The 57671-nt window shown below is 38.6% G+C and carries 55 protein-coding genes, 1 other RNA gene and 1 riboswitch (1 of these 57 running past the window's edge); of the genes, 34 read left to right on the forward strand and 22 right to left on the reverse strand.

Annotated elements, in window-relative coordinates; translation table 11 throughout:
• Nucleotides 1-167 precede the first annotated feature (167 nt).
• The gene (cdd, locus tag DV424_RS04710) at nucleotides 168-1046 is read right to left on the reverse strand and encodes a cytidine deaminase (protein WP_118859237.1); all 879 of its coding nucleotides are present in this window, start codon (nucleotides 1044-1046) and stop codon (nucleotides 168-170) included.
• Nucleotides 1047-1315: 269 nt separating this feature from the next.
• Here cdd and DV424_RS04715 point away from each other — a divergent pair, with 269 nt between their 5' ends.
• The 16 genes from DV424_RS04715 to DV424_RS04790 all read left to right on the forward strand — a co-directional run bounded on the left by DV424_RS04715 (nucleotide 1316) and on the right by DV424_RS04790 (nucleotide 16704).
• A complete protein-coding gene (locus tag DV424_RS04715) occupies nucleotides 1316-1798 on the forward strand; it encodes a Dps family protein (protein WP_118859238.1) in 483 nt (160 codons plus the stop codon).
• Between the two features lie 335 nt (nucleotides 1799-2133).
• Complete coding sequence (locus tag DV424_RS04720) at nucleotides 2134-2898, forward strand: glycosyltransferase (protein ID WP_192880656.1); 765 nt, start codon at nucleotides 2134-2136, stop codon at nucleotides 2896-2898.
• Between the two features lie 104 nt (nucleotides 2899-3002).
• On the forward strand, nucleotides 3003-4553 hold the full coding sequence (trpE, locus tag DV424_RS04725) for an anthranilate synthase component I (protein ID WP_192880651.1): 1551 nt from the start codon (nucleotides 3003-3005) through the stop codon (nucleotides 4551-4553).
• A 12-nt stretch (nucleotides 4554-4565) separates the two neighbouring features.
• The gene (locus DV424_RS04730; RefSeq protein ID WP_118859241.1) at nucleotides 4566-5147 is read left to right on the forward strand and encodes an aminodeoxychorismate/anthranilate synthase component II; all 582 of its coding nucleotides are present in this window, start codon (nucleotides 4566-4568) and stop codon (nucleotides 5145-5147) included.
• Nucleotides 5148-5195: 48 nt separating this feature from the next.
• Nucleotides 5196-5582: a tautomerase family protein gene (locus DV424_RS04735; protein ID WP_005636019.1), complete on the forward strand. Its 387-nt coding sequence runs from the start codon at nucleotides 5196-5198 to the stop codon at nucleotides 5580-5582.
• 52 nt (nucleotides 5583-5634) lie between these two features.
• Nucleotides 5635-6639, forward strand: coding sequence for an anthranilate phosphoribosyltransferase (gene trpD / locus DV424_RS04740; RefSeq protein ID WP_118859242.1), 1005 nt, complete (start codon nucleotides 5635-5637; stop codon nucleotides 6637-6639).
• A 37-nt stretch (nucleotides 6640-6676) separates the two neighbouring features.
• Entirely contained in the window at nucleotides 6677-8110 is a 1434-nt protein-coding gene (trpCF, locus tag DV424_RS04745; protein WP_192880657.1) for a bifunctional indole-3-glycerol-phosphate synthase TrpC/phosphoribosylanthranilate isomerase TrpF, read from the forward strand.
• Nucleotides 8111-8319: 209 nt separating this feature from the next.
• The gene (hybO, locus tag DV424_RS04750; RefSeq protein ID WP_118859244.1) at nucleotides 8320-9465 is read left to right on the forward strand and encodes a hydrogenase 2 small subunit; all 1146 of its coding nucleotides are present in this window, start codon (nucleotides 8320-8322) and stop codon (nucleotides 9463-9465) included.
• A gap of 2 nt (nucleotides 9466-9467) precedes the next feature.
• Nucleotides 9468-10508, forward strand: coding sequence for a hydrogenase 2 operon protein HybA (gene hybA / locus DV424_RS04755; protein WP_118788301.1), 1041 nt, complete (start codon nucleotides 9468-9470; stop codon nucleotides 10506-10508).
• The gene (gene hybB / locus DV424_RS04760; RefSeq protein WP_005629305.1) at nucleotides 10501-11727 is read left to right on the forward strand and encodes a Ni/Fe-hydrogenase cytochrome b subunit; all 1227 of its coding nucleotides are present in this window, start codon (nucleotides 10501-10503) and stop codon (nucleotides 11725-11727) included. Before hybA ends, hybB begins: the two co-directional genes overlap by 8 nt.
• Nucleotides 11727-13436: a hydrogenase 2 large subunit gene (gene hybC / locus DV424_RS04765; protein WP_009500326.1), complete on the forward strand. Its 1710-nt coding sequence runs from the start codon at nucleotides 11727-11729 to the stop codon at nucleotides 13434-13436. The genes hybB and hybC overlap by 1 nt, the downstream gene beginning before the upstream one ends.
• Nucleotides 13436-13924, forward strand: a complete 489-nt coding sequence (locus DV424_RS04770; protein WP_118859245.1) for a HyaD/HybD family hydrogenase maturation endopeptidase — start codon at nucleotides 13436-13438, stop codon at nucleotides 13922-13924. The genes hybC and DV424_RS04770 overlap by 1 nt, the downstream gene beginning before the upstream one ends.
• Before the next feature lie 96 nt (nucleotides 13925-14020).
• Nucleotides 14021-14530, forward strand: coding sequence for a hydrogenase-2 assembly chaperone (gene hybE, locus DV424_RS04775; RefSeq protein WP_118859246.1), 510 nt, complete (start codon nucleotides 14021-14023; stop codon nucleotides 14528-14530).
• Nucleotides 14531-14559: 29 nt separating this feature from the next.
• On the forward strand, nucleotides 14560-14835 hold the full coding sequence (gene hybG, locus DV424_RS04780; RefSeq protein ID WP_118776010.1) for a hydrogenase maturation factor HybG: 276 nt from the start codon (nucleotides 14560-14562) through the stop codon (nucleotides 14833-14835).
• Between the two features lie 310 nt (nucleotides 14836-15145).
• On the forward strand, nucleotides 15146-15424 hold the full coding sequence (locus DV424_RS04785) for a helix-turn-helix domain-containing protein (RefSeq protein ID WP_012771639.1): 279 nt from the start codon (nucleotides 15146-15148) through the stop codon (nucleotides 15422-15424).
• Entirely contained in the window at nucleotides 15424-16704 is a 1281-nt protein-coding gene (locus DV424_RS04790; RefSeq protein ID WP_118859247.1) for a type II toxin-antitoxin system HipA family toxin, read from the forward strand. The genes DV424_RS04785 and DV424_RS04790 overlap by 1 nt, the downstream gene beginning before the upstream one ends.
• An 82-nt stretch (nucleotides 16705-16786) precedes the next feature.
• Here DV424_RS04790 and valS read toward each other — a convergent pair whose 3' ends face one another.
• From valS to DV424_RS04815, 5 genes are read right to left on the reverse strand one after another with little or no spacing between them, the layout of a single operon-like run.
• Entirely contained in the window at nucleotides 16787-19651 is a 2865-nt protein-coding gene (gene valS / locus DV424_RS04795; protein ID WP_118859248.1) for a valine--tRNA ligase, read from the reverse strand.
• Nucleotides 19652-19677: 26 nt separating this feature from the next.
• Nucleotides 19678-20526, reverse strand: a complete 849-nt coding sequence (locus tag DV424_RS04800; RefSeq protein ID WP_118859249.1) for a hypothetical protein — start codon at nucleotides 20524-20526, stop codon at nucleotides 19678-19680.
• Entirely contained in the window at nucleotides 20519-20848 is a 330-nt protein-coding gene (gene yqfB, locus DV424_RS04805) for a N(4)-acetylcytidine aminohydrolase (protein WP_118859250.1), read from the reverse strand. Before yqfB ends, DV424_RS04800 begins: the two co-directional genes overlap by 8 nt.
• A 44-nt stretch (nucleotides 20849-20892) precedes the next feature.
• On the reverse strand, nucleotides 20893-21384 hold the full coding sequence (locus DV424_RS04810) for a hypothetical protein (protein ID WP_105898505.1): 492 nt from the start codon (nucleotides 21382-21384) through the stop codon (nucleotides 20893-20895).
• 17 nt (nucleotides 21385-21401) lie between these two features.
• Nucleotides 21402-21836, reverse strand: a complete 435-nt coding sequence (locus tag DV424_RS04815) for a DNA polymerase III subunit chi (protein ID WP_105878327.1) — start codon at nucleotides 21834-21836, stop codon at nucleotides 21402-21404.
• Nucleotides 21837-22070: 234 nt separating this feature from the next.
• Between DV424_RS04815 and fumC the strand changes: the two genes are divergently transcribed.
• Both fumC and DV424_RS04825 read left to right on the forward strand, forming a co-directional pair.
• Nucleotides 22071-23465 (forward strand): class II fumarate hydratase, encoded by a 1395-nt coding sequence (fumC, locus tag DV424_RS04820; protein WP_112067373.1) that lies wholly within the window; start codon nucleotides 22071-22073, stop codon nucleotides 23463-23465.
• Between the two features lie 127 nt (nucleotides 23466-23592).
• Nucleotides 23593-24201, forward strand: coding sequence for a chalcone isomerase family protein (locus DV424_RS04825; RefSeq protein ID WP_112067374.1), 609 nt, complete (start codon nucleotides 23593-23595; stop codon nucleotides 24199-24201).
• A 100-nt stretch (nucleotides 24202-24301) separates the two neighbouring features.
• On the opposite strand, the gene rnm is transcribed toward DV424_RS04825, so the two are convergent.
• The 5 genes from rnm to pepN all read right to left on the reverse strand — a co-directional run bounded on the left by rnm (nucleotide 24302) and on the right by pepN (nucleotide 32300).
• Nucleotides 24302-25126 (reverse strand): RNase RNM, encoded by an 825-nt coding sequence (gene rnm, locus DV424_RS04830; protein ID WP_118859251.1) that lies wholly within the window; start codon nucleotides 25124-25126, stop codon nucleotides 24302-24304.
• Entirely contained in the window at nucleotides 25126-26145 is a 1020-nt protein-coding gene (gene pyrD, locus DV424_RS04835; protein WP_118859252.1) for a quinone-dependent dihydroorotate dehydrogenase, read from the reverse strand. The genes rnm and pyrD overlap by 1 nt, the downstream gene beginning before the upstream one ends.
• A 181-nt stretch (nucleotides 26146-26326) precedes the next feature.
• Nucleotides 26327-28597, reverse strand: a complete 2271-nt coding sequence (gene metE, locus DV424_RS04840) for a 5-methyltetrahydropteroyltriglutamate--homocysteine S-methyltransferase (RefSeq protein ID WP_118859253.1) — start codon at nucleotides 28595-28597, stop codon at nucleotides 26327-26329.
• 199 nt (nucleotides 28598-28796) lie between these two features.
• The gene (locus DV424_RS04845) at nucleotides 28797-29657 is read right to left on the reverse strand and encodes a BRO family protein (RefSeq protein WP_118859254.1); all 861 of its coding nucleotides are present in this window, start codon (nucleotides 29655-29657) and stop codon (nucleotides 28797-28799) included.
• Nucleotides 29658-29690: 33 nt separating this feature from the next.
• Entirely contained in the window at nucleotides 29691-32300 is a 2610-nt protein-coding gene (pepN, locus tag DV424_RS04850) for an aminopeptidase N (protein WP_118859255.1), read from the reverse strand.
• Between the two features lie 160 nt (nucleotides 32301-32460).
• On the opposite strand from pepN, the gene purE reads away from it, so the two are divergent.
• The 3 genes from purE (at nucleotide 32461) to DV424_RS04865 (ending at nucleotide 35443) form a co-directional block, all read left to right on the forward strand.
• Entirely contained in the window at nucleotides 32461-32955 is a 495-nt protein-coding gene (gene purE, locus DV424_RS04855; RefSeq protein WP_118859256.1) for a 5-(carboxyamino)imidazole ribonucleotide mutase, read from the forward strand.
• Nucleotides 32956-33024: 69 nt separating this feature from the next.
• Entirely contained in the window at nucleotides 33025-34113 is a 1089-nt protein-coding gene (gene purK / locus DV424_RS04860; RefSeq protein ID WP_118859257.1) for a 5-(carboxyamino)imidazole ribonucleotide synthase, read from the forward strand.
• A gap of 139 nt (nucleotides 34114-34252) precedes the next feature.
• Nucleotides 34253-35443: an amino acid aminotransferase gene (locus DV424_RS04865; protein WP_118859258.1), complete on the forward strand. Its 1191-nt coding sequence runs from the start codon at nucleotides 34253-34255 to the stop codon at nucleotides 35441-35443.
• A gap of 45 nt (nucleotides 35444-35488) precedes the next feature.
• On the opposite strand, the gene moaE is transcribed toward DV424_RS04865, so the two are convergent.
• The 4 genes from moaE to moaA all read right to left on the reverse strand — a co-directional run bounded on the left by moaE (nucleotide 35489) and on the right by moaA (nucleotide 37772).
• Complete coding sequence (moaE, locus tag DV424_RS04870) at nucleotides 35489-35941, reverse strand: molybdopterin synthase catalytic subunit MoaE (protein WP_118859259.1); 453 nt, start codon at nucleotides 35939-35941, stop codon at nucleotides 35489-35491.
• Nucleotides 35942-36187, reverse strand: coding sequence for a molybdopterin synthase sulfur carrier subunit (gene moaD, locus DV424_RS04875; RefSeq protein ID WP_005642376.1), 246 nt, complete (start codon nucleotides 36185-36187; stop codon nucleotides 35942-35944).
• A gap of 1 nt (nucleotide 36188) precedes the next feature.
• Entirely contained in the window at nucleotides 36189-36671 is a 483-nt protein-coding gene (gene moaC, locus DV424_RS04880; RefSeq protein WP_005625811.1) for a cyclic pyranopterin monophosphate synthase MoaC, read from the reverse strand.
• Between the two features lie 87 nt (nucleotides 36672-36758).
• Nucleotides 36759-37772 carry a GTP 3',8-cyclase MoaA gene (moaA, locus tag DV424_RS04885; RefSeq protein WP_118859315.1) on the reverse strand — a complete coding sequence of 338 codons (1014 nt, stop codon included), beginning with the start codon at nucleotides 37770-37772 and terminating at the stop codon, nucleotides 36759-36761.
• Nucleotides 37761-37901, reverse strand: a riboswitch (molybdenum cofactor riboswitch). Its footprint overlaps the gene before it by 12 nt.
• A gap of 315 nt (nucleotides 37902-38216) precedes the next feature.
• On the opposite strand from moaA, the gene ytfE reads away from it, so the two are divergent.
• Nucleotides 38217-38888 carry an iron-sulfur cluster repair protein YtfE gene (ytfE, locus tag DV424_RS04890; protein WP_005645487.1) on the forward strand — a complete coding sequence of 224 codons (672 nt, stop codon included), beginning with the start codon at nucleotides 38217-38219 and terminating at the stop codon, nucleotides 38886-38888.
• Nucleotides 38889-38964: 76 nt separating this feature from the next.
• Here ytfE and rnpB read toward each other — a convergent pair.
• An RNA gene (gene rnpB / locus DV424_RS04895) (RNase P RNA component class A) lies at nucleotides 38965-39341 on the reverse strand.
• A gap of 160 nt (nucleotides 39342-39501) precedes the next feature.
• On the opposite strand from rnpB, the gene DV424_RS04900 reads away from it, so the two are divergent.
• Together DV424_RS04900 and DV424_RS04905 are read left to right on the forward strand one after the other, a co-directional pair.
• Nucleotides 39502-40437, forward strand: coding sequence for a KpsF/GutQ family sugar isomerase (locus DV424_RS04900; RefSeq protein WP_005631893.1), 936 nt, complete (start codon nucleotides 39502-39504; stop codon nucleotides 40435-40437).
• A 9-nt stretch (nucleotides 40438-40446) separates the two neighbouring features.
• Entirely contained in the window at nucleotides 40447-40989 is a 543-nt protein-coding gene (locus DV424_RS04905; protein ID WP_118859261.1) for a KdsC family phosphatase, read from the forward strand.
• Between the two features lie 118 nt (nucleotides 40990-41107).
• Here DV424_RS04905 and yccS read toward each other — a convergent pair whose 3' ends face one another.
• Together yccS and DV424_RS04915 are read right to left on the reverse strand one after the other, a co-directional pair.
• Nucleotides 41108-43243 carry a YccS family putative transporter gene (yccS, locus tag DV424_RS04910; RefSeq protein ID WP_118859262.1) on the reverse strand — a complete coding sequence of 712 codons (2136 nt, stop codon included), beginning with the start codon at nucleotides 43241-43243 and terminating at the stop codon, nucleotides 41108-41110.
• A 67-nt stretch (nucleotides 43244-43310) separates the two neighbouring features.
• Entirely contained in the window at nucleotides 43311-43979 is a 669-nt protein-coding gene (locus DV424_RS04915) for a curli polymerization inhibitor CsgI-related protein (protein WP_118859263.1), read from the reverse strand.
• A gap of 200 nt (nucleotides 43980-44179) precedes the next feature.
• Here DV424_RS04915 and sohB point away from each other — a divergent pair, with 200 nt between their 5' ends.
• From sohB to DV424_RS04965, 10 genes are all read left to right on the forward strand, one after another.
• Nucleotides 44180-45241: a protease SohB gene (gene sohB / locus DV424_RS04920; protein ID WP_118859264.1), complete on the forward strand. Its 1062-nt coding sequence runs from the start codon at nucleotides 44180-44182 to the stop codon at nucleotides 45239-45241.
• A gap of 180 nt (nucleotides 45242-45421) precedes the next feature.
• On the forward strand, nucleotides 45422-46276 hold the full coding sequence (locus tag DV424_RS04925; RefSeq protein WP_118859265.1) for an OmpA family protein: 855 nt from the start codon (nucleotides 45422-45424) through the stop codon (nucleotides 46274-46276).
• A 223-nt stretch (nucleotides 46277-46499) separates the two neighbouring features.
• Entirely contained in the window at nucleotides 46500-47078 is a 579-nt protein-coding gene (gene rsxA / locus DV424_RS04930; protein WP_065250466.1) for an electron transport complex subunit RsxA, read from the forward strand.
• Nucleotides 47079-47165: 87 nt separating this feature from the next.
• Nucleotides 47166-47747: an electron transport complex subunit RsxB gene (gene rsxB, locus DV424_RS04935; RefSeq protein ID WP_118859266.1), complete on the forward strand. Its 582-nt coding sequence runs from the start codon at nucleotides 47166-47168 to the stop codon at nucleotides 47745-47747.
• Nucleotides 47748-50120: an electron transport complex subunit RsxC gene (gene rsxC, locus DV424_RS04940; protein WP_118859267.1), complete on the forward strand. Its 2373-nt coding sequence runs from the start codon at nucleotides 47748-47750 to the stop codon at nucleotides 50118-50120.
• 4 nt (nucleotides 50121-50124) lie between these two features.
• The gene (gene rsxD / locus DV424_RS04945; protein ID WP_118859268.1) at nucleotides 50125-51201 is read left to right on the forward strand and encodes an electron transport complex subunit RsxD; all 1077 of its coding nucleotides are present in this window, start codon (nucleotides 50125-50127) and stop codon (nucleotides 51199-51201) included.
• Entirely contained in the window at nucleotides 51201-51824 is a 624-nt protein-coding gene (gene rsxG, locus DV424_RS04950; RefSeq protein ID WP_118859269.1) for an electron transport complex subunit RsxG, read from the forward strand. The genes rsxD and rsxG overlap by 1 nt, the downstream gene beginning before the upstream one ends.
• Nucleotide 51825: 1 nt before the next feature.
• On the forward strand, nucleotides 51826-52524 hold the full coding sequence (locus DV424_RS04955; protein ID WP_118808916.1) for an electron transport complex subunit E: 699 nt from the start codon (nucleotides 51826-51828) through the stop codon (nucleotides 52522-52524).
• A 1-nt stretch (nucleotide 52525) separates the two neighbouring features.
• Nucleotides 52526-53161 carry an endonuclease III gene (gene nth, locus DV424_RS04960; protein WP_118859270.1) on the forward strand — a complete coding sequence of 212 codons (636 nt, stop codon included), beginning with the start codon at nucleotides 52526-52528 and terminating at the stop codon, nucleotides 53159-53161.
• 58 nt (nucleotides 53162-53219) lie between these two features.
• A complete protein-coding gene (locus DV424_RS04965; RefSeq protein ID WP_118859271.1) occupies nucleotides 53220-54593 on the forward strand; it encodes a sodium-dependent transporter in 1374 nt (457 codons plus the stop codon).
• 47 nt (nucleotides 54594-54640) lie between these two features.
• Here DV424_RS04965 and qseC read toward each other — a convergent pair whose 3' ends face one another.
• The 4 genes from qseC to DV424_RS04985 all read right to left on the reverse strand — a co-directional run.
• Complete coding sequence (gene qseC, locus DV424_RS04970) at nucleotides 54641-55996, reverse strand: quorum sensing histidine kinase QseC (RefSeq protein ID WP_118859272.1); 1356 nt, start codon at nucleotides 55994-55996, stop codon at nucleotides 54641-54643.
• A gap of 11 nt (nucleotides 55997-56007) precedes the next feature.
• Complete coding sequence (locus tag DV424_RS04975) at nucleotides 56008-56658, reverse strand: response regulator (RefSeq protein ID WP_118859273.1); 651 nt, start codon at nucleotides 56656-56658, stop codon at nucleotides 56008-56010.
• A 62-nt stretch (nucleotides 56659-56720) separates the two neighbouring features.
• Nucleotides 56721-57086, reverse strand: a complete 366-nt coding sequence (locus tag DV424_RS04980; RefSeq protein WP_065245713.1) for a YgiW/YdeI family stress tolerance OB fold protein — start codon at nucleotides 57084-57086, stop codon at nucleotides 56721-56723.
• Nucleotides 57087-57217: 131 nt separating this feature from the next.
• Nucleotides 57218-57671 carry the 3' portion of a Dyp-type peroxidase gene (locus DV424_RS04985; protein ID WP_118859274.1) on the reverse strand. It continues 434 nt past the right edge of the window, so 454 of the gene's 888 nt are visible here — the last part of the coding sequence; its start codon lies off the right edge, out of view — the gene reads right to left on this strand; it ends in the stop codon at nucleotides 57218-57220.

Below are 57671 nucleotides of genomic sequence, written 5' to 3' on the forward strand. Positions count from 1 at the left end.
AACTATTTTTACCATTTTGAAGATAAAATTCGATGACTTGTTGCTTGAAAAGAAAATTGTATTTGGTCATAAAAAATCTGCACCTTAGTGAGTTGGTTATTTAGTCCAACTTTTGGGGTGCAGATCATATACGCCCTTTTTTATTTTTCATCAAGGCTCTTTCATACTTACAATGAATGATACTCTAATTTCACTGATGTTAATGTAGAGAGCAAGGTTTCAGCCATCGTTTTATGGCTTAGTTTTAATGCTTTTTCAGCCATCACAATTCGCTCAATATCACTCAATTTTTTATCATTTAAATACGCAAAATTAAGTGCGGTTTGCAACGCTGGCAAACTCGGATTAAATGCGGCGTTTTCTGCATAACGTCCTGTCACCACATCACCATTTTTAAATAAAATCGCAATGCCATGCGGACTATTTGAATAAGGACAATGAGATTGATTTGCAGCTAAAATAGCTTGATTAATCAAATCATCTTGGTGATCTGCAATTAAATCATGATTTTCATCCGCTAAAAGATGAGTCGCAATATCGAGATCCTTCGGTCCAAAAGCATCAGGTAAATAAGAATGTAACGGATTATTTTGGCTATGTGGCAAATGAATTGAAATTTTTTCAGCGCCATGCAATTCATTCATAAATTGACGGCAATGCCCGCAAGGCGTGTAATTGACCACCATATCTGAAATACGACGTTCATTACGCAACCATGCGTGAGAAATTGCGCTTTGCTCTGCATGAATTGTTTGCTGAATAGCTGAATTCGAAAATTCTTGATTCGCACCAAAATAAAAATCACCTTGTTCACCAATAGCAATTGCCCCCACATTAAAATGAGAAATAGCGGTATGGCTATAACTCGCCGCAATCGGCAACAAATGCATAGCTAATTTTAATGGCGTAAGTTCAAAATCACGACAAAGCTGCTCCACTTGGGAACGATTTAAAAAGCCAGCCCAATTTTGCAAACGAATTTCATCAACAATAGCTTGATTGAGTGCATCATCTTGTGGCAATGCGTGCTTAATAAGTTCTTGCATAAGACATCCTTAAAATATTAAAAATTATAACTGCACTTATTAAAGCAAAATTTACTGTTAGCCGCGACCTTTTACTAAAGTATTCCTTATAACTGTGATCCCGATCACTTATTTTGATAGTTTAGATTTATTACAAATTATTAACATATAGCCTTAGGCTATCAATTTTATTGAATAGAACAATTTCACAGCAAATACTAAAAACGTATAATACCCACATCAAAGGCAGGGCATTAGCTCAATTATTCAACTAAAAAAAGGAAATTATTATGTCAAAAACATCTATCGGATTAGACAAAGTTCAATCAGCAGAATTAGCCAATAAACTTAACGAATTACTTGCAACCTACCAAGTATTCTACACTAATGTACGTGGTTACCACTGGAACATTAAAGGTGTGAATTTCTTTGCATTACACGCAAAATTTGAAGAAATCTATACAGATTTAATCACCAAAGTTGATGAAGTGGCTGAACGTATTTTAACTTTAGGTTACACACCAGATAACGCATATAGCCAATACTTAAAAGTGTCTCGTATTAAAGAAGATATCGCAGTAAGTAGCGCACAAGAATGTTTATCAGGCACATTACAAGGTTTAAAAACACTACTAGACCAACAACGCGAAATTCTTGCTCTTGCAGGTGATGCTGATGACGAAGGTACCGCATCACAAATGAGTGACTACATTAAAGAACAAGAAAAATTGGTATGGATGTTCCAAGCAGCTTGCCAAACTTGTCATGCTTAATGGGTAAATTTCAGCTCTAACGAAAACTAACCTGCAATCTATCTAACTTAACAAAGTTAGATGTATTTAAGAACCAAGTTCTACCTTTCTAAGAACTTGGTTTTTTCATTTTAAATTGAATTTACAAAAATAAAGTGAAAAAAATCTCATAAGTGCTATTATCCGCCAACTTTATATTTATGTTTTTCCTCGCATACATTTAAGAGCAAAAAATTAAGTGTATTTTGTGTTAGTCAAAGGTTATTGTAAAAATGAAGGGAGCTATACAGATGAATCAACCAAATGGTAAAACAGTTGCGGTGGTGACTTCAACAATTGGTCGTCCAGAATTAGCTTTGGCTATTAAAAGCGTGCAAAATCAAACTTATCCATGTAAGCATTATGTATTTGTCGATGGTGATATTTTCTGGGATAAGGCCAAATCTATATTAGAACAATTCCCTGATGTAATTCCTATTTACTTACCAATGAATACGGGAAAAAACAGAATCCTTAACGGAGCCATTAATGCTGCTGCAGCTTTTCTTGTTGAAGAAGACATTATTTGTTATTTAGATGATGACAATCAGCTACGAGATGATCACGTGGAAAGCTTAGTAAACGTGATTGAACAAGGTGCTGATTTTGCTTATTCCTTACGATCTTTTTACAATTCAAATCATCAATTTATCTGTCATGATGATTTTGAATCACTCGGAAATTGGACTACAAAAAGTGATATTTTCGTAGATGTTAAAATAGAAGATATTCAGCAACAAATACATTTTAATTTTAACGGAATCAATGCTCATATCGATACCAATTGTTATGCCGTGCCTCGCGAAATAGCGCAGAAAGCTGCACATGGTTGGCATACTCCATCTATCGGTGATAGAGGATTTTTGTCTGCTTTAAAAGATTTGGGTTTAATGGGACAAACCTCTGGAAAATATACCGTAAAATACACTGTCGATTTCAATAAAATGATCGTAGTTCGTCGTTTCTTCCCTCAATTAACACTATCAGATGAAATTAATGATCATATTTCTGCCGACATATTAAAGCTAATTAATCAGCAAAATATTGAATATTACGAAGGTCGCCCTTGGGCAAAGGAATAAAAGTAAACATTTCTCATCAAAAAATATAAAAAATATTAATTCAGACTTGACTTATCTCTTTTGCACTAGTTTAATAGTACAAAAGTTTTCTAAAGGATATCAATATGCAAACTCAAGTCTTTATTACAGTGACAACTCAACCCGTTTCTTATTATGCTGACACCACTGCTATTTTTAATACACTTTGCCAAGCTAATTCGAATTCTCTTCTACTCGACTCTGCTGAAATCGGGAGTAAAAACAGTTTACAAAGCCTGATCTTAGTCAATGCGGCGGTTAAAATAACGTGCTTAGGTCACAACGTCACATTTAAAGCTTTAAATGAGAATGGAAAACAAGTTTTAAAAGAAATTCATCCAAAATTAACCGCACTTGGAAAAGTAAGTACGGTCAATTTTGAAAAAGAATTTTCTGTACAATTTTCACCACTTGATAATCAACTTGATGAAGATAGCAAATTACAGTCTGCTACTATTTTTGATGGGTTGCGTGTTATTTCTACTCTTTATCAACATAGCCAAACGCCTATTTTCTTAGGCGGATTATTTGCTTACGATCTCGTCGCAAATTTCATTCCAATGGATGGCATTACATTGCAACATGATGGTATAAACTGCCCTGATTACAGTTTCTATCTTGCCGAACACCTCATTACCATCGATCATCAAAATCAACAAGCAACACTTAAAAGTTTCTGTTTTGCTCAAGAAGAACAAGTCAATATTGCCAAAACCTCACTTTCTATCGCACAAAAACTAAAAAATATTGATAACGTTCTTTCTATTAAAGCGGCAAGTGATGAAGTCAAAACCAATTTTGACGATCCTGAATTTACTGGCATTGTAAAAGCCTTAAAACACCATATTAACATTGGTGATGTCTTCCAAATTGTGCCCTCTCGCCGTTTTTCCCTTGCTTGCCCGAATACATTAGCCAGTTACGCTCAACTCAAACAAAATAATCCAAGCCCTTATATGTTCTATATGAACGATGAAGACTTTATTTTGTTTGGTGCATCGCCAGAAAGTGCGCTGAAATATGAACCAGAAAATCGTCAGTTAGAAATTTATCCAATCGCAGGCTCACGCCCTCGTGGTTTTGACGCTCACGGCAATATCGATCCTGAATTGGATGCTCGTTTAGAACTAGAACTTCGTCTTGATCACAAAGAACAAGCGGAACATTTAATGTTGGTTGATTTAGCGCGTAACGACATTGCTCGAGTTTGCCAAAGCGGTACGCGTAAAGTGGCAGAATTAATGCAAGTTGATCGCTATTCTCACATCATGCATTTGGTCTCTCGCGTAGTGGGTAAATTACGCCCTGAGTTAGATGCACTTCACGCCTATCAAGCCTGTATGAATATGGGCACATTAACTGGTGCGCCAAAAATCAAAGCAATGCAACTTATTTATCAATTTGAGCAGCAAAAACGCCATAGTTATGGTGGTGCGGTGGGTTATCTCACTTCCGATGGACATTTTGATACCTGTATCGTGATCCGTTCTGCTTTCGTACAAAATGGCATAGCTCATGTACAGGCAGGTTGCGGAGAAGTATTGGATTCTGATCCACAAATGGAAGCTGATGAAACACGCCACAAAGCTGCGGCTGTCTTAAAAGCAATTCGTCAAGTTAATACACAAGCAAAATAAGGAAGAATTATTATGGCTAATATTTTATTTTTAGATAACTTCGATTCCTTTACTTACAATCTTGTGGATCAATTCCGTGTGTTGGGTCACAACGTCACAATTTACCGCAATGACTGCGACTTAGAAAAACTGGTGGAAACCGCACTCAATACACCTGATACCATTCTTGCGCTTTCTCCAGGGCCAGGAACGCCATCAGAAGCGGGGATTTTACTGCCATTGATCGAACGCTTAAAAAATCAAGTACCGATTATTGGAATTTGTTTAGGCCATCAAGCATTGATTCAAGCCTTTGGCGGGAAAGTTGTTCACGCTGGCGAAGTATTGCATGGTAAAGTTTCTCGTATATTCCATGATAACGAAGCGATGTTTAAAGATCTTGCTAATCCAATGCCTGTGGCGCGTTATCATTCTTTAATGGGACAAGATTTACCAAAAGAATTTATCGTCAATGCAGAATATAATGGCATTATCATGGCAATTCGTCATCGCGATTTACCCATTTGCGCATTCCAATTTCACCCTGAAAGTATTTTAACTGTGCAAGGTTCGCAATTATTACAACAATCAATTGAATGGTTGTTAAATAGATAAGACATCAAAAAGTGCGGTGATTTTTAGCCGCACTTTACAGGAGAAAAAATGATCACCGTATTCGGACTTAAATCCAAACTCGCACCACGTCGTGAACAACTGGCAGAAGTAATTTATAACAGTCTCTATCTCGGCTTAGATATTCCGAAAGGTAAACACGCGATTCGCTTTTTGTGTTTAGAAAAAGAAGATTTTTACTACCCTTTTGATCGTAGCGATGATTACACGGTCATCGAAATTAACCTAATGGCTGGTCGTATGGAAGGCACGAAAAAACGCTTGATAAAAATGCTGTTTAGCGAATTAGAGTACAAACTCGGCATCCGTGCTCACGATGTAGAAATTACAATTAAAGAACAACCCGCGCATTGCTGGGGTTTCCGCGGAATGACTGGCGATGAAGCGCGCGATTTAGATTACGATATTTATGTTTAATAAAATATAGAAAATTAACAAATCTATATACAAATAAAAACAGGAATAAACTATGCAACACAACCAATTATTAGAACAACTTTATAGCGGATATTCACTTTCAACCTCAGAAAGCACCGCACTTTTTAATGCAGTCATCCAAGGTGAGCTTTCCAATGAACAAATTGCTGCAATGCTTATCGCTTTAAAAGTGCGGGGAGCAAATACGGAGGAAATTACTGGTGCGGTTGCCGCCTCATTACAAAATGCCAAAGCATTTCCACATCCAAATTATCCTTTTGCGGATATTGTAGGAACGGGTGGTGATGGACAAAACACTATTAATATTTCCACAGCTAGCGCGATTGTGGCAGCATCAATGGGAGCAAAAGTGGCAAAACATGGCAATCGTAGCGTGTCGAGTAAATCAGGCGCTAGCGATGTTCTTACCGCACTTGGCGTGGATGTAAACGTCACACCAGCGCAAGCTCGACAAGCATTAGATGAAATTGGCGTCTGCTTTTTATTTGCTCAACAATATCATTCTGGTTTCCGCCATGTTGCGCCAGTCCGTGCAGCTTTAAAAACGCGCACTATCTTTAATATTTTAGGCCCGCTTATCAATCCTGCTCGCCCGACTTATCATTTGCTTGGCGTATATGCGCCTGAATTAGTAAAGACCTATGCTGAAACCGCCGTTGCCTTAGAACATCAACATTCCTTTGTTGTACATGGTTCTGGCTTAGATGAAGTCGCATTGCACGGCGAAACACAAGTGGCAGAAATTAAAAATGGCAAAATTGAATATTTCACTTTAACGCCTGAAGATTTTGGCTTAAAAACGCAATCCCTCGAAAGCCTTCGCGGCGGCGAACCACAAGAAAATGCTCAAATGCTCACCGCACTTTTACAAGGCCAAGGAAAGACTAAACACGCAAATGCTGTGGCAGCAAATACGGCATTATTATTGAAATTATTCGGGCATGACGACTTAAAACAAAATGTGCAAAATGTATTGGCCCATCTTGCATCAGGTAAAGCCTTTGAAACATTACAGAAATTAACCACATATAAATAAAAAGCTAATTTGATAGGCCACAATAAGAAGAAAAATGATGATTACTCAAGATTTTACCAAACCCATTGATTCCGCTACGGTGCTACAAAAAATTGTGCTTGATAAAGCGCAATGGGTTCAAGCAAAAGAAAAGGAACTTCCACTTTCACAATTTAAAGAAAAGATTCAACAATCTGACCGCTCTTTTTATGATGCGTTAGCAAAAGGTACGCATCAAAAGCCCGCCTATATTTTGGAATGTAAAAAAGCTTCCCCTTCCAAAGGATTAATTCGTGCTGAATTTAATTTGGAAGAAATCGCCAATGTCTATAAACATTATGCCTCTGCTGTATCTGTTCTGACAGATGAAAAATACTTCCAAGGGAATTTTGAGTTCTTGCCGTTAGTTCGCGGTATCGTGAGCCAACCTGTGCTTTGCAAAGATTTTATGATTAGCGAATATCAAGTTTACCTTGCTCGCTACTATCAAGCGGATGCGATTTTATTAATGCTTTCCGTGGTAAATGATGAAACTTATCGTGTACTGGCAGATCTTGCACATTCTCTTGGTATGGGCGTATTGACAGAAACCAGCAATGAGGAAGAATTTGAACGTGCTCTTAGGCTTGGTGCGAAAATTATTGGTGTAAATAATCGTAACTTGCACGATTTAACTGTGGATTTAAATCGTGTTGTTGAACTCACTAAAAAATACGCCGACCGAATCCCTGCTGATGTACGTATTATTAGCGAATCAGGCATTTACAATCACAAGCAAATTCGTCAATTACAAAAAGTGGCGCATGGTTTCTTAATTGGGAGTAGCTTAATGGGCAACCAAGATTTGAATAATGCGGTTCGCTCAGTGATTTTTGGAGAAAATAAAGTATGTGGTTTAACACGCGCGCAAGATGTCAAAATCGTTTACGAAAACGGTGCACTATACGGCGGATTAATCTTCGCAGAACATTCAAAACGTTGTGTGAGTTTACGCCAAGCGCAAGAATTGGTAACCGCTGCTCCACTTCGATTTGTTGGTGTTTTTCAGAATCAAGAAATTGACTTTATCGTAAAAATAGTCAATCAGTTACAGCTTTATGCGGTGCAATTACATGGTGTAGAAACAGAAGCATTTATTACCGCACTTCGCCAACAACTACCAAAAAACACGCAAATCTGGAAAGCGATTTCGGTCAATACTGAAGCCCAAAGTGCGGTCGATTTTACCGATGATTTGAATGTGGATCGTTATATTTTTGACAGCCAAACAGCCAACCAGCAAGGTGGCACAGGAAAAACTTTTGATTGGTCATTAATTCCCGAACATCTTAAGCACAAGATTATTTTAGCTGGAGGGATCTCGCCAAATAATGTAGAACAAGCCATTGCGCAAGACTGCTTAGGTTTAGATCTTAATTCAGGGGTAGAAAGTTCTGCGGGCGTAAAAGATCAAGAAAAAGTGCGGTTAGTTTTTGAAAAAATTTGTTCTTAATCCAATCTAAGGCTGTATTCTACAGCCTTTATTTTTGTTCTTTTTCAATTAAATAAGAACAACTCTCAAATACAATAACATTCCGTTCACAATTTGGACATACTTCTGTTATAAATTCTTCATTTTTTGATTCTAGTCAAATTATTTTTGATAAAAACATTTATCATTGCGCAATTCCCACAATAAATGTGTGTCTTTGGAGTGATACTATGAATAATCCGGATGGCGTTTTTTCTGCATTGGCAGATGTTTCTCGTCGAGATTTTATGAAATTATGTACCGCACTTGCGGCTACAATGGGGCTAAATTCTAAAGCTGGCGCTGAAATGACGGCAGCAATGTCCAGTCCAGCACGCCCACCAGTGCTTTGGATTGGTGCGCAAGAATGTACTGGCTGTACCGAATCTTTACTGCGTGCAACCCACCCGACTGTTGAAAATCTCGTACTAGATTTAATTTCCCTTGAATATCACGAAGCCCTTTCAGCAGCATTTGGTGAGCAGGCAGAAGAAAATAAACATAATGCTATCCATAACTATTACGGCAAATATATTTTGGTTGTGGATGGCTCGATTCCGATTAAAGATGGCGGTGTGTACTGCATGGTGGCAGGCAAACCAATTGTGGAACATATTCGTGAGGCCGCAAAAGGTGCCGCAGCCATTATTGCTATTGGATCCTGCTCATCTTGGGGCGGCGTGCCTTCAAGCGGTGGCAACCCAACAGGTGCGGTCAGTCTTTCTGAAGTTTTACCAAAAGGCACGCCAATTATTAACATTCCAGGCTGTCCTCCTAACCCACATAATTTCTTGGCAACCGTTGCCTATATCATCACTTATAAAAAATTACCAGCAATGGATAAATTAAATCGCCCATTGTTTGCTTATGACCGTTTAATCCATGAAAACTGTTATCGCCGACCGCACTTTGATGCAGGCCGTTTTGCAAAAGAATTTGGCGATTATGGTCATCGTCATGGCTGGTGTTTATATCATTTAGGTTGTAAAGGGCCCGAAACTTACGGCAACTGCTCTACACTAGAATTCTGTGATGTTGGTGGTAATAACTGGCCTGTGGGTATCGGACATCCTTGCTATGGCTGTAACGATCAAGGCATCGGCTTTACCAAAGGGATTTTCCAATTAGCGAACGTCGAAAATCCAACACCACGCGTAGAAAAACCAGATGTGAACAATGTTGAAGGCGAAGGAGCCTCAATGACGGCGATTGGTCTATTAGGCGGTGCCGCAGCCATTTTAGCGGGTGTCAGCGTCGTGACATTGAAAGAATTAAGCAAACAACATAAAGCGAACAAAGCAGCAGACAAACAAGCCAATCAAGATCAAGGACACTAAAGATGGATAGACGAAATTTCCTAAAAGCAGGTCTGCTGGGAACAGTCACATCAGGTCTGCCCGTTGCAAAAGCCGAAGCGGTGGAAAATCTTCCGCCAATTCCTGGCGCACTTGGGATGCTTTATGACTCCACACTTTGTGTTGGCTGTCAGGCTTGTGTCGCAGAATGTCAGCAAGTGAACAAAACACCTGTCAATCCAAAAGGTGAGCAAACTTGGTCAAACAATGACAAACTTACTCCGTTCACACGCAATGTGATTCAAGTATGGAGCGATGGAGACGGCAAAAATAAAGATAAAACAGAAAACGGTTATGCTTATGTTAAAAAACAATGTATGCACTGTGTTGATCCAAACTGCGTTTCCGTTTGTCCGGTACAGGCTTTAACCAAAGATCCTAAAACAGGTATTGTTAAATACGATCCTGATATTTGTACTGGTTGCCGTTATTGTATGGTGGGCTGTCCGTTTGACGTGCCAAAATATGATTACGACAATCCATTTGGTCAAATCAGCAAATGTGAACTTTGCAACCAAAAAGGTGTGGAACGCTTAGATAAAGGTGAATTACCAGGGTGTTGTCATGTTTGTCCAACCGGCGCAATTATTTTTGGTACCCGTGAAGAACTTTTAGCAGAAGCAAAACGTCGTTTAAGTTTATTACGTGGCACAGAATATGACTATCCTCGCCAACACGTAAACAGTAAAGACACTTATCGTGCAACTGTGCCAGCCTATCAATATCGTATTTACGGTGAAAAAGAAGGGGGCGGGACACAAGTATTAGTGTTAAGTGCGGTTCCGCAAGAAAATTTAGGTTTCCCTGAGTTAGATGATATTGCTACAGGTGCACGCGCAGCGCATTTACAACACTTCTTGTATCGCGGTTTGGCATTGCCACTGGTGGCGTTAGCTGGTTTAACAATGATGACTTATAAGAATATGCACGGCGATAAGATTCGCGAACGAATTGAAGCGCAAAAAGAAGCAATGCGCCAAGCTCGTAAAGAAATGGAAGAAGCGGAGGATGAACATCATGGGTAATCCACGTCCAGTGGGCGGCCGATTAGTTTCCGCCAGTATTCTCTTTTTTGCACCTTTGGCTGTAATTTGTATCTTATTAATTATCAAACGTTTGTTCTTAGGTATCGGTTCCGTCACCGCACTTAACGGCGGTTATCCTTGGGGCTTATGGATTTCCTTTGACTTACTTGTAGGTACAGGTTTTGCCTGTGGTGGTTGGGCATTAGCTTGGACAGTATATATTTTCAACAAAGGGAAATATCACCCTCTTGTGCGTCCCGCATTGCTTGCCAGCTTATTCGGCTATTCATTAGGTGGTCTTTCCATCACCATTGATATGGGGCGTTACTGGCACTTGCCTTACTTCTACATTCCAGGTCAATTCAATACAAACTCGGTGTTGTTTGAAACCGCATTTTGTATGACGATCTACATCATTGTCGTCACCCTTGAATTTGCGCCAGTTTGGCTGGGATTCTTAGGATTGAAAAAATGGTTTAATAAGCTCAACAAAATTATGTTCTTTGTTATCGCACTTGGCGCACTATTGCCGATGATGCACCAATCATCTATGGGATCATTAATGATCGCCGCTGGTCATAAAGTTCATCAAGTATGGCAAAGCTATGAAGCATTACCAATCTTATCCTTACTCACCGCATTTATTATGGGCTTTTCTATCGTCATTTTTGAAGGTTCTTTAGTACGAGCAGGTTTAGCAGGAAAAACACCAGATGAGCGTTCACTCTTTACCCAGCTTGCAAAAGTGACCGCTGGATTAATCGCACTTTTCCTTGCAGTACGCTTTGGCGAGTTGATTTATCATGACAAACTCCATTATGTATTCGGATTCGATAAACTTGGTAAATTTGAAGCTTGGATGTTTTGGATGGAAGTATGGCTAATGACATTACCATTACTTACTTTATTCCTTGGTGAGAAAAAATCTGATTCACGTTGGCTGTTTATCTCAGCCTTGAGCATGTTGCTCGGTGCAGCCCTATGGCGTTTAAATTATTCAATGATTATGTACGATCCAGGTAATGGCTATCGTTACTTCCCATCAGCAGAAGAATTGCTAATTTCTATTGGTTTCGTTTCCATCGAAATTTGCGCCTATATTTTAATAATTCGTCTATTCCCTGTCTTACCTGTGTTGAAAGAAAAACATCATGAAGACTCGGAACAAATTATTGCCGAAAAAGCACAATTCAGTAAAAAAATGAGCGGAGCAGAATAATGACTGAAAAAAAACGTATCTCAATCGACCCTATCACACGCATTGAAGGCCATTTGCGTATCGATTGCGAAATTGAAAATGGCGTAGTAACAAACGCTTGGTCATCAGGCACAATGTGGCGAGGTATGGAAAATATCGTGAAAGGTTCAGATCCGCGTGATGCTTGGATGATTATGCAACGTATTTGTGGCGTTTGTACAACCGTTCACGCCATTATGAGTGTGCGTGCAGTAGAAGATGCTCTCGGTGCCAAAGTGCCAGTAAATGCACAATATATTCGCAATATGATTCTTTCTGCTCATAGTATGCACGACCATATCGTTCATTTTTATCAACTTTCTGCGATGGACTGGGTAGATATCACTGCGGCACTGAATGCTGATCCCGATAAAGCCGCTGAAATGCTTAAAGGTGTTTCAACATGGGGATTAAACAGTGCAAATGAATTCCGCAATGTGCAAAATAAAATTAAATCTTTAGTTGAAAGCGGTCAGCTTGGTATTTTTGCCAACGGTTATTTCGGTCACCCTGCCATGAAATTACCGCCAGAAGTAAACTTAATTGCGGTGGCTCACTATTTACAAGCACTTGAATGTCAGCGTGATTGTAACCGTATTGTGGCATTACTCGGCGGAAAAACACCACACATTCAAAACTTAGCAATTGGTGGTGTGGCAAACCCAATCAACTTAGACTCTCAATCAGTATTAAACTTAGAACGTTTAATGTTTGTAAAATCCTGTATTGATCGTTTAAATGACTTCGTGACTCAAGTTTATCGTGTTGATGCAGCTATTATTGCGGCTTATTACCCTGAATGGCTCAATCTTGGTAAAACATCAGGCAACTACCTTTCTGTACCTGAATATCCAATTGACGGTGATAATTCTAAATTTGTTCTAACGGGTGGCTATATTGAAAACTTCGATATTTCAACCTTCCGTCCAATTACGCAACAAAAAGATGAATTTGTTGTAAAAGGAATTAAAGAAAGTGGTAAACACGCTTGGTATGAAGACGATGAACCGCTTGAACCTTGGGCTGGTTTAACACGTCCGAAATATACAGGCTGGCAAGATGAAGGCAAATATTCATGGGTAAAAGCACCAAGTTTCTACGGAAAAGTTGTTGAAGTTGGCCCTCTTGCCTATTTAATGTGTAACTTAGCCAATGAAAATAAAGATACATTACATCACTTTAACCATATTAAAGGGTTGTATGAAAAACTAAGCGGCAATACCTTATCTGTTGACCATTTACATTCAACCTTAGGACGCATTATTGCTCGTACCGTACATTGTTGCGTGCTAAATAATATTCTTGAACAACAATGGAAACTACTTGTTGATAATATTGGCACTGGTGATACCGTTGCTTATCTCAAAACAGACATTCCACAAACTGGTGAGTTTAAAGGTGTTGGTTTTGGTGAAGTACCTCGTGGCATGCTCTCTCACTGGGTTGTTGTTAAAAATGGCAAAATCGAAAATTATCAAGCCGTTGTACCATCAACGTGGAATGCAGGCCCTCGTAACCAGAATGATGAAATGGGGCCTTATGAGCTTTCCATCATCGGTACACCTGTAGCAGATCCAACAAAACCATTAGAAGTTGTGCGCACCATCCACTCTTTCGACCCTTGCATGTCATGCGCAGTGCATGTTGTGAACACAGAAAATGGTGAAGTCACACAAGTGAAGGTACTCTAATGAAACCATTAATCTTAGGCGTTGGTAATATTTTACTCGGCGATGAAGGCGTGGGCGTACGAATCGTCCAAGCCCTAGAAAATCGCTCTGAAATTTTACCGCACTTTGACGTGGTTGATGGTGGTACTTGTGGCATGGAATTACTAGATGAAATGGCAAACCGTGAGCATATCATCATCATCGACGCCGTACTTGCTAATAAACAGCCAGGAGAAATCATTGTGCTTCATGATGAGCAAGTGCCAGTATTTTTCTCGCGTAAAATTTCACCACACCAACTTGGTATTTGTGATGTGCTTTCTGCGTTAAAATTAACGGATGAATTCCCTAAAAATCTATGTTTAATTGGGGTTCAACCAGAAACTTTTGACCCACAGATTGCATTAAGTGAAACAATTCAAAAACAATTTCCAGTGATTTTTGAGACATTGGAGAATGTTTTAAAAGAATATGATCTTTCCTCCGTGGGTAAGTATACCCACGGTTAAACATTGTCGCTCCCCTTTGGGGAGCATCACCTTGTCCTAAAGGGACAAAATTATAACTAACCAAAGGTATGCTTACTCTAGGTTATAGTAAATATTATGTATCGACACGAAAAAACACCAGAAAATACCACCGCACTTGAAGGTGTTATTCAAGGCTTATCCGAAGATCCATCTTCAATCTTCCAAAACGAAATGCGAAAAGTTGCAGGAGAAATGAAAGATCTTCCTTTCTATCGAAAAAGTATCGACTGCTATTGCCCTAAATTTATACTTTTTGAAAACCAATGGATAGGTACAGTTGTGACACCTTGGATGTTAAGTATTGTCATTTTGCCAGGCAAAGATCAAGAATGGGAACCGCGCGAAATTGGCGATAAACTTTCAGTACAGCTGCCCTATAAAACCTTCACTTTTACAGTGAGTAGTTTAGAAAATATTCCACAATATCTTAGTTGCTCCCTTCATTCTCCGATTGATCCTGCTATGACAAATACTCAAGCAGCTCAACTCGCACAAGATTGCCTCAGAATGATTTTATCTATGCCAACAAAAGCAACAACTTTTGATCCAGATCGACGTAACTTATTCCGCGCGATAGTAAAATAGACACAAATTTCAATAGGAGTGAATGTATTATGTGTTTAGGTGTTCCAGGCCAAATTGTTAAAATTGGCGAAAGCGCTCTTCAACTTGCCACCGTGGATGTATGTGGCGTACAACGTGATGTGAATATTTCACTGGTCTGCAATGGAGATCCTGCCGATTTACTTGGCAAATGGGTACTCGTTCATGTTGGCTTTGCAATGAGTGTTATTGATGAAGATGAAGCTAAGAAAACCCAAGAAGCCCTGCTGGCTATGAGTCAACTCGAACACGAAGTTGGGGATTTTTTAGGATTAAATCAAAAATAGAAAAGTAGGCGTTGAGCCTACTTTTTTATTTCAATTTATACCTCTCAATCTCTCTAATTTTTCTAATCTAAAGCAATATTTCTCTTATCTTTTTGTTTAATAGCTATCTCTATAACAATGTAAAAAGTCTATTAATTGAATCGTTTAATTGTAATGTAGAAGATGATAGTGCAGTGGAAATTTTAATCTTTTATAAATTATATCTCATAGGATATAAAGAACAAACTATACTTTACAAGATATAAAATAAGATTTATACTTTATGGCGTATAAAACAATTTCTATACGCTATAGCGTATGAGGAGTCACAATGGTTATCACCACCGCAAAAATGCTTTCTCATGTCATTCGTGAATTTCGCTATCAAGGCGATCTGTCACAAACTGATGTTGCTAAACTCGCTGGAACTACCCAAGCCAGAATTTCAGCGTTTGAGAATGAGCCAGAGCGTACTAAATTAGAAACGCTATTTAAAATTCTAGCAGGATTAGAACTAGAGCTTATTGTGCAACCGCGCAAAAAGTCATCTGATACTGCTCGCTCAATCAAAGAGCCAACAGCAACATACGATGACGACGAGGCATGGTGATGAGTAACTCTATTCTAAACGTTGCCATGAATGGCTTGTTAGTCGGTGAATGGCGAAAACTCACCAGTGGCGCAACCGAATTTCAGTATGTGGAAAAATGGCTTGAATCTGTTCGCTCGCGCCCTATTTCATTATCACTGCCCTTGTCGCACAAAATTTATCGAGGAGATTCCGTTTACAATTTCTTCGATAATCTCCTCCCCGACAATGAACAGATCCGTTCACGCATTCAACAACGTTTCCAAACATCAACGAAATCCCCATTTGATTTGCTTTCCGCGATTGGACAGGATTGTATTGGCGCAATTCAGCTTTATCAGGGGCAGAGCCGCTCGGTACGTCAAATTTATGCAGAACCACTAAATGACAAAGAGGTGGAAAACGTGCTGAAAAACTACCGCACTTTTCCTCTCGGCATGGAAGAAAGCGAGGATTTCCGAATTTCTTTGGCCGGCGCTCAGGAAAAAACAGCGCTACTTTATTATCAGAATCAATGGCAGCGCCCTTTGCATTCCACCGCGACCAGTCATATTTTTAAGCTCCCGATTGGTATGGTGGCACAAGGGCAACTTGATCTTTCCGGCAGCTGTGAAAATGAATGGCTTTGCTTGAATATTATGAAAGCCTTCGGTTTGCCGGTTCCTCGAAGTCAAATTCAGTATTTTGGTGAAATGAAAGTACTGATTGTGGAGCGCTTTGATCGTCGTTGGTCTGAAAATAGGAGTTGGCTAATTCGTTTACCACAAGAAGATATGTGCCAAGCACTCAACATCGCTCCTGCACGAAAATATGAAAATGACGGTGGTCCGAGCATTCTGCAAATTATGTCGCTCCTCAACGGTTCATCCAACGCCCAAGCAGATCGCAAGCAGTTTTTTAAAGCACAAATTATTTTCTGGCTACTTTGTGCCATTGACGGTCATGGCAAAAACTTCAGTTTATTTTTGGAACAAGAGAATCGCTATCGTCTAACGCCTTTTTATGACGTGATGTCCGCCTATCCGCTCATCAAACACAACGGACTACAAAAGCAAAAAGTCAAAATGGCAATGGCGTGGCACGGCGAAAACAAACATTATTTATGGGATAAAATACAACTCCGCCACATTTTCAATACGGCTAAACTCGCAGGCTTGGCAAAGGAAACGGTAGAAGACATTTTGCATGAGATCTGTGCACTATATCCAAGAGTCAGTGAAATAAATACCTATGGATTGCCTGATGAAATTGTCGAGCCTATTTTAATGGGATTAGAAATGCAGATGAAAAAGATAAGTTAAAAAAGTGCGATGAAAATTCACCATACTTTTTAATTGCTGAAAAGAAAAAACGTCGGAGAAACCGACGTTTTTATTATTGAAATTAAAGTGCCTCAATCGCCTTATACTGCTCTTGGATTTTTTCTAATCCTGATTGGTATTCCGCTTGTTTTTCACGTTCTTTCGCAATTACCGCTTCTGGCGCTTTAGCTACAAAAGCTTCATTGCTAAGTTTATTCTCGATGCGTTTAACTTCGTTTTGATATTTTTCAATCTCTTTAGTTAAACGAGCAAGTTCCGCTTCTTTATTGATAAAGCCAGCCATTGGCACGAGTAACTCAGCATTGCCAACGAGTTTCGCTACCGCAAGTGGTGCTGTTTCGTTTGCGGCTAACACTTGAACGTTGTCTAATTTCGCCATGGCTTTCAAAAGAGCGGTCTGTTTTTCAAGAATTTTTGCATTTTCTGCACTTAAATTACGGAATAACAGATCTAAACCTTTACTTGGTGCGATGTTGCTTTCTGCACGAATATTACGCACCGCAACGATCACTTCTTTTAACCACTCAATTTCAGCTTCCGCCTCTAGATCAAAGCCGCTCTCTTCCACTTGTGGGAAAGGTTGTAACATAATGCTGTCTGCAGTGATGTCCATAAATCCTTTCACTTTTTGCCAAATTTCTTCGGTAATAAATGGAATCAGCGGATGTGCTAAACGTAATAATTTTTCTAACACGTGAACCAAGGTTTGGCTTGCCGCACGGATTTGTGCTGCATTGCCGTTTGCAAATACTGGTTTAGTCAATTCCAAATACCAGTCACAGAATTGGTTCCAAGTAAACTCATAAATCGCATTGGCACAAAGGTCGAAACGATATTGGCTTAATGAATTACGGAAAGTTTCCACTGTGCGATTGAATTCTGATTGAATCCAACGGTCTGCCACGGAAAATTCAATTTCGCCTTCGCTTAAATCTAATTTTTCATTCGTTAAGACGAAACGGCTTGCATTCCACAATTTGTTACAGAAATTACGGTAGCCCTCTAAACGTTTCATATCCCAGTTAATATCGCGACCGTTTGAAGCTAACGCAGCTAATGTAAAACGCAATGCATCTGTACCGTGAGCCGCAATACCTTCAGCAAATTCTTTGCGCGTTGCTTTAGCAATTTTCTCTGCTAATTGCGGCTGCATCATGTTGCCAGTACGTTTTTCAAGTAAATCTTCAAGGCTAATACCGTCAATCATATCGATTGGGTCAAGCACGTTACCTTTCGATTTCGACATTTTTTGACCTTGTTCATCACGGATCAAGCCTGTTACATACACGGTTTTGAATGGCACTTGTGGTTTGCCGTTTTCATCTTTTATGAAGTGCATCGTAAACATAATCATACGTGCAACCCAGAAGAAAATGATGTCAAAGCCTGTAATTAACACATCCGTTGGATGGAACATTTTGAGCTCTTTAGTTTGCTCTGGCCAACCTAAAGTAGAGAACGTCCATAAACCTGATGAGAACCATGTGTCTAACACGTCTTCATCTTGTTTGAGTTCAACCGCAGAATCTAAGTTATATTTTGACCGCACTTCTTCTTCGTTACGCGCGACATAAACATTACCTTCCGCGTCATACCACGCTGGAATACGGTGTCCCCACCAAAGTTGGCGAGAGATACACCAATCTTGGATATCACGCATCCAAGAGAAATAAAGGTTTTCATATTGTTTCGGCACGAATTGGATTTCGCCGTCTTCCACCGCTTTAATCGCCACATCTGCAAGTGGTTTCACGCTCACATACCATTGGTCGGTTAGCATCGGCTCGATTGGCACGCCGCCACGGTCGCCATAAGGCACTTTCAAATCATGTGGTTTAATTTCGTCTAATAAACCAAGCGCTTCAAAATCTGCCACGATTTTCTTACGTGCAGCAAAACGCTCTAAGCCACGGTAATCCGCAGGAATAATCGCTTCATAGTCTGCAAGGGGTTTGCCGTCAGTACCGATAATTTCCGCTTCATCACGAATATCTGCATTTAAAGTTAATACATTAACCATTGGCAAGCCGTGACGTTTACCCACTTCGTAGTCATTGAAGTCATGAGCTGGGGTAATTTTCACTACACCAGTACCGAATTCACGATCAACATATTCATCGGCAATAATTGGAATCTCACGGTTTGCAAGCGGTAGAATTACCGTCTTACCTTGCAAATCTTTGTAACGTTCATCTTCAGGATGCACAGCCACCGCCGTATCGCCCAACATAGTTTCTGGACGAGTGGTTGCCACCACTAAATAATCTTTACCATCTGCCGTTTTCGCACCGTTTGCTAACGGGTAACGGAAGTGCCAAAGCGAACCTTTGCTTTCTTTATTTTCAACTTCTAAATCTGAAATCGCAGTGTGAAGTTTTGGATCCCAGTTTACTAAGCGTTTTCCACGGTAAATCAAACCTTCTTCGTGCAAGCGAACAAACACTTCTTTTACCGCATTGGATAAACCCTCGTCCATGGTAAAACGCTCACGTTCCCAGTCGATGGAGTTACCTAAACGGCGCATTTGTTGGCTGATTGTGCCACCTGAATAAGCTTTCCAGTCCCAAATTTTGTTGATGAACGCTTCGCGACCATAATCGTGGCGAGTTTTGCCTTCTTCTGCGGCAATTTTACGTTCCACCACCATTTGGGTTGCAATACCTGCGTGGTCTGTCCCCACTTGCCATAAGGTGTTATGCCCTTCCATACGGTTAAAACGGATCAAAGTATCCATTAAAGTTTGTTGGAAAGCATGCCCCATGTGCAAAGAACCTGTTACATTCGGTGGTGGAATTGCAATGCAATAGCTTGGCGCATTTTCATTTTCAGACGGTTTAAAATAACCGCTCTCTTCCCAATGTTGATAAAGGGCTTGTTCTACCGTAGACGGATTAAAACGGTCTGCCATTTCGAATTTTTGTGTCATTGTTGCTATTCTCTTTAATTAAACATTTATATAGACCGAGAAATAGATGATTCTGAGTTAGATAATAAAGTAGGTATTAATCTCTCAGAAAAGCCAGCTAATATACATACCATGAGTATGCCCATAATACTATTCTCGAAAAATTTTATTTTTATAATTTCAGAATTAAGTATAAGTAAAAATATTGTTGAAGAAGTGAACCCCAACAATAATTTTTGAAAACCTAACAAAAAGTATAGATTACATTTATCAAATTCATGTAAATTTCTTGTTTTCAATGAAATAAACAAACTCATTAGCGCACCTAAAGATGTACCAAAAGAGATTAAACAAAAATACTCTATAAGACTAATTTTAATTTCAGAATCAACAAATAACGATGTACACCAATTTATTATGAAAGGAACCATGATAAATATCAAAAACGGAATCATCATAGATATAGAATTAAGAAGAGTAGACCTATTCTTAGCAAAGATATCCTTTGCTATCTTTTTAAACTCCTCTCCTCTATCATTGGGATCTATATTTTCATAATCATCTAAATAAGCAGATAAAGTCTGCCCTATTAGATTTTTATTTTCCTCATAATTGTCTGTGTGTAATAGTGCGGACTTAGATTTTATATACTCACTTTTAACATGATTGTATTTTTTTATAATCTTTTTTTCTAAATCTTTATCATATGAATCGACTATAATTCGGATTCTATTCTGAAGGGATTGCTCATCAATCTCATAAATAACAAATTGATCTCTCTTAGATATAACCCCTGTTATTTTATAACCAACACTATCTTCAACGCCTATTTTGTATCTTTTTAGTTCTTCAGTAGGATCATGAGTATGACCTTTCTTATTACATAATTTAATCATCAAAAATATCCTTAAGTAAAATAAAATCTATTAGATAAAATCGTTCTTCATTCGGATAAATCCCCCGAATCACCTCTTTCAGCTCATCCAACCCCATATTTTCCTGAGCGGCATGTTGTTCCGTCAGTTCATCAAGAGTAATCGACGACACACTTAACACTTCAATAGTGCAGAAGTATTGATTGTCTTCAAACCGCCCCACTCGTAAAATATCGCCTGTTTTAAAATGGCTTTCGGATTTGTCCCGAATGGTGATAGTTTTACGCCCAGCGAGAATATCGGCTTCAAAACGTTGGTAAAAAGTGATGTCATTTGGTTGCATTTTGATCCTTAAAGAGCGGTTGGGTTTTAGAAAGTTTTATAAAACTATCTCAATTCTTTCTTTAAACGATCAATTTCATTTAATAGACGATATTCTTCTTGATGGCAAAAACTCTCTGAGCCAAGTTTTTCCCCTTCACTAGTACAACGAACTTGCTGATATTGTTGTTCTAGTATTTGTAATATTTTTCGTTTTTCTGTATTTGAATCATTCGTCTGCTTTATTTTAGCTGGAGCTGACGATACTTTAGATGAAACTTGAGCTTCTTGTGTTTTTTGTTGAGTGGTCATATCTTCGGTTTTTTCAGCTTCAACCATTTTTTCGGCTTCAACAGCTTCAGATTTCTTATCTGTAGCAGAAGTTTTATCCTTATTTTCCTCTAAAATAATAGCTTCCTTTTTAACATCTTGCTTTGCTGTTTGTTGAGTTTCTTCAACTTTAGGTGTGGCTTCAACTTTATTTTCTTGTTTTTCACAAGCTGAAATCATCAATACTGCTATTCCTAATAATCCTAAGCAAAATTTGGTTTTCTTCATAATTACTCCATTTTTATTTATGCTATATTTTCAGTGGAAAGTGCCCATCCCAACGCTCTTAACTGTTTATAACGTTCTCGAGCTTGTGTTTTTAAGACGTCATCTTTCGGCACAAAATCAATAAGTTGGGTAAAACTATGGCTAAAATCTGGGATTTCTTGTTGCAAATTAATTAGCACATCACGGCGTTGTAAATTTCGTTTCCCAAGCCATGAAATCTCAATCGGTGTGGGATATTGTGTGGCTTCCCCCGATAAATTATGCGGTACAAATTCATTAGGATCTCGTCGCCACAAAAGTTCATCAATTTCTAATGCTTGGCTCTCACTTTCGCAACTAATTAGTACTTTTTTCCCTGAACGCCATATTGAGGCAGCAAGATTACAGGCTATTTCTTCGACAGTTAAAGTACAATTTTCAGTAAGAATATAAAATTGTGCAGTTTTTGCCATTTTAACCCCGTTATTTTCTCAATCTAGCCCCATACAAATTTAAGGATTTTAACGAAAAAACCTTGGAAGATAAATAATTAAATAGATATTATTAAAAATGTCTGAAAATCCACCGCACTTTTATGATCTATGTCACAAAACTGATTTTTAACGTTTTTGTTACGTTCCACTCATAACTCGGAAGTGTTAAAATCAATTCAGTTTTAATTTTCATTCAATTCATAGGAGTACAGAATGGCATTTCGTATTGAAAAAGACACAATGGGTGAAGTTCAAGTTCCAGTAGATAAATATTGGGCTGCACAAACTGAGCGTTCACGCAATAACTTTAAAATTGGTCCTGCCGCATCAATGCCACATGAAATTATCGAGGCTTTTGGCTATTTGAAAAAAGCAGCTGCATTTGCTAATCATGATTTAGGTGTATTACCTCTTGAAAAACGTGATTTAATTGCTCAGGCTTGTGACGAAATTTTAGCAAATAAATTAGACGATCAATTCCCACTTGTTATTTGGCAAACCGGTTCTGGTACACAATCTAATATGAATGTGAACGAAGTAGTGGCAAATCGTGCGCATGTGCTAAACGGTGGAAAATTAGGCGAAAAATCAATCATTCATCCAAATGATGATGTGAATAAATCACAATCTTCAAACGATACTTTCCCAACGGCAATGCACATTGCGGCATATAAAAAAGTAGTTGAGCACACTATTCCTTGTGTTGAACGTTTACAAAAAACTTTTGCGGCAAAATCTGAAGCTTTCAAAAACGTGGTAAAAATTGGTCGCACTCACTTAATGGATGCAACGCCACTCACATTAGGTCAAGAATTTTCAGCTTATGCTGCTCAATTAGATTTCGGCTTAAAAGCATTAAAAAATACCCTTCCACATTTAAGTCAATTAGCATTGGGTGGTACAGCGGTTGGTACAGGTTTGAACACGCCGAAAGGCTATGATGTGAAAGTGGCAGATTACATAGCAAAATTCACCGCACTTCCGTTTGTCACCGCAGATAATAAATTTGAAGCATTAGCCGCTCATGATGCGATTGTTGAAACTCACGGTGCATTACGTCAATTAGCAATGAGTTTATTTAAAATTGCGAACGATATTCGTCTATTAGCATCAGGCCCTCGTTCAGGGATTGGCGAAATTTTAATTCCTGAAAATGAACCGGGTTCTTCAATTATGCCGGGTAAAGTAAACCCAACTCAATGTGAAGCGATGACCATGGTTTGCGCACAAGTATTTGGTAACGATACCACAATCGCATTTGTAGGTTCACAAGGTCACTTCCAATTAAATGTGTTCAACCCAGTGATGATTGCAAACTTCTTACAATCTGCTCAATTATTGGGTGATGCTTGCGTATCTTTCGATGAACACTGTGCAGTGGGTATTGAACCAAACTATCCTCGAATTAAACAACAACTTGAAAATTCACTAATGTTGGTAACCGCACTTAATACGCATATTGGCTATGAAAACGCAGCTAAAATTGCAAAAACGGCGCACAAAAATGGCACAACATTGCGTGAAGAAGCAATTAATTTAGGTTTAGTTTCTGCCGAAGATTTTGATAAATGGGTTCGCCCTGAAGATATGGTGGGTAGCTTAAAATAATTCATCGTATAAATTAACATTACAACGATCAAAGGCGAGTAAAATTACTCGCCTTTTTACTGATTTCTAATTTGCTTTTTGATGCGGTTTGTTATAATCAACACAATTTTATTCACGGCAATTTATTATGAAAATGAAATCCCTTTTTGTGGCAATAATCACGTTTTTTTCTGCCGCACCTTTTGCCCATTGGCAACCTATCGGAAATGCCGAATACACTTGGGGGCCGTTCCATGTTTATACCATTGGTTTATTTTCCGAAACGGGCACTTATCAAGAAAATGAACGTCCATTAATGCTCTCTTTCAAATATGAAAAACCCATTGAAGGAAAAAATTTTGCGATTACCCTGATTAAAGAAATCGAAACCTTAAAACTTAATGATGGCGATACTCAAAGCTGGCTAAAAGAAATGCAGGCAACCTTTCCTGATTTTTCCCCAAACGATATATTGAACTATATTGCCTTACCCGATAAAGGTTACTTTGTATTAAATGATACTGTGCTGGAACACGATTTTGATGCTAAATTTAATCAAGCGTTTATCGGCATTTGGCTTGCACCAAATAGTACTTTTGTAAAACTGCAACCACAATTATTAGGCAAAACGAAAAGCAATCATGAAGCGACTGAATTTTATCTCAAACCTGAAAGTGTATCCGTTGATGAACAAGATTCAATGCCTGAATTACCGCCACATTATTTATTAGATAATCAGAAAAAATCCGAAGGATAAATTCAGTTTTTTATATTTTGAACCATAAAAAATACCTGTTTCCGAATAACGTTTATTATCAAGAAAACAGGTATTTATTATTTGAACATTCTCTATCTGACTAAAATTTTTCCCAAACAGGGATAACTCCATCAACTAAATCTAAATTTTTTCCTAACTCTACCCAACCACAAGGAAAATGAAAATCGGATCCAACCGATCCCAGCAGATCAAATTCTTTTGCCCAACGAGCAAGCATTTGACGCTGATCTTTTGCCTGACTACAATCCGCCATTTCCATGCCATCACCACCCCAAGCTTTAAAATCGGTTATCAACTTACGCACCCATTTCCCCGTCATGTTATAACGTAACGGATGGGCAATAACGGATATACCGCCTGCTGCATGGATTGTCTCAATCGCGGTGGGAATATCTGTCCATTCTGATTTGACAAATGCCGATTTTCCTTGCCCTAAATAGCGTTTAAAGGCCTGACCATCATTAGATACCTTACCAATCTGCACCAAATAACGTGCGTAATGAGCACGCGTCACTTCTCCATCAGCTAAAGCCTTTGCTCCTTCATAAGCATTAGGAATACCTGCTTTTTCTAATTTATCGCCAATTTCCACCGCTCTTTTTTCACGTAATGCTTTTTGGCTTTGCAAAAGTGCGGTCATTTTGGGATGAGTTTTATCGAAGTTTAATCCTACAATATGGATCCCTCGCCCTTCCCAATTTGTGGAAATTTCTACTCCAGTAATTAATTCAATGCCTACTTCTTTCGCTGCAGTCTCAGCTTCATCAATACCTGCAATCGTATCGTGATCGCATAATGCCAACACGTTCACGCCTTGAACATAAGCACGATGCACTAATTCCGTTGGACTCAACACCCCATCTGATGCGGTGCTGTGACAATGTAAGTCGTATTTTTTTGTCATTATTTAATATTTTTTACTAATTCTTTTACTAATTTTGGACCGTGATAAATCAATCCTGAATAAACTTGTAACAACTCGGCACCAGCCTCAATTTTCTCTTGCGCATTTTGCAAACCATCAATGCCACCGCTACCAATAATCGGAATCTGACCTTTCAGTTCTTGATGTAATCGCTTAATAATCTCCGTGCTTTTATGCTGCAACGGCTTTCCACTTAATCCGCCTTGCTGTTCCGCATTTTTCATCCCCATCACAGTATCTCGAGAAATTGTAGTATTCGTTGCAATAACCCCATCCATTTTATGACGAACTAACGTATCCGCAATTTGCACTAATTCACTTTCCGTTAAATCTGGTGCAATTTTTACTGCAATCGGCACATATTTATTATATTGGTTTGCCAAAATAGCCTGACGATCCTTAATGCTACACAATAAATCATCGAAATAATCACCATATTGTAACTGACGCAAATCTGGTGTATTGGGTGATGAAATATTTACCGTAATGTAACCAGCGTAGTTATAGGCTTTGTTCAAACAGAAAATATAATCATCTTTGCCTTGTTCCAAAGGCGTAAATTTATTCTTACCAATATTGATACCAATCACGCCTTGATAACGGGCGTTTTTCACATTTTCTATAAGATAGTCAATACCATTATTATTAAAGCCATTACGGTTAATAATGCCTTCGGCTTCAATCAAACGAAACTGACGCGGCTTTGCATTCCCATCTTGTGCAACGGGCGTGACTGTTCCTACCTCGAGAAAACCAAAACCCAATGCACCGAAACCATTAATTGCATCTCCATTTTTATCTGCTCCTGCTGCCAATCCAATGGGATTAGGGAAATTTACACCCATTACCGTTTTCGGAAAGCCGTTGGGAGCATGAATAAGAGATTTTAAGATCGGTTGAAATAAAGGATTACCAGCTAATTTCAAGCATTGAATCGTGAAATTATGAGCCTTTTCAGCATCCATTTGGAAAATGCCGTGACGGAATAATTGATACATACTCGTTTATCTCTCGGGATAGTTTACTGTAAGAAAGTACGGTTAATTTTCACCGCACTTTAAAGGTAGGATTGCTCGTATTCTACGAGGAACAAAGATGATGTGCAAATAAAAAACCGAACCCAATCGGATTCGGCTTTAATTATGTTGTATTTGAAAATTATTCTTTCTGTATTATTACTTATGCTAATTCCGCACGTAATTTTTTGGTTACATCCACCATCACTTTTAGTTGATCGATAGTTTCTGTCCAGCCGCGAGTTTTTAAGCCGCAGTCTGGGTTTACCCATAAACGTTCTTTTGGAATTACTTTTAACGCTTTGCGTAATAAGTGTTCAATTTCACCTGCGGTTGGTACACGTGGACTGTGGATATCATACACACCTGGACCGATGTCATTCGGGTAGTTGAATTTCACGAAGGCATCTAATAATTCCATATCTGAACGTGAAGTTTCGATGGTAATTACGTCCGCATCTAATGCTGCAATCGCAGGTAAGATGTCGTTAAACTCGGAATAACACATGTGAGTGTGAATTTGTGTATCATCTTGCACGCCCATTGAGCTTAAACGGAATGCTTCGCCTGCCCATTGTAAATATGCGTCCCAATCAGCGCGTTTGAGCGGTAAACCTTCACGAATGGCTGGCTCATCAATTTGAATGACTTTAATGCCTGCTGCTTCTAAATCTAACACTTCATCAGATAATGCTACGCCGATTTGTTTACATACGGTTGAACGTGGAATATCGTTACGCACGAATGACCATTGTAAAATAGTCACAGGGCCGGTTAACATCCCTTTCATCACACGGTTTGTGAGGCTTTGTGCATATTGTGACCAACGTACTGTCATTGGCTCTGGGCGAGTTACATCGCCGTAAATTACTGGTGGTTTTACACAACGTGAACCGTAGCTTTGTACCCAACCAAACTTGGTGAACGCGAAACCATCTAATAATTCCCCAAAGTATTCCACCATGTCGTTACGTTCTGCTTCGCCGTGAACTAACACATCTAAATCTAATTCTTCTTGGCGACGTACTACATATTCGATCTCTTTTTTCATCGCTGCTTCGTAATCTGCAAGGGATAATTCACCTTTTTTGAAACTTGCACGTGCGTGACGAATTTCTGTCGTTTGCGGGAATGACCCAATGTTTGTAGTTGGCAGAAGTGGTAAATTTAACCACGCATTTTGCTTAACAATACGTTCTGCAAATGGCGATTTACGTTGATCCGCACCTTTTGGTAAGTTTGCTAATCGTTCTGCCACTTCAGGACGATGAATTTCTTTTGAGGTTGCGCGTGCATCTGCTGCCGCTTGGCTTGCATCTAATGCTGCTTGTACAGACGCTCTTCCATGATTTAACGCTTGTTTTAATACATTTAATTCTTCTACTTTTTGTAGCGTGAAAGATAACCAGCTGTAAAGTGCAGGATTTTTCTCTTTTAATTGCACTTCCACTTCTAAGTCAAATGGGGTGTGCAATAATGAACAGCTTGGTGCAATCCATAAACGCTCGCCTAATTTCGCTTTTAATGGCTCTAATACATCTAACACTTTGTTTAAGTTTGCACGCCAGATATTACGACCTTCAATCACACCAGCTGATAACACTTTGCTGTAATCTTCAAATGCCGCAAGCTGTTCTGGTGCACGCACTAAATCTAAATGCAAGCCTGCAACAGGTAAGGCTTTTAATAACTCAGCGTGTTGTGCAACGGAACCAAAATAGGTGGCTAATAATAATTTTGCGTTCACTTTGCTTAATTCAGCGTAAACAGATTTATAGGCTTCAACCCATTCTGCAGGTAAATCTAATGCTAATGCAGGTTCATCAATTTGAATCCACTCTGCCCCTTCAGCGACTAGTGCGTTTAAGATTTCAACATAAACAGGCACTAATTGATTTAATAAATCGAAACGGTTAAATGCTTCGCCTTTTTCTTTACCTAACCATAAGAATGTTAATGGACCAACAATCACCGGTTTGAAATTTAAACCTAATGCTTTTGCTTCACGGATTTGGTTTACATAATGCGCTGGGTTAGCTTTGAAAGAGGTCGATTTTTGGAACTCAGGCACAAGATAGTGATAGTTCGTATCAAACCATTTGGTCATTTCAATTGCGAATTGATCTTTGTTACCACGTGCAAGTTGGAAATATTGATCAAGGGTTAAATTTTGGCTATCAAAACCAAAACGAGCAGGAATTGCCCCTGTTGCCACTTGTAAATCTAAAATATGATCGTAGAACGTGAAATCGCCCACGGCAACGAAATCCGCATTCGCCGCTGCTTGATGTTTCCAGTTTTTTTCACGCAATGCTTTCGCTAAATCTAATAAATCTTGCTCGGCTAATTCTTTACGCCAATAACGTTCTTGTGCGAATTTTAATTCACGTTTTGCCCCTACACGAGGAAAGCCTAAAATATGTGATGTTGTCATAATAACTCCCGTTTTAAAGTAATCTTCTTAATCATTTAGACGGCTAAACGTCTGTACGAGTATAGAATGCGTCATCTCAATATATTATGCAAACTTATTATTTTCAGGATTTGCATGAAATAAATTAATATTGAAATCTCATATAAAATAAAGGGGCATACTAAATGCCCCAAAAACTATTGCAAAATTTACCGCACTTTTATGCGTTTTCATCCTTATGCTGAATTTCTTTTATTACATCGCCAATTAATCGACCAAAATCAACGGCATTTTTAGAAGTAATAACAGGCTGTCCCGTTTCTTGTTCTAACGTCTCTTTCGCAATTTTTGCGACATTACCTCCCCTTTTAGCGACTCTTTTATTTTCTTCAAAACCTTGAGGATTTGATGTATTAGCAATATCTTTGGTAGCGGTTTCTGCAAGCATATTTAAGATTAATTCAGTGGTGGACATATTGTCTCTTAAATTTTGTTTTTTCAGCCCTTTAAAATCTTTATATTCTCTTGTCGTCATTCCACTCCATGCTTTAGAGATTTCATTGGTAAGAATGGCATATTCTTTCCCTTCAGCTACGCCATGAGCTTGCCAAGTATCTGTAAGCTCTTTTCTTACTTGTATGGCTTGCAGCCTTTGATTAATCCATTCTCGGCTATAACCTTTTTGAAGATAAGTTTCTAAGGCTCTATCAATGGTTAATTCAGGATCAATGATCTCATCAATTCTGTCTTTACCGACTTCAGCTAACCACATTTTGAAAGGTTCCGCTTTAGGTGAGGGAACAGATTGAATAATGCGGAAAATGCCTTGCATATCAGCAACATCAGTTTTGTACATTTTACCGTCTTTAGGTGATTTCATTTTCAGTTGGCTACAAATTGTAGCCAACTCATTTCCTTCTTTTTTAAGCCTTGTTTTTAACACACTCCAATATTTTCTTGGATTATCACTTTCAGTAAGGACACCTAAAATATCAATGATGCTAAAATACCATTCTTCTTTTTCATTATCCCAAGCAGAACGGATTTCATTTCCTTCAAATAATTTAATTTTATTATCCAAGCTAATTTTCCTTTTAATCTGTACCAACTCAACTTACTGCAACGCTTTCTCAATTTTTTCAAATAAATCTTTTGAAAGATTTTCTACAATACTTAGGCGTTCTAAAGCACGTTTCATGAGCGTTTGGCGTTGAGCATCAAAGCGAGAAAAACGAATTAATGGCTCGATTAAACGCGCAGCCACTTGTGGATTACTTTCATTTAAACGGATTAACACATCCGTTAAGAAACGATAGCCTGCTCCGCTTACATTGTGGAAGGCTTTTAAGTTGTGATTTGCAAAGCTACCTACTAATGCACGTAAACGGTTTGGATTATTAAAGTTAAAACTTGGGTGATCCATTAATAACTGAATAATTTCCAACACATTTTCATCTGGGCGAGTGGCTTGTAATACAAACCATTTATCCATCACTAATCCATCGTGTTGCCATTTTTGTTCAAAATCAGCTAACAATACATCTCTGCAAGGTAATGCCGCTTTAGTTGCAACACTTAATGCCGCCAATGTATCTGTCATATTATTCGCATTATTGTAGTGTTTTTGCACTAAGTTGTTACCCAAATTGGTGTAAGCCAAATAAGTTAAACAAAGATTTCGCATTGCACGTAAGGCGATGTCTTGCTGTGTAACTTGATATTCATCGAGACGAATATGGGTGTAAACACGCAAGAAATCATCTTTTAAAGTCTCGGCAATTTGTGCTTGCATAAATGCTCTTGCGGCTGAAATACCATCAGGATCAATAGTTTTGAAACCTTCCGCAAATTCCATTTCTTTTGGCAGCGTGAGAATTAATGTTGCCAGTTCAATATCTTTCTCATAATGGTTCAGAACATGAGAAAGTGCGGTCAAAATTTCAGGCGAAATTTCTAGTGGTTCGCCTTGTTGGAAACGCATAACATTACGACGTAATTCTTGCGTAAATAACATTTGTGCCGCATCCCAACGGATAAACTGATTATCTGCAAATTTCAGCAAGCCTAATAACTGCTCCGTTTTATAATCATAATCCAGTTTTACCGGTGCGGAGAAATCACATAGCAATGCGGGAATTGGACGACCATAAATGCCATGAAACTCGAAGACTTGGTCTTTTTCAGTGACATTTAATACATCACTCAAGAGTTCGCCATTATGTTGCAGCATTTGTTTCGTGCCGTTCGCATCATAAAGCGCCACTTTTAATGGAATATGTAAATTCACTTTTTCCATTTGATCTGCGGTTGGCGGTGTGGATTGTGAAACCGTTAAACGATAAGTATGCGTTTTTTCGTCATAAGCATCGCTAATCAATAATTCGGGTGTACCAGATTGGCTATACCAACGACGGAATTGTGCTAAATCAACGTCATTTGCACGTTCCATTGCAGAAACAAAATCTTCACAGGTTGCCGCTTTACCATCGTTTTCAGCAATATAGAGTTGCATCCCTTTTTGGAAACCTTGTTCACCTAATAAGGTGTGCAACATACGAATCACCTCTGCCCCTTTTTCATATACAGTCACGGTATAGAAGTTATTCATTTCAATGACTTTTTCAGGGCGAATTGGGTGTGACATTGGGCTTGAATCTTCGGCAAATTGTACGGTGCGTAAAAATTTCACATTATTAATGCGATTTACCGCACGCGAACCTGTATCTGAAGAAAATTCTTGATCACGGAAAACTGTTAAGCCTTCTTTCAAACTTAACTGGAACCAATCTCGGCAAGTCACACGATTGCCTGTCCAGTTATGGAAATATTCGTGTGCAATCACGCTTTCAATGGCGAGATAATCATCATCGGTTGCTGTTTGTGGATTTGCCAACACAAATTTAGAGTTAAAAATATTCAACCCTTTATTTTCCATGGCGCCCATATTGAAGAAGTCCACAGCAACAATCATGTAAATATCTAAATCGTATTCTAAATTAAAGCGATCTTCATCCCATTTCATCGCTTTTTTCAGACTTTCCATTGCCCAAGTTGCACGGTTAAGATTGCCACGATCCACATAAAGCTCTAACGCAACTTCTCGCCCACTTTTGGTGATGAATTTATCTTGTAATAAATCAAAATCCCCCGCTACTAAAGCAAATAAATAGCTTGGTTTCGGGAATGGGTCATTCCATTCAACCCAATGACGGCCATCCTCTAATTCACCACTTGCAATGCGGTTACCATTAGAAAGCAAGTAAGGATATTTAGTCTTATCTGCGGTAATTTTGGTTGTATAGCGCGCCAATACGTCTGGGCGATCAAGCATATAAGTGATTTGACGGAAACCTTCCGCCTCGCATTGCGTACAAATACCCTCTCCAGACTGATATAGACCTTGTAATGAAGTGTTTTCGGCTGGCACAAGGAACGTCACAATTTCAAGTTCAAATTCTTCCGCACTTTTACCTTTTAAATCGAGCGTTAAACTCTCGCCATCTTGTTGATAGGCAGAAAATGGCTCACCATTAAATTTAATAGAAGAAAACTGAAAACTATGCCCATCTAAACGTAAAGAAGTCGCTTCATCATTTAAGCGTTGGAATTTTGTGGTTGCAGTCACCACAGTATGTTTAGGATCAAGTTGAAAATCTAAATAAATGTCAGTGACAGTAAAATCTGGTTGTTTGTAATCTTTTCTATATTTTGCTTTGGCTAACATAATTTGCCCTATTCTTATAAAAATTGTGCCTAGGATAAAATTTTATCCTTAAAGTTGCAATGGTATTTTCCTATAAAAGCCATTTGGCAAACGTTTGCCTGATATATATAAGATGTGCTATTCTACGCCTCGTTTTTAATTAGAAAATTGAGAAAATAGCATGTCAAAAACTGCACAAATTGCCGTTGTAATGGGATCAAAAAGCGATTGGGCTACCATGCAAGAGGCAACTCAGATTTTAGATGAATTAAAAGTACCTTATCATGTGGAAGTCGTCTCGGCTCATCGTACGCCTGATAAACTTTTTGAATTTGCTGAAAATGCACAAAAAAATGGCTATAAAGTAATTATTGCTGGGGCAGGCGGTGCGGCACATTTACCTGGTATGATCGCAGCGAAAACCCTTGTGCCGGTGCTGGGAGTGCCAGTAAAAAGTTCTATGTTAAGCGGCGTAGATAGCCTTTATTCAATTGTGCAAATGCCAAAAGGAATCCCAGTCGGAACATTGGCTATTGGCCCTGCGGGCGCGGCAAATGCAGGATTATTAGCCACACAAATTCTAGCAAGTTGGGATGCAGAATTACTTTCACGCTTGCAATCTTTCCGTGAAAACCAAACTCATGCTGTACTGGACAATCCCGATCCACGCACATAAAAATATCTTCAGATCTGACCGCACTTTTAAAGTGCGGTTGTTTTTTTCGTAAATTTAACGAGAAATATTATGCAAAACTCCACCTTATACCCAACCGTTTATGTACTTGGCAACGGACAACTCGGCAGAATGTTACGTTACGCAGGCGCCCCTTTAGATATTTATGTAGAACCCTTAGCCTTCAATTCCCCAGTTTTTGACTTACCTGAAAATGCAATCATCACGGCGGAAATTGAACGCTGGGAAAAAACGCCTTTAACTGAATTACTCGGCAATCATAAAAACTTCGTCAATCAACATGTATTTGGATTATTGGCCGATCGTTTTACTCAAAAATCCTTACTAGATGAACTCAATCTTTCGACCTCGCCTTGGTGTTTATTAAAAGATAAAACGCAATGGAATGATGTTTTCCAAACTGTTGGCGAGAAAGTTGTCGTTAAACGCAGAACAGGCGGATATGATGGACGTGGTCAATGGATTATCAGCGATGAAAATAAAGCGGACATCACTGATGACTTATTCGGTGAAGTGATCGCAGAAAAATTTATTCCTTTCGATTATGAAGTGTCTATTGTAGGCGCAAGGTTTAAAAATGGCGAAAAGCGTTTTTATCCCGTTACACATAACCTGCAACAAAACGGTATTTTACGTTACAGTGTGGTTGATAGTGCTTTTCCTCAACAATCCGAACAACAAAAGCAAGCAGAAGCCATGCTCGGCAAAATTATGGATAAATTAGGCTATGTGGGTGTAATGGCAATGGAATGTTTTGTTGTAGGCGACAAATTACTGATTAACGAACTTGCGCCTCGCGTACATAACAGTGGGCATTGGACACAACTAGGATGCTCGATTAGCCAATTTGAATTACATTTACGTGCGCTACTTGATTTGCCAACGCCTGACTTACAAACTTTCGCTCCAAGTGTGATGGTGAATTTAATCGGCACAAAACATAATCCAAAATGGCTTAATACACCGTTTGCACAACTTCATTGGTACGGCAAAGAAGTCAGAACTGGACGTAAAGTTGGGCATATCAATCTTTCTCATCCTAATAAAGCGGTCATTATTCAACAATTAGAAAAACTCCGCACTGAGTTACCAGAAGATTATCAATCGGGATTAAATTGGACGATTGAAAAACTAAAATAATTCAAAAAATGACCGCACTTTTTGATGAATATTTAAAAATATCAAAGTGCGGTTAATTTTTATAAAAATCTTTCTTGATAAAATAAAACGGCTGAAGTATAAAACTATCCACCACACAACACATACATAAGGAAAAGCTATGTTTGAACATATCAAAGCGGCTCCAGCCGATCCTATCTTAGGCTTAGGCGAAGCATTCAAATCTGAAACGCGTGAAAATAAAATCAATTTAGGTATTGGCGTTTATAAAGATGCACAAGGTACAACACCGATAATGCGTGCGGTAAAAGAAGCAGAAAAACGCTTATTTGATAAGGAAAAAACGAAGAATTATCTGACTATCGATGGTATTGCAGATTATAACGAACGCACAAAAGAACTCCTTTTCGGTAAAGATTCTGATGTCATTAAAGCAAACCGTGCGAGAACTGCGCAAAGTTTAGGTGGCACAGGTGCATTACGCATTGCGGCTGAATTTATTAAACGTCAAACTAAAGCACAAAATGTTTGGATCAGCACCCCAACTTGGCCAAACCACAATGCAATTTTCAATGCGGTGGGCATGACAATTCGCGAATATCGTTATTATGATGCTGAACGCAAAGCCCTTGACTGGGAACATTTACTCGAAGATTTAAGCCAAGCAAGTGAAGGTGATGTGGTACTTTTACACGGCTGCTGCCATAATCCGACTGGTATTGACCCAACTCCTGAACAATGGCAAGAATTAGCCGCACTTTCAGCTAAAAATGGTTGGTTGCCACTCTTTGACTTTGCTTATCAAGGTTTAGCCAATGGATTAGATGAAGATGCTTATGGATTGCGTGCTTTTGCGGCAAACCACAAAGAATTATTAGTCGCAAGTTCATTCTCGAAAAACTTTGGTTTATATAATGAACGTGTTGGCGCATTTACTCTTGTGGCTGAAAATGCAGAAATTGCTTCCACCGCATTAACACAGGTGAAATCAATTATTCGTACCCTCTACTCTAACCCGGCATCTCACGGCGGAGCGACCGTAGCAACAGTGTTAAATGATCCGCAACTTCGTCAAGAATGGGAAAATGAATTAACTGAAATGCGTGAACGTATCAAAAAAATGCGTCATTTATTCGTTCAGTTATTAAAAGAATATGGTGCAGAACAAGATTTCAGCTTTATCATTGAACAAAACGGTATGTTCTCTTTCAGTGGATTAACAGGGGAACAAGTAGATCGTTTAAAAGAAGAATTTGCCATTTACGCTGTTCGTTCTGGTCGTATCAATGTGGCGGGTATCACTGAAGACAATATTCGTTATTTATGTGAAAGTATTGTGAAAGTGCTTTAATTCATAAAAAGCAAAAGTGCGGTTAAGTTTAACCGCACTTTGCCATTACCACTTATCTAACGCTTCTTTATCGCTTTCTCTCGCTTCAATCCAACGTTCACCTTGATTGGTTTGTTCTTTTTTCCAGAACGGTGCTTTGGATTTTAAGAAGTCCATAATAAATTCGTTAGCATGATAAGCATCACCTCGATGAGCAGAACTGATGCCGACTAAAACAATTTCATCGCCGGTATGTAAAAGTCCTACTCGATGTATCACAGATACTCGCTGGATATCCCAACGCGCTTTCGCCTGTTCTACAATTTCTCGTAAGGCTTTTTCTGTCATTGCGGGATAATGTTCTAAGTATAAACTGGATACCTCATCGCCTAAATTAAGATCGCGTACTTTACCCACGAAAATAACCGTTGCGCCAACCGAATGTTGCTCAGATAGCCATTGGTAAACGGCATTTTGATCAAAAGGTTGTTCTTGTACTGAAATTTGAATATCCGTCATTTAGCCCCCTGTTACCGGTGGGAAAAATGCAATTTCATCCCCATTTTTGACCGCACTTTCTAATGGCATCAAAGTTTGATTAATCGCTACTAAAAGTTTGCCTTTTTCAAGTGCCAATGCCCACTTATCGCCTTTTTGAGCAAGGTGTTCACGCACAGCTTCCGCTGTCGCAAAGTCGCCTTCAAGCTGAATAGAATCTTCCCCAATTAATTCTCGAGTTTGAGCAAAAAATAAAACATTTAACATCCTATTTTTCCTCCGCAATAAAATGGCCAGATTTTCCACCGCTCTTTTCTAACAGGCGAACGTGCTCAATCACCATGTCTTTTTGTACGGCTTTACACATATCGTAAATGGTTAAGGCTGCTACGCTTGCTGCCGTTAATGCTTCCATTTCTACGCCGGTTTTTCCGGTTAATTTGCAAAGAGATTGAATACGAACTTGATTAGTTTCAAGTAACGGTTCTAAATTCACTTCTACTTTAGAAAGTAATAAGGGATGGCAAAGTGGGATAAGTTCCCAAGTACGTTTTGCCGCTTGAATACCAGCAATACGAGCAGTAGCAAATACATCGCCTTTGTGATGTTTGCCTTCCACGATCATAGCAAGGGTTTCTTTTGACATGGTCACAATGGCTTCAGCACGAGCTTCGCGAACAGTCTCTGCTTTTGCAGAAACATCTACCATATTGGCTTCGCCTTGAGAATTGATATGCGTAAATGTAGTCATAATAAAATAAAGTACGGTTAAAATATTGAATGTTTTACATGTGTGACGAAAGCAAAATAAGTGACAGTAAAAGTCACCTATTTTCTTTTAGCCACCGATAGAAGCTAAATGATTTCTTACGCCACTATCACCGATATGCAAATAATGATGTTCACGTTTGCCTTGAAGTGCAGAAAAAATACGTGCTTGCAAAATATCTTGCTGTTCATGGGATTGCAATAAATCACGTAATTCAATGCCTTCTTCGCCGAATAAACAGAGATGAAGTTTGCCCTTCGCTGACACTCTGAGGCGATTACAGCTTGCGCAGAAATTCTTCTCATAAGGCATAATTAAGCCAATTTCACCGGCATAATCTGGATGCGTGAATACTTTTGCAGGACCATCAGTATGGGATTTGTGTTGTAATTGCCAACCATTTTTCAGCAATTTATCGGCTAAAACTTGTCCAGAAAGATGGTGTTTATCAAAGAAGCTATCCATTTCGCCCGTTTGCATAAGTTCGATAAAGCGCATTTGAATTGGGCGATCTTTCACCCAAACAAGGAATTGTTCAAACTCTTTGTCATTCAAATTTTTCATCAACACTGAATTGACTTTGACTTTGTTGTAGCCCACTTCAAATGCACGATCGATACCACGCATCACGTCATCAAATTTATTGATACCCGTAATTTGGTGGAACATTTTGGGATCTAAGCTATCAACACTGACGTTAATAGACGTAATCCCTGCTTTCTTCCAATCAGCCACATCTTTTGCCATGCGATAGCCATTTGTCGTGACGGCTAATTGACGAATGCCATCAATGTTAGCGATGCTTTCAGCAATAGAAATAAAATCTTTGCGTAAAGTCGGTTCGCCACCCGTTAAACGGATTTTCTCTGTGCCCATTTCAGCAAACGCTTGAGCAAGATGGGTGATTTCTTTTAAGGTTAAGAAACTTGGTTTGTTAGCTTCTGGTTGATAACCATCAGGTAAACAATAGGTACAACGAAAATTACACTGATCGGTAATCGACAGTCGTAGATAGTAATATTGGCGTTGGAAAGGATCGACTAAGCGAGACTCTCCTACGTTCTTGATAGGAATGGATTGCATTTTACACCTTTCTAAATATGGAGAGGATAAACCGTTTCCAGCGTATCCCTGAATAACGTACCGCGTTATTGGCTTGCCACCGTATTTCGATGAAACTTAGGCTAAACAAGCTCGGAGTTATGCGTTAAATTTAACTTTTCGCCATTCTAAAAGATTTCACTTTGTAAACACAATCAATAATATTGATGAAAATCAGTATTTTCCTAAATTCTTAAAAATCAATTATATAAAAAAATACATAATGAATTTGAGACCAGCTCATTAGTGATAATTAATCCTATTTATATTAATAACCATAAATTTTTAGCTGATTATTATGAGGTACTTTTATTGATTTAAATCATAATTTAATCAATAAATAAATCTCTCTACTTTTCATAATCAGAAAAATATCCTACCATTTTTATAGGATTTATTTTTACTTAATCAATATAGGAGTGATTTATGTCTTTTGCCCAACAAAAACTTAGCGAGCTCGCTGTTTCAATTCCAGGTGCAACTAAAATTTTTCGTGAATATGATTTAGATTTTTGCTGCGGAGGTTCTGTATTATTAGAAGTCGCAGCACAACAAAAGAATCTTAACCTTGCTGAAATTGAAAAACGTTTAACTGATTTACAACAAAGTAAAGCAGAAAATAATGATAAAGATTGGACTTCGGCATCTTATGCAGAGATGATCGATCACATTATTACTCGTTTTCATAATCGCCACCGTGAACAACTCCCTGAATTAATTACATTGGCGGAGAAAGTAGAAAATGTACATGGTGATCGTGATGACTGCCCTGTCGGCGTAGCCGCACAGTTAGAAAAAATTTATGCTGAACTTAGCCAGCATTTAATGAAAGAAGAACAAATTTTGTTCCCTATGATCAAAATGGGAAATTATGCTATGGCCTCAATGCCAATTCGTGTAATGGAAATGGAACACGATGAAGCGGGACAAGATGTGGAAGTGATCAAATCACTTACTAATAACTGCACACCACCAGCAGATGCTTGTTTCAGTTGGAAAGCCTTATATAGCGGTATTAATGAATTTATTGATGATTTAATGCACCATATTCATTTGGAAAATAATATTTTATTTCCACGTGTATTAAACGAAAAATAATTCAATTTTCATTAAAAAATAACCGCACTTTAATCTATTCTGAAAAACAAACTAAAGTGCGGTCATTTCTATAAAAATTTTGAGTTGGTCGATAAGCCGAGTTCTGTCGTGGACAATCATTCCTCTAGGCGACAAATTACTCTGCCGCTCAAGCAACCTACCCGAATCCTGAGCGGGCCACTCATTGGATTCCTATTTGGTCTTGCTACGAGTGGAGTTTACCCTGCTGCCAACCGTTACCGGAGGCACGGTGCGCTCTTACCGCACCCTTTCACCCTTACCGTTTACACGGCGGTCTGCTCTCTGTTGCACTGGTCGTCGGCTCACGCCGCCCGGACGTTATCCGGCACTCTGCCCTGTGTAGCTCGGACTTTCCTCTCGTTTACTTGTCCCACTAGGTCGTATAAATACGGTTAAGGGCTTCAATAAACCAGCGATTGTCTAACCAACTCGGCGCGTAGTATAGGGGCAATCACTAGTGCGGTCAATAAAATCCCCAATTTTTAGATATTGCTCATCAATCTTATAAACAATAATGGCTAATTTTTCATTCGTATTTTTTTATGATTCCGCTAAAATAACGCCAATTTCAACCGCTCTTTTAGGAAGAAGAATGAACTATCTAAAAATTGCACAGGATTCCCTTTCAGTGGAAAGCAACGCACTTTTACAACTCAGCCAACGTTTAGGCGAGGATTTTAATCAAGTCGTGGATTTAATCCTTGCTTGCGAAGGACGATTAGTCATCGGCGGGATAGGGAAATCTGGTTTAATCGGTAAAAAAATGGTGGCTACCTTTGCCTCTACGGGCACACCAAGTTTCTTTTTACATCCGACGGAAGCCTTCCACGGTGATTTAGGAATGTTGAAACCAATTGATATCGTGATGTTAATTTCCTATAGCGGTGAAACCGATGATGTTAATAAACTGATTCCAAGTTTAAAAAATTTCGGTAATAAAATTATTGCTGTGACGAGTAACAAAAATTCCACGCTTGCACGCCATGCTGATTATGTTTTAGACATTACTGTTGAGCGTGAAGTGTGTCCAAATAATCTCGCGCCAACAACATCCGCACTTGTCACACTAGCCCTTGGCGATGCACTTGCCGTATCGCTTATTACGGCACGCAATTTCCAACCAGCTGACTTTGCTAAATTCCATCCAGGTGGCAGTCTTGGTCGTCGTTTATTATGTAAAGTGAAAGATCAAATGCAAACTCGCCTACCAACAATTTTACCGACCACCAATTTTACAGATTGTCTGACCGTGATGAATGAAGGGCGAATGGGCGTTGCCTTAGTGATGGAAAATGAACAACTTAAAGGCATTATCACGGATGGCGATATTCGCCGTGCGCTTACAGCCAATGGTGCAGAAACGCTGAATAAAACAGCCAAAGACTTTATGACAAGTTCACCAAAAACTATTCATCAAGACGAATTTTTATCAAAAGCAGAAGACTTTATGAAAGCGAAAAAAATTCACTCGCTAGTGGTTGTTAATGATGAAAATCACGTGGTGGGTTTAGTGGAATTTTCAAGCTAAGGAATCCCAATGCAACAAAAATTAGAAAATATTAAATTTGTCATTACTGATGTAGACGGCGTACTCACCGATGGACAACTTCATTATGATGCCAATGGTGAAGCCATCAAAAGTTTTCACGTTCGCGATGGTTTAGGCATAAAAATGCTGATGGATGCAGGTATTCAAGTGGCAGTACTTTCTGGTCGCGACTCCCCTATTTTACGTCGTCGCATTGCCGATCTTGGTATTAAATTATTCTTTCTTGGCAAACTTGAAAAAGAAACCGCTTGTTTTGATCTTATGAAACAAGCAGGCGCCACTGCCGATCAGACCGCTTATATTGGCGATGATAGCGTAGATCTCCCCGCCTTTGCAGCGTGTGGAACTTCTTTTACTGTGGCTGATGCCCCTATTTATGTAAAGAATACTGTTGATCATGTACTTTCTACTAATGGAGGAAAAGGAGCATTCCGTGAAATGTCCGATATGATTTTACAGGCACAGGGAAAATCTTCTGTGTTTGATAGCGCCCAAGGTTTCCTGAAATCAGTGAAAAATATGGGGCAGTAATAACTCATTCGTCAATATTATTGCCTAATAAAAAATAAAGTGCGGTAAATTTTCAAGGAGTTTTAAAATCTCTCAAAAATCAACCGCACTTTTATCTTTATAACGCCCCCCATACTCTTTAACAAGACTCTTTCCTAAAATACTCATAGAACTGCGGTAAGAGTTGCGTAATCAAATTCAATTGTTGATACGGCAAACTAAAAACGGCGCGTTCTTCTGCGGTCATCTCTTGTTTTTCTAATTCTTTTAAATGTATTTCGATACTTTCTTGCTGTTGGTTAAAAATAGCTTCAGGTATTTCTTCAATATGTTCGAAGGTATAGATAATTTTCTTTGCCACGGGATAAAAACCAGATAAAAACTGTGCGGTCTGTTGCAAATTTTTCATTCTGTCGCGATAAGCTCCCAGTGCTGAAATATAGCTTAATAGAGAATAATTAAGTTTGAGTAAATCAAAGCCTTTTTGTAAATATGCCTTATATTTAACTGGCTCATTATTCATATTGGAAAGAGTTGTACTCAGTGCGGCTGCATATTGATGTGCATTGCGACGTGCTATGCGATATTTAAGATCATCACTTTTACCAAATTGCAATTGGCTAATAATATGCAATAAATACACCGCATCACTGCGTAGTGCTTGATGACTCACTTTATCAAGTTGCAAATATTTCCAATCTGGCCATAAGTAAGATACTGCAAACCATGAAATCGCGGCACCAAGCAAAGTATCGAGTAAACGAGGCATTAGTGCGGCTGCCGTATCGAATCCCATGACATCAAAACTCAGCAATACTTGTAGTGTGATGAAAAAGGTCGAGAAACTGTAATTATTACTGCGGAAGAAAAAGAACAAAGTACTTGTAAGCACCACAAGACCTAGTTTTAATTCTAAGGTTGGATTTAAATAAGGTAATAGTGACCCCACCACTACGCCTAATATCGTGCCAATAATGCGCTGACGTAAACGTACTTTAGTTGCAGAATAGTTTGGCTGACACACAAATACAGTGGTCAATAAAATCCAATAACCAAGATTAAATTGGAAAAACTCAACAATGGCACAGCACAGAAATACCACAATAGATAATCGTACCGCATGTCGGAACAACTGTGACTCAAAAGTAAAATGGCTAAAAATCACCGCACTTATATTTTTTAACCCCGTGATCTGTTCCGTATGAATTTGAGCCAACTGTTCGGTATCCGTCGTTTCTTGTCCCAACTGGCGAAGTTGCCAGTTGATGCTTTGTAAATTATCTAACAAGGTTTGAATATCAATCAGTTCATCTTGATCATTAAGATGTTGTGTTCGATACAGTTCAAAGGAATGCAAGGTGCCTAAAAGTGCACGTTCGACACGTTCATTAAAATGATAAGGTTTATTTTCACGCAAACTCGCCGTAATTTCTTTACACGATTGTGCTTGTAGCTCTAACAAACGTTGAATACGGAAAATCAAATCTGTATTTTTTAGTTTTTCCGTTATTTGTTGATAATCAAAATGCGTAGAATTGGCGCGCTCATGAATGTCTTGCGCGGCAAAATAGTAACGTAACATTCTCTGGGTACGAGGATGGCGATGTTGTCCTCTAATACGATAAAAAAGTGCAGTGCGAACAATATTAAATGCCGTGACAACATTCGCATTTTTCATCGCAAAATTGAGGTGTTTTTTTTCAATCTCAGCTACTTCGTCAGGATCAAAAAAACAGGATTTGGTATCTAAATATTCTCCCAACGCACAAAACGCTTTAGCGACACTTTCTTGCACGGGGCGATTTGGGAAAAACAGGTAAACAATCAGAGTCACCACGCTATACAGCAAGGTACCGCATAAAATCATTACAGGGTTAATAAACCATACATTTCCTTCTGGCACATAAGTCAGCGTGGTATAAAGCGCAACCACTAATGAACCAAACGCAATGGTGCTATAACGCTGCCCCACGGCGCCAATCATGGTGAAAATAAATGTCAGCACCGTCATTAACACAATATATTTAATAGGCTTACCGATATGTAACTGCACAATAAAGGAAGAAATAGAAAAGGCAATAAGGGTAAAAAATACGTTTTTCAATCGTCCAGTTAAACGGTTATCCAAATCCACTAAACCGCCTGCAATAATGCCGAGAATCAAAGGCATTGATTGCGAAGAAATATCAAAAGCCCATATTCCCACTGCCGCAATATTTACGGCAATAAAAACAGGAATCGCAGCGATTACTTTGGCATTTAACCGAATATTCATTTCAAATCCTTATCAAAATAGAAAAGTGAGCAACAAGGCTCACTTTTTATTGTATGAAGTGCGGTAATTATTTATGGGATTTTGCCCAATTTAAGAAACGTGTTTGAGTTTCTTTATCAGCTTGTTGGAACCAATATTGAAGCTGTTGCTCTGCAACGTTTTCACCTTGAACAACCACTTTACCTTTATTCGCTTTTGCATTGCTTGCTGGAGTAGCGATCATTGGGCTAGCAGCTGTGGTTGCAGCAAATGCAGAAACAGATGCGGTTGCACCAGAGGCATTATATTCAGCAAGATCATTCACCACATTAGCACTTGGGAATAAACCTTCTTGTTTTAACACATCCACTTTTGCTGAAAGCGTATTGCCTGATTTTGTTTTCACGCTAATGCTTGGCATTTCATTGAATTTATCGCTTTCAGAACGACTACGAATAACTGGCGCCGAAATAACAAGATCCTCTGCATTGCCTTGGAATGTGACGATTACAGGGTTAGATTCAAAAAGGGTTTGGCTAGATCCAGAACCAATAATTTCACTTAAACGAACAACAACCTGATGGTTTTGGGTGTCATTCACAGCAAAGGTTTTAGTATCCTTCGTAAGAGATTTAGATGCCTTTTGACCATCAATTGCTAAAAGCTCAAGGTTAGATGAAGTAGAAACCATGCCAGCAAAAGTCGCTGTGCTAGCACATAATGTTGCAAGACCTAATACAACAGCACGTAATTTCATAATTGCTCCTTTGGTATAAATGAAATTCTTGCCTATGCTATTCTAAATCAGGAAAAATGAAAATAAAAAAGTGAGAATTGGTTTAAAAACCTTTGTTGTAATAGCACAAATACTCACAATATTTTATCATATTGATGTCTAGCCTAGTCACAACTAGTAAAAAGCACAATGTAATCTATTAAATATCAATAGGAGTAACAATGTTAAACGATATTTTAACTGGCTATGGAATTTTTATTCTGGAAATTTTGACAATTTTATTACTCATTCTTGCTATTGTTGGTTTGATGATTTCTTATCGCCAACATAACAAATCTAAAGCCGGAGAATTAGAAATTAAAGATTTATCTGAAGAATTTGATCATCAAGTTCGTGTTTTGCGTGATTTTAATCTTTCTGAAGAAGAACTAAAACAGCAAGCTAAAGCGGAGAAAAAAGCTGAAAAACAAAAGGTTAAAAAACGTAAAGAGAAATTAAAAAAAGGTGAAACCTTAGATGACGAAAAGAAAAGCTGTGTGTATGTCTTAGATTTTCATGGCGATATTTCAGCATCAGAAACGACCGCACTTCGAGAAGAAATTTCAGCAATTTTAAATGTCGCAAAACCAGAAGATGAAGTATTGCTGCGTTTAGAAAGCCCGGGCGGTATTGTTCATGATTATGGATTGGCAGCATCTCAGTTGTCTCGTTTGAAACAAAAAGGCATAAAATTAACCATCGCTGTAGATAAGGTTGCAGCAAGTGGCGGTTATATGATGGCTTGTGTAGCAGATAAAATTGTATCTGCGCCTTTTGCTGTTATTGGTTCTATTGGGGTAGTTGCTCAAATTCCAAATATTCATCGACTATTGAAAAAACACGATGTGGATGTAGATGTGATGACTGCTGGTGAGTTTAAACGCACAGTAACTGTATTAGGTGAGAATACCGAAAAAGGCAAACAAAAATTTCAACAAGAGTTGGAAGAAACACATCAATTATTTAAACAATTCGTCTCACAGAATCGCCCTTGTGTAGATATTGATAAAATTGCCACAGGGGAACATTGGTTTGGTCAACAAGCAATCGACTTAAAATTAGTCGATGAAATTTCAACCAGTGATGATTTAATTTTGGAAAAAATGAAAGAAAAACATGTGTTAAGTGTGAAATATCGATTAAAAAAATCATTGATCAAAAAATTAGGTCATCAAGCTGAAGAAAGCGCGGTAAATATTATTCATCGTTATACCACAAAGCAGTCAAATGATTTTATACGCTAAAATAGATACCTTTACATTACTTTACAAAAAAGAAAGCTAGTTCACTAATTTTAGTATTTACAAGGCAATTTTTTGCCTTTAGTATGTGCGACCAAAGCTTTTACAGTTTTATAATATTTAATTCGTGAAGTTTAGTTATCCTCTTTCCGAATAGTTATTGACAAATAAAAGGTAAAACAAATGAAATTATCTCATATTTTATTATCAAGTATTGCTATTGCAACTGTTGCCGCCTGTGGCAACTTAAGCAAAGTGACTGACGCAGGTACCCCAGAATATAAAGACGTAAAGGGCGAACAAGTTCCTCAATTAGTATGGCCTAAAATTGATTCTGCAACTTTTAACCATGATGGTAGTCAATTTGGTACTTGGCCAAACTGGGATAATGTACGCATGATTGAAAATGGCATGAACAAAGACCAAATTCGTCAATTAATTGGTGATCCACACTTTACTGAAGGCTTGTATGGTGTATCTGAATGGGATTATGTATTCAATTATCGTGAAAACGGTACCCACAAAATTTGTCAATATAAAGTATTATTTGACAAAAATCACAATGCGCAAAGTTTCTTCTGGTATCCAAACGGTTGTAACGGTAATTCAGCCTTCAATTTGAGTGGTGACTTCTTATTTGATTTTAACAAAGATACTTTAACAGCTCAGGGTAAGAAAATAGTTGATAGTGTTGCATCTCAATTAAAATCTACTGGTGTTAAAGAAGTTAAAGTTGCTGGTTACACTGACCGTTTAGGTTCTGATTCTTACAACTTAGAACTATCTCAACATCGTGCAAATAATGTAAAAAATCGTTTAGTTGAAAAGGGTATTACGGCTCAAATAACCGCAATAGGCTATGGTAAAAACCCACAAATAAAATCTTGTAATGAAGTTTCTCAAGGACAAGCATTAAAAGATTGCTTACGCCCTAATCGTCGTGTTGAAATCACTGCCTCTGGTTCTGAATTAAAACTACAAGAAGGTGGAAAATCTAACGGTGGTACTCAAGGTCCAGTAAAACTATACCAAAAATAATTGATATAGAACGTCAAATAGTATTCTACTCACATAAATCAAGTTGAGTACTGTTAATCCAAATATTGCGCAGCTAATCATTTAAATGATTAGCTGCGCTTTTTTATTCATATCTAACAAAACGTGAAAATCTCTATTTTCTCTTTCTCCTACCCCAAATTTTCTATTGTTATCGCGCCTATAAATGAGGATAATAGCCGACTTATACACAAGGCAGAAAGCAATGACACACTATATTTTATTAATTATCGGTACTGCGCTGATTAACAACTTTGTATTGGTGAAATTCTTAGGACTTTGTCCTTTTATGGGCGTATCCAAAAAAATTGAAACCGCAGTGGGAATGGGGTTAGCAACAATGTTTGTATTAACAGTCGCCTCCCTTTGTGCATATTTGGTCGATCACTATATTCTTATTCCCTTAAATGCTACTTTTTTACGCACATTAGTATTTATTTTAGTTATCGCTGTAGTGGTGCAATTTACCGAAATGGTAATAAATAAAACTAGCCCAACACTATATCGTTTACTTGGAATTTTCTTGCCTTTGATAACCACAAACTGCGCAGTTCTCGGTGTTGCATTATTAAATGTAAATCTTGCTCATAATTTAACGGAATCTGTCGTTTATGGTTTTGGTGCATCTCTTGGGTTTGCACTTGTATTAGTGCTTTTTGCTGCGCTTCGTGAACGTCTTGTAGCTGCCGACGTACCTTTAACTTTCAAAGGTTCATCTATCGCACTTATCACAGCTGGCTTGATGTCTCTTGCTTTTATGGGATTCACAGGACTAGTGAAGTAATAAAATGATCTATCTTTTAATGGCTATTACCATTTTGATTTTATTTATTGGGTTCTCTCAGTATTTTTCAGGAACAAGAAAGAAATAATGACCCTTCTATTCATCATAATCACTTTACTCGCTTTAATTTTCGGTGCGATTTTAGGCTTTGCTTCACTTAAACTCAAAGTTGAAGCCGATCCCATTGTGGAAAAAATAGACTCTATTTTGCCACAAAGCCAATGTGGACAATGTGGTTATCCTGGATGTAAACCATACGCTGAAGCTATTTGCAATGGAGATGAAATCACAAAATGTATTCCTGGTGGTCAACCTACCATCGTAAAAATTGCAGAGATTTTAGGGGTTGATGTGCCAGCTATGGACGGTGTAGAAGAACCTATCGAGAAAGTCGCTTTTATTGATGAAAATATGTGTATTGGCTGCACAAAATGCATTCAAGCCTGTCCTGTTGATGCCATTATTGGTACAAATAAATTCATGCATACGATCATTCCAGATCTCTGTACTGGTTGTGAACTTTGCGTTGCGCCCTGCCCAACAGATTGTATCTCAATGATTCCCGTGAAAAAAAATATCGATAATTGGGATTGGAAGTTTGATGCAAAATTAGTCATTCCAGTAATGAATATAAATGGCACTGAGAAAAAATTGGTTGTGGGGGAATAAATGGCGGACGTATTATCTCGTTTCAATTCCGGTAAATTATGGGATTTCAAAGGTGGCATTCATCCGCCTGAAATGAAATCACAATCTAATTCGCAACCATTACGTCATCACCCTTTAGTCACGGATTTTTACATTCCTCTTAAACAGCACGCAGGAACAACAGGTAACCTTTTAGTAAAGGAAGGCGATTACGTATTAAAAGGTCAACCTTTAACGCAAGGCGATGGCTTGCGTATGCTACCCGTTCATGCGCCAACTTCAGGCACAATTAAATCGATTAAACCTCATGTCGCTGCACATCCGTCTGGTCTTGATGAACTTGCAATTCATTTGCAAGCGGATGGATTAGATCAATGGCTAAAGCGTAATCCTATTGACGATTTTTTGACACTCTCGCCAGAACAACTCATTAACAAAATCTATCAAGCTGGTATAGCTGGCTTGGGCGGTGCAGTGTTTCCAACTGCTGCTAAAATTCAATCAGCAGAGAAAAAAGTTAAACTCTTAATTATCAATGGTGCAGAATGTGAGCCTTATATCACTTGTGATGATCGTCTTATGCGTGAACGCGCCGATGAAATCATAGAAGGCATTCGTATTTTGCGTTATATCCTACGACCTGAAAACGTAGTCATCGCCATTGAAGATAACAAACCTGAAGCAATAGAGGTAATTCGTAAAGCGCTACAAGGAGCAAATGACATTAGCGTTCGCGTGATCCCAACAAAATATCCTTCGGGTGCCGCAAAACAGCTTATTTATTTGCTTACAGGAATGGAAGTGCCAAGTGGTGCGCGTTCTTCTAGTATTGGCGTACTGATGCATAATGTTGGTACAGCCTTTGCAATTAAAAGAGCGGTTATAAATGACGAACCTTTAATTGAACGTGTCGTCACCCTTACTGGTGATAAAATTCCTGAAAAAGGTAATTATTGGGTCCGACTTGGTACACCAATTTCTCAAGTATTGACGCACGCTGGCTATCAGTTTGATGAGCGTTATCCAGTGTTTGCAGGCGGCCCGATGATGGGATTGGAACTTTCCAATCTCAATGCACCAGTGACAAAAATTGTCAACTGCTTGCTTGCACCAGACTATTTTGAATATGCAGAACCAGAGCCTGAACAAGCTTGTATTCGCTGTTCTAGCTGTTCTGATGCCTGCCCAGTTAACTTGATGCCACAGCAACTCTACTGGTTTGCGCGTAGTGAAGATCACAAAAAATCGGAAGAATACGCCCTAAAAGATTGTATCGAGTGTGGGATTTGCGCCTATGTATGCCCAAGCCATATTCCGCTGATTCAGTATTTCCGCCAAGAAAAAGCAAAAATTTGGCAAATAAAAGAAAAACAGAAAAAATCAGATGAAGCTAAAATTCGCTTTGAAGCGAAACAAGCGCGAATGGAATGTGAAGAACAAGAGCGTAAAGCACGTTCACAACGTGCAGCAGAAGCACGTCGAGAAGAATTAGCGCAAACCAAAGGTGAAGATCCTGTTAAAGCAGCGCTAGAACGCTTGAAAGCGAAAAAAGCCAATGAAATAGAATCAATACAAGTTAAAACGATTACCTCGGAAAAAGGTGAAGTTTTACCTGATAACACGGATTTAATGGCACAACGTAAAGCTCGTCGTCTGGCTCGTCAGCAAGCGGAATCTCAAGTCGAAAACCAAGAACAACAAACTCAACCAACCGATGCGAAAAAAGCAGCAGTTGCAGCCGCACTTGCTCGAGCAAAAGCGAAAAAACTTGCACAAGCAAATGAAACCGCTAAATCAGTCTCAAATACTCAAACCGTAGAAAGTGCGGTAGAAAAAACAGACGAAAATTCAACCGCACTTGATCCGAAAAAAGCGGCGGTAGCTGCAGCCATTGCCCGAGCAAAAGCAAAAAAACTTGCACAAGCGGGAACAACAGAATCAGTTCCAAGCACTCAAGCCGTAGAAAGTGCGGTAGAAAAAACAAAAGAAAATTCAACCGCACTTGATCCGAAAAAAGCGGCGGTAGCTGCGGCTATTGCTCGTGCAAAAGCAAAAAAACTTGCTCAAGTAAATGGAACAACAGAATCAGTTACAAGCACTCAAGCCATAGAAAGTGTGGTAGAAAAAACAGAAGAAAATTCAACCGCACTTGACCCGAAAAAAGCGGCGGTAGCTGCAGCGATTGCTCGAGCAAAAGCAAAAAAACTTGCTCAAGTGAATGGAACTACAGAATCAGTTTCAAGCACTCAAGCCGTAGAAAGTGCAGTAGAAAAAACAGAAGAAAATTCAACCGCACTTGACCCTAAAAAAGCAGCCGTAGCCGCCGCCATTGCTCGGGCAAAAGCGAAGAAACTGGCAAAAACACAAGCAACATTAGAAAATAATCAGGAATAAAATAATGTTTAAAATGGTTAGCTCCCCACATACCCATTCGGGAAAACTCACAGCGCATATTATGCTTTGGGTCATTTTGGCAATGATGCCAGCTTTTTTCACGCAAATTTATTATTTTGGATTTGGCGTGGTGCTTCAATCCGCATTAGCTATTGGTACAGCAATCATTGCGGAATTTATTGCAATAAAATTACGCGGTAAAAAGCCGTTAAATTATCTTTCAGATTTCAGCGTATCCCTGACTGCTTTAATTTTGGCAATGGCTATTCCACCTTATGCGCCTTATTGGGTCATCATCATTGGAACACTCTGTGCAGTTTTATTAGGTAAACAGGTTTATGGTGGTTTAGGACAAAATCCATTCAATCCTGCGATGATTGGCTATGTAATTCTCTTGATTTCATTCCCGTTACAAATGACAACGTGGATGCCTCCAATTAATTTATTACAGGAACCACCGACTTTTTTAGATGCATTTTCATTAATATTTTCAGGTTTAACCACTGATGGATTTACGCTTTCACAACTTACACATAACATTGATGGAATCACCCAAGCAACGCCTTTGGATAGCGCAAAAATTTTCTATAAAAGTCACACTCAATTAAATGATTTTTATGAATTAATTAAACTGCCGATTTTTATGGGTAATGGAACCGATTTCGCTCAAGGATGGTGGCAAGTCAACGTGGCTTTCTTAGCGGGCGGAATTTTCCTTATTCTAAAACGTGTCATTCACTGGCAAATTCCAGTGGCGATGCTTGTCACCTTTTTCTGTTTAGCCACCGCGACCGCTTTTACCGGCTTCACGCATTTAAGTGCGATTAGCCAACTCGTGAGTGGTGCCATGATGTTTGGCGCATTTTTTATTGCGACAGATCCTGTCACAGCTTCCATTACACCACGAGGAAAAATTATTTTTGGCGCATTAGTGGGGTTATTTGTCTATCTCATTCGCTATCACGGAAACTTTCCAGATGGTGTAGCATTCGCAATTTTATTAAGTAATATTTGCGTTCCACTTATCGATCATTACACACGTCCTCGAGTATCTGGTTATCCAACAAAAGGAAAAAAATAATGGGCACAGTAAAAATCACATCGCGTTACGGCATATTGTTAGGCTTTGTCGCCCTACTCTGCACAGCAATTTCTGCGGGTATTTTTTTCCTAACAAAAGATAAAATTGACGCTGTGATGGCGGCACAACAACGAGAATTGCTTTTACAGGTCATTCCACAAGATTATTTCAATAATAATCTGTTAGAAAGTGCGGTTATTCCTCAAGATAAAAATTTGGTGGGCATTCAGAAAATTTATTTTGCGAAAAAAGATGGAAATGTTTCTGCCTATGCCTATGAAACCACCGCACCTGATGGCTATTCTGGCGATATTCGCTTGCTTGTGGGATTAGATCCGAAAGGTGAAATTTTAGGTGTACGGGTTATTGAACACCATGAAACACCTGGCTTAGGCGATAAAATTGAACTTCGTATTTCCAACTGGATTTTAAATTTCACTCATCAATCGATTAATGAGCATAATTTGAGCGAATGGGCAGTAAAAAAAGATGGCGGAAAATTTGATCAATTTTCTGGTGCAACCATTACACCTCGCGCAGTGGTGAATCAAACTAAACGCTCAGCATTAATCATGCTAAATAACCAAGCCTTGTTACAACAGCTTTCAACACAAGTGAAATAATATGACTGATTTAACTGAAAAAAATACTGCACTTGAAGAAGAACAGATAGAAAGTGCGGTTGAAAATCAACAAAAATCCATGTGGAAAGAAATCTTTGCTCAAGGAATTTGGAAAAATAATCCAGCGGTTGTCCAACTTCTCGGGCTTTGTCCGCTGTTAGCGGTGTCTAGCACCGCCACCAATGCACTTGGTTTAGGTTTAGCGACAATGCTTGTGCTCACTTGCACAAATACGGTCATTTCGCTTTTCCGTAAATATATTCCGAATGAAATCCGCATTCCAATCTACGTGATGATTATTGCGACAACAGTAACTGTCGTTCAACTTTTAATGAATGCTTACACTTATACGCTTTATCAATCACTTGGGATTTTTATTCCACTTATCGTTACCAACTGTATTGTGATTGGTCGAGCAGAAGCGTTCGCCTCAAAAAACAGCTTACTCCATTCAGTTTGGGATGGTTTCTCAATGGGATTAGGTATGGCGCTTAGCTTGACAGTACTTGGCGCATTGCGTGAAGTCATTGGACAAGGTACGGTTTTTGATGGCATCGAAAATCTATTCGGCGAACAAGCGAAATTTTTAACGCTCCATATTTACCATACAGACAGTAGTTTTTTACTTTTCATTTTGCCTCCAGGCGCATTTATAGGATTAGGCTTGCTCCTTGCAATAAAAAATCGAATTGATAAATAAGATGAATAAATTAAAAAGAATCGAAATATTAACCCGATTAAGAGATCAAAATCCCCACCCGACCACAGAATTACAGTATAATTCGCCCTTCGAATTATTAATTGCGGTAATTCTATCGGCACAAGCAACGGATAAAGGCGTGAATAAAGCGACAGAAAAACTATTCCCTGTTGCAAACACACCTCAAGCGATTTTAGATTTAGGATTAGATGGTTTAAAAAGCTATATTAAAACTATCGGGCTTTTTAATAGCAAAGCAGAAAATATTATCAAAACCTGCCGTGATTTAATTGAAAAGCACAACGGTGAAGTGCCCGAAAATCGCGAAGCCTTAGAAGCATTAGCGGGTGTGGGTAGAAAAACAGCCAATGTTGTACTAAATACGGCATTTGGTCATCCAACTATTGCAGTGGATACCCATATTTTCCGTGTATGCAATCGAACTAATTTTGCACCAGGTAAAGACGTTGTAAAAGTGGAAGAAAAACTGCTTAAAGTCGTACCTGATGAATTTAAAGTGGATGTTCACCATTGGTTAATTTTACACGGACGCTACACTTGTATCGCACGTAAGCCTCGTTGTGGCTCATGCATTATTGAAGATCTGTGTGAATATAAAGAAAAAATTAAGTTTTAATTTTTGCGGTAAAACACCTAAATTATTTACCGCACTTTTATTAAAAATAGGATAAAAAATGACAACAAATAATAAACAGCGACAAACTTGGTCGAACCGACTCACTTATGTTATGACTGTCGCAGGCGCAACTGTCGGTTTCGGTGCAACTTGGCGTTTTCCTTATCTTGTGGGTGAAAATGGTGGAGGAGCCTACGTTTTACTTTTCTGCATCGCAATGATCGTAATCGGTATCCCAATGATTCTCGTTGAAAACGTGATCGGCCGTCGCTTACGTGTAAACTCCATTGATGCCTTTGGCGATAAGATTCTGGATAAAGGAAAAGGTATTTCCAAATATTGGAAAATCCTTGGCTACATGGGCTTACTCGGTTCATTCGGTATCATGGCGTATTATATGGTGCTTGGTGGTTGGGTTATTTCCTATATCATCAGCCTAATTAGCGGTACATTAGACATTTCAACCCCAATTACAAAAGACATTGCCAAAAATTTCTACGATCTTCACATCGGCAGTAGCCCTTATGAAATTATGTTCTACACCTTCTTATTTGTTGTGGTGAATTACATTATTTTAGCTAAAGGGATCATTGGTGGGATTGAGAGATCTGTAAAATATTTAATGCCATTGCTATTCATCTTTCTCATTGGAATGGTTATTCGCAACGTAACATTACCGGGCGCAATGGAAGGCATTACATTCTATTTAAAACCAGATTTCAGCAAAATTACCCCACAATTATTTATCTTTGTTTTAGGGCAAGTCTTCTTCGCATTAAGCCTTGGTTTTGGTGTGTTAATTACGCTTTCCAGTTACTTAAATAAAGAAGAAAACTTAATCCATACCGCAGTGATTACAGGTTTCACCAATACAATTATTGCTGTACTTGCTGGCTTTATGATCTTCCCATCACTTTTCACCTTTGGGATTGAACCAAACGCAGGTCCAACGTTAGTATTCCAAAGTTTACCTATCGTATTCTCTCACTTATGGGCGGGTAAATTCTTTGCAATTATTTTCTTCGGCTTATTATTAATTGCCGCACTAACGACTTCCATCACAATTTATGAAGTAATCATTACTGCATTGCAAGAAAAGCTCAGAATGCGCCGTGGCAAAGCCATTGTCTTAACCCTTGGTGGCATTTTTCTATTAGGCAATATCCCTGCAATTTTAGGCGATAATCTATGGAAAAATGTCACCATTTTCGGCAAAAGCATTTTTGATTTCTATGATTATGTCAGTGGAAATATTCTCTTTATGCTGACCGCACTTGGCTGTGCTATTTTCGTTGGTTTCGTGTTAAAAGATGAGGCGAAAAAAGAACTTTCTCCAACACCTGACTCAACATTCACTAAAATCTGGTTTAACTATGTGAAATTCGTTGTGCCAGTGATTATTTTAGTCATCTTTATCAGCAACCTATTCTAAAAAAGAAAACCGAGTCTTTACTCGGTTTTCTTTTTTAAAGGACATATCTATAAAAATATTTGTGCCTTTAAGCCAATTCGCTGCCCTTCTTTTATAACATTTTCTAACCGCACTTTGAATCCGTGTAATTCCGCAATTCGCATGACAATAGAAAGCCCCAAGCCACTGCCCTTTTCATTTTGTCCAGCTGGGCGATAAAAACGCTGACCAAGTTTTTTCAAATCTTCAGGTTCAACGCCACCGCCATTATCTTCAACAATAATATGAGAAGATGAGATTTTCACTGAAATGGTTGTGTCTTCAGAACAATATTTAATGGCATTATCGAGTAAATTTCTAAGCATCAATGAAACTAAAATTGGTTGCCCTTGCTTCTGCTTTGGTTCAGATTCTTTCTCAAAAGCCAACGTAATTTTACGTTTTTCTGCCACAAAATAACGCTCTGCGATCAGCGATTGAATGATACCTTCCCACTCAATAGGCTGTAATTCTTCCAATTCTTGTAAATTATCTAGTTTTGAAAGCGTTAAAAGTTGCTCAATTAACTGCGACGCACGATCAATCCCTTGTGTTAAATGCAAAAGTGCTTGTTCTCGCAATTCCCCATCATCACCCGCCAGTTGAGCAACTTCAGTTTGAATACGCAGTGCCGCCAATGGACTACGCAATTCATGGGCTGCATCAGAGGTAAAACGGCGTTCACGTTGCAACATAGCTGAAGTGCGGTCAAAAAATTGATTTAAATTTTTTACTAAGGGTAAAATCTCAGCAGGTAAACCCTCAGTATTCAACAATGACACATCACCAGATTTTCTCGTTTGTACTTCTTGGCTTAAACGTTTAATCGGTCGAAGTTCTTTATGAATCAACCATCCTAAAACGATGATCAAAATAGGCAAACTGGCAAACCAAATCCACATTTGCCCAAAGATCATTTCCTCAATTAGATCTTCGCGGTAATCTAATTCTTGCCCTACTGCGATAATCAATTTCCCATTCGCTGCCGTACGCCAGAAAATTCGCCAGTTATCGTCATCATCATAAGTATGAGAATTATGAAAACCCATTTTATTATTAAAAATAAAATCTTTTCCATTTCGTCCATCACTGAATAAAAGTTTCCCAGTTTTAGAAAAAATAGCAAAGGCCAAGGCATCATCGTCATAACTTTTTTTTAATGCCGACTGTGAATTTTTATTTAGTGTTGTACTAGATTCCAACAAAATAGTACTTAAATCTGAATTTGCGAGCCGTTCAGCAAAGAGAACTTGTTGTGCATCAAAAACTTTATTCACATCGTGGCGCACTTGCCACCAAGCGACAAGCGTAGAACCCAGCCAAACAAAAAGTGCGGTTAAACAAAGCACAGAAATAAGACGCAACGTAAGGCTTCTATTTTTCATTTTTCAATTTGTCATAAAGCATACCCAACACCGTGTACCGTGCGAATAAATTGTTTCCCCAATTTTTGGCGTAAATTATAAATATGCACATCTAATGCCCCGCTGCTAATTTCCTCATCCCAGCTTGATAATTTTTCTTCAATTGATGAGCGAGACAATACGCGATCTTTATTCAGCATAAATAATTCAAGCAATTTATATTCACGGCTTGTTAAAGAAATAGGTTGATTATTTAGCCAAACAGAACGCTGATTGGGATCGAGTTTAACGCCAGCGTGTTCAATCACCGAATGATGATGACCATAACGACGACGAATAAGTGCCTGCAAACGCGCGGCAACTTCCGCTAGAGCAAAAGGCTTACAAAGATAATCATCTGCTCCACTTTGCAATCCTTTGACTCGTTCATCTAAGGTATCACGGGCAGTTAAAATCAATACGGGAACATCTTGATGCTTGGAACGCCATTGTTGCAATACCTCTAATCCATCAAGTTTCGGCAAAGTTAAATCTAACACAACCGCATCATAAGGCGCAGAAGTTAAGGCATCCATTCCTGTTTTCCCATCCGTAAACCAATCCACCGCAAAACCAAGTTTAGTTAAACCGATTTGTAGCCCATTGCCGATTAGATTATCGTCTTCTATCAATAAAATTCTCATAAAAATTGACCGCACTTTATAAACAAAAACAGCGAGCTAATGCTCGCCATTTTCAAAAATGATTACTCTGCTTTTTCGATACGTAATACATCAAGCTCCGCTTTCTCAAATACCTCATTATCCAATTTTCCATAAATTTTCACTTTATCCTTTGAATCTACGTTTAAACCATTCCAAACGCGTTTTTTGATTTCAATCTTGATTTGCCCAGTCCCATCAGTAAACCAAAACTCATCGTCATCAATTTGTTGTGTGATATTCCCCACTAAAGTGATCATTGAATTATCTGCTGCAGATAAAGCTTGTTTTACGCTAATTGCTGAAGGGGTGGCTTGTTGAAAACCGCCTTGAGTATTTCCGCCATTAAAACCTGCAAATGCAGAAGTGGTTGCTAATGCGAAGATTGTTGCTAATGCAAATTTTTTCATAATGTTTCCTTTTTAAATCAGTTAATTTCAAGCACCATTGCTTGGATGTGTGTATTAAAACAAACAAATCTTAAGAAAAGATTAAGAAACATAAAAAAACCTAAATTTTTTTAATTTAGGTTTCTCATAAATTAAAGTTTATTCAACTGCTCAATAGACGGTGCGTAATAATAAGCACCCGTTACAGCCTTAGTAAAACCTAAAATGCGGTCAGTTTTTCCGTCTTTTTCACCAAACATATTAAGCAACTGTTGTTCAATGTTATAAAGCGTTGCACAGTAAGCAATAAAGAATAATCCGTGTGTACCGCTCGCCGTACCATAAGGTAAGCTTTGACGTAAGATTTTTAAACCTTTGCCATTCTCTTTCAAATCTGTACGACCGACATGAGAAGTATCCGCCTTATCTTCCATTTCTACGCTATCCGTTTTGGTTCGTCCGAACACATTTTCTTGTTTTGCTGTATTTAATTTTTCCCATTTAGCGAGATTATGTTCATAACGTTGAGTAAACACATAGCTCCCATCTTTATCATTGCCATTTGAAATTAAGGCAACTTCTGCTCGTTGTGCATCTTTAGGATTT

This window comes from Haemophilus haemolyticus (assembly GCF_003493605.1).
In the GTDB taxonomy this organism is placed as follows: domain Bacteria; phylum Pseudomonadota; class Gammaproteobacteria; order Enterobacterales; family Pasteurellaceae; genus Haemophilus; species Haemophilus haemolyticus_J.

What these genes read in the sequence shown, in the direction of transcription:
- hybE (WP_118859246.1), top strand. Translation starts at nt 14,021, where the DNA reads ATGTATCGACACGAAAAAACACCAGAAAATACCACCGCACTTGAAGGT.
- hybA (WP_118788301.1), top strand. Translation starts at nt 9,468, where the DNA reads ATGGATAGACGAAATTTCCTAAAAGCAGGTCTGCTGGGAACAGTCACA.
- DV424_RS04790 (WP_118859247.1), top strand. Translation starts at nt 15,424, where the DNA reads ATGAGTAACTCTATTCTAAACGTTGCCATGAATGGCTTGTTAGTCGGT.
- hybG (WP_118776010.1), top strand. Translation starts at nt 14,560, where the DNA reads ATGTGTTTAGGTGTTCCAGGCCAAATTGTTAAAATTGGCGAAAGCGCT.
- DV424_RS04825 (WP_112067374.1), top strand. Translation starts at nt 23,593, where the DNA reads ATGAAAATGAAATCCCTTTTTGTGGCAATAATCACGTTTTTTTCTGCC.
- rsxB (WP_118859266.1), top strand. Translation starts at nt 47,166, where the DNA reads ATGACCCTTCTATTCATCATAATCACTTTACTCGCTTTAATTTTCGGT.
- pepN (WP_118859255.1), bottom strand. Translation starts at nt 32,300, where the DNA reads ATGTTAGCCAAAGCAAAATATAGAAAAGATTACAAACAACCAGATTTT.
- moaC (WP_005625811.1), bottom strand. Translation starts at nt 36,671, where the DNA reads ATGACTACATTTACGCATATCAATTCTCAAGGCGAAGCCAATATGGTA.
- DV424_RS04955 (WP_118808916.1), top strand. Translation starts at nt 51,826, where the DNA reads ATGACTGATTTAACTGAAAAAAATACTGCACTTGAAGAAGAACAGATA.
- DV424_RS04915 (WP_118859263.1), bottom strand. Translation starts at nt 43,979, where the DNA reads ATGAAATTACGTGCTGTTGTATTAGGTCTTGCAACATTATGTGCTAGC.
- moaA (WP_118859315.1), bottom strand. Translation starts at nt 37,772, where the DNA reads ATGCAATCCATTCCTATCAAGAACGTAGGAGAGTCTCGCTTAGTCGAT.
- rsxA (WP_065250466.1), top strand. Translation starts at nt 46,500, where the DNA reads ATGACACACTATATTTTATTAATTATCGGTACTGCGCTGATTAACAAC.
- DV424_RS04905 (WP_118859261.1), top strand. Translation starts at nt 40,447, where the DNA reads ATGCAACAAAAATTAGAAAATATTAAATTTGTCATTACTGATGTAGAC.
- DV424_RS04865 (WP_118859258.1), top strand. Translation starts at nt 34,253, where the DNA reads ATGTTTGAACATATCAAAGCGGCTCCAGCCGATCCTATCTTAGGCTTA.
- fumC (WP_112067373.1), top strand. Translation starts at nt 22,071, where the DNA reads ATGGCATTTCGTATTGAAAAAGACACAATGGGTGAAGTTCAAGTTCCA.
- metE (WP_118859253.1), bottom strand. Translation starts at nt 28,597, where the DNA reads ATGACAACATCACATATTTTAGGCTTTCCTCGTGTAGGGGCAAAACGT.
- DV424_RS04800 (WP_118859249.1), bottom strand. Translation starts at nt 20,526, where the DNA reads ATGATTAAATTATGTAATAAGAAAGGTCATACTCATGATCCTACTGAA.
- DV424_RS04785 (WP_012771639.1), top strand. Translation starts at nt 15,146, where the DNA reads ATGGTTATCACCACCGCAAAAATGCTTTCTCATGTCATTCGTGAATTT.
- ytfE (WP_005645487.1), top strand. Translation starts at nt 38,217, where the DNA reads ATGTCTTTTGCCCAACAAAAACTTAGCGAGCTCGCTGTTTCAATTCCA.
- DV424_RS04730 (WP_118859241.1), top strand. Translation starts at nt 4,566, where the DNA reads ATGGCTAATATTTTATTTTTAGATAACTTCGATTCCTTTACTTACAAT.
- rsxG (WP_118859269.1), top strand. Translation starts at nt 51,201, where the DNA reads ATGGGCACAGTAAAAATCACATCGCGTTACGGCATATTGTTAGGCTTT.
- rnm (WP_118859251.1), bottom strand. Translation starts at nt 25,126, where the DNA reads ATGACAAAAAAATACGACTTACATTGTCACAGCACCGCATCAGATGGG.
- DV424_RS04925 (WP_118859265.1), top strand. Translation starts at nt 45,422, where the DNA reads ATGAAATTATCTCATATTTTATTATCAAGTATTGCTATTGCAACTGTT.
- DV424_RS04815 (WP_105878327.1), bottom strand. Translation starts at nt 21,836, where the DNA reads ATGGCAAAAACTGCACAATTTTATATTCTTACTGAAAATTGTACTTTA.
- yccS (WP_118859262.1), bottom strand. Translation starts at nt 43,243, where the DNA reads ATGAATATTCGGTTAAATGCCAAAGTAATCGCTGCGATTCCTGTTTTT.
- DV424_RS04975 (WP_118859273.1), bottom strand. Translation starts at nt 56,658, where the DNA reads ATGAGAATTTTATTGATAGAAGACGATAATCTAATCGGCAATGGGCTA.
- rsxC (WP_118859267.1), top strand. Translation starts at nt 47,748, where the DNA reads ATGGCGGACGTATTATCTCGTTTCAATTCCGGTAAATTATGGGATTTC.
- hybB (WP_005629305.1), top strand. Translation starts at nt 10,501, where the DNA reads ATGGGTAATCCACGTCCAGTGGGCGGCCGATTAGTTTCCGCCAGTATT.
- sohB (WP_118859264.1), top strand. Translation starts at nt 44,180, where the DNA reads ATGTTAAACGATATTTTAACTGGCTATGGAATTTTTATTCTGGAAATT.
- DV424_RS04980 (WP_065245713.1), bottom strand. Translation starts at nt 57,086, where the DNA reads ATGAAAAAATTTGCATTAGCAACAATCTTCGCATTAGCAACCACTTCT.
- DV424_RS04770 (WP_118859245.1), top strand. Translation starts at nt 13,436, where the DNA reads ATGAAACCATTAATCTTAGGCGTTGGTAATATTTTACTCGGCGATGAA.
- DV424_RS04715 (WP_118859238.1), top strand. Translation starts at nt 1,316, where the DNA reads ATGTCAAAAACATCTATCGGATTAGACAAAGTTCAATCAGCAGAATTA.
- DV424_RS04735 (WP_005636019.1), top strand. Translation starts at nt 5,196, where the DNA reads ATGATCACCGTATTCGGACTTAAATCCAAACTCGCACCACGTCGTGAA.
- DV424_RS04900 (WP_005631893.1), top strand. Translation starts at nt 39,502, where the DNA reads ATGAACTATCTAAAAATTGCACAGGATTCCCTTTCAGTGGAAAGCAAC.
- moaE (WP_118859259.1), bottom strand. Translation starts at nt 35,941, where the DNA reads ATGACGGATATTCAAATTTCAGTACAAGAACAACCTTTTGATCAAAAT.
- hybC (WP_009500326.1), top strand. Translation starts at nt 11,727, where the DNA reads ATGACTGAAAAAAAACGTATCTCAATCGACCCTATCACACGCATTGAA.
- trpCF (WP_192880657.1), top strand. Translation starts at nt 6,677, where the DNA reads ATGATTACTCAAGATTTTACCAAACCCATTGATTCCGCTACGGTGCTA.
- valS (WP_118859248.1), bottom strand. Translation starts at nt 19,651, where the DNA reads ATGACACAAAAATTCGAAATGGCAGACCGTTTTAATCCGTCTACGGTA.
- hybO (WP_118859244.1), top strand. Translation starts at nt 8,320, where the DNA reads ATGAATAATCCGGATGGCGTTTTTTCTGCATTGGCAGATGTTTCTCGT.
- purE (WP_118859256.1), top strand. Translation starts at nt 32,461, where the DNA reads ATGTCAAAAACTGCACAAATTGCCGTTGTAATGGGATCAAAAAGCGAT.
- yqfB (WP_118859250.1), bottom strand. Translation starts at nt 20,848, where the DNA reads ATGCAACCAAATGACATCACTTTTTACCAACGTTTTGAAGCCGATATT.
- cdd (WP_118859237.1), bottom strand. Translation starts at nt 1,046, where the DNA reads ATGCAAGAACTTATTAAGCACGCATTGCCACAAGATGATGCACTCAAT.
- DV424_RS04810 (WP_105898505.1), bottom strand. Translation starts at nt 21,384, where the DNA reads ATGAAGAAAACCAAATTTTGCTTAGGATTATTAGGAATAGCAGTATTG.
- moaD (WP_005642376.1), bottom strand. Translation starts at nt 36,187, where the DNA reads ATGTTAAATGTTTTATTTTTTGCTCAAACTCGAGAATTAATTGGGGAA.
- rsxD (WP_118859268.1), top strand. Translation starts at nt 50,125, where the DNA reads ATGTTTAAAATGGTTAGCTCCCCACATACCCATTCGGGAAAACTCACA.
- qseC (WP_118859272.1), bottom strand. Translation starts at nt 55,996, where the DNA reads ATGAAAAATAGAAGCCTTACGTTGCGTCTTATTTCTGTGCTTTGTTTA.
- trpE (WP_192880651.1), top strand. Translation starts at nt 3,003, where the DNA reads ATGCAAACTCAAGTCTTTATTACAGTGACAACTCAACCCGTTTCTTAT.
- nth (WP_118859270.1), top strand. Translation starts at nt 52,526, where the DNA reads ATGAATAAATTAAAAAGAATCGAAATATTAACCCGATTAAGAGATCAA.
- pyrD (WP_118859252.1), bottom strand. Translation starts at nt 26,145, where the DNA reads ATGTATCAATTATTCCGTCACGGCATTTTCCAAATGGATGCTGAAAAG.
- trpD (WP_118859242.1), top strand. Translation starts at nt 5,635, where the DNA reads ATGCAACACAACCAATTATTAGAACAACTTTATAGCGGATATTCACTT.
- purK (WP_118859257.1), top strand. Translation starts at nt 33,025, where the DNA reads ATGCAAAACTCCACCTTATACCCAACCGTTTATGTACTTGGCAACGGA.
- DV424_RS04965 (WP_118859271.1), top strand. Translation starts at nt 53,220, where the DNA reads ATGACAACAAATAATAAACAGCGACAAACTTGGTCGAACCGACTCACT.